At 73.6% G+C, this 53,839-nt stretch carries 57 protein-coding genes and 1 pseudogene (1 of these 58 only partly in view); 30 read left to right on the top strand and 28 right to left on the bottom strand.

Going from position 1 to position 53,839, the window contains the following annotated elements:
- The 8 genes from pstS to mshD all read right to left on the bottom strand — a co-directional run.
- Positions 1-283: the 5' end (the start) of a phosphate ABC transporter substrate-binding protein PstS gene (pstS, locus tag ACFY60_RS12190; RefSeq protein WP_388616045.1), read on the bottom strand. Its footprint begins 860 nt before the window's first position; the window shows 283 of its 1,143 coding nt (coding positions 1-283); its start codon is at positions 281-283; the stop codon falls past the left edge of the window.
- 200 nt (positions 284-483) lie between these two features.
- Positions 484-972: an NUDIX hydrolase gene (locus tag ACFY60_RS12185; RefSeq protein ID WP_388616043.1), complete on the bottom strand. Its 489-nt coding sequence runs from the start codon at positions 970-972 to the stop codon at positions 484-486.
- Positions 969-1,955 (bottom strand): CHAD domain-containing protein, encoded by a 987-nt coding sequence (locus ACFY60_RS12180; RefSeq protein ID WP_388616040.1) that lies wholly within the window; start codon positions 1,953-1,955, stop codon positions 969-971. Before ACFY60_RS12180 ends, ACFY60_RS12185 begins: the two co-directional genes overlap by 4 nt.
- Positions 1,942-4,185, bottom strand: a complete 2,244-nt coding sequence (locus ACFY60_RS12175; RefSeq protein WP_388616039.1) for an RNA degradosome polyphosphate kinase — start codon at positions 4,183-4,185, stop codon at positions 1,942-1,944. Before ACFY60_RS12175 ends, ACFY60_RS12180 begins: the two co-directional genes overlap by 14 nt.
- A 215-nt stretch (positions 4,186-4,400) precedes the next feature.
- A complete protein-coding gene (locus tag ACFY60_RS12170) occupies positions 4,401-5,381 on the bottom strand; it encodes an ABC transporter permease (RefSeq protein ID WP_388610239.1) in 981 nt (326 codons plus the stop codon).
- Positions 5,378-6,217 carry an ABC transporter ATP-binding protein gene (locus ACFY60_RS12165; protein ID WP_388610241.1) on the bottom strand — a complete coding sequence of 280 codons (840 nt, stop codon included), beginning with the start codon at positions 6,215-6,217 and terminating at the stop codon, positions 5,378-5,380. Before ACFY60_RS12165 ends, ACFY60_RS12170 begins: the two co-directional genes overlap by 4 nt.
- Positions 6,214-6,606 (bottom strand): GntR family transcriptional regulator, encoded by a 393-nt coding sequence (locus ACFY60_RS12160; RefSeq protein ID WP_388610243.1) that lies wholly within the window; start codon positions 6,604-6,606, stop codon positions 6,214-6,216. Before ACFY60_RS12160 ends, ACFY60_RS12165 begins: the two co-directional genes overlap by 4 nt.
- A 101-nt stretch (positions 6,607-6,707) precedes the next feature.
- On the bottom strand, positions 6,708-7,634 hold the full coding sequence (mshD, locus tag ACFY60_RS12155; RefSeq protein ID WP_388610244.1) for a mycothiol synthase: 927 nt from the start codon (positions 7,632-7,634) through the stop codon (positions 6,708-6,710).
- A gap of 149 nt (positions 7,635-7,783) precedes the next feature.
- On the opposite strand from mshD, the gene ACFY60_RS12150 reads away from it, so the two are divergent.
- Positions 7,784-9,610: a bifunctional metallophosphatase/5'-nucleotidase gene (locus ACFY60_RS12150; RefSeq protein ID WP_388610246.1), complete on the top strand. Its 1,827-nt coding sequence runs from the start codon at positions 7,784-7,786 to the stop codon at positions 9,608-9,610.
- A gap of 97 nt (positions 9,611-9,707) precedes the next feature.
- Positions 9,708-10,562: a phosphatidylinositol-specific phospholipase C gene (locus ACFY60_RS12145; RefSeq protein ID WP_388610247.1), complete on the top strand. Its 855-nt coding sequence runs from the start codon at positions 9,708-9,710 to the stop codon at positions 10,560-10,562.
- Positions 10,563-10,575: 13 nt separating this feature from the next.
- On the opposite strand, the gene ACFY60_RS12140 is transcribed toward ACFY60_RS12145, so the two are convergent.
- Genes ACFY60_RS12140 through ACFY60_RS12130 form a run of 3 tightly spaced genes read right to left on the bottom strand, consistent with a single transcriptional unit; the run spans position 10,576 to position 13,828 of the window.
- The gene (locus ACFY60_RS12140) at positions 10,576-11,988 is read right to left on the bottom strand and encodes a sensor histidine kinase (protein ID WP_388610250.1); all 1,413 of its coding nucleotides are present in this window, start codon (positions 11,986-11,988) and stop codon (positions 10,576-10,578) included.
- On the bottom strand, positions 11,985-12,719 hold the full coding sequence (locus ACFY60_RS12135) for a response regulator transcription factor (protein ID WP_388610252.1): 735 nt from the start codon (positions 12,717-12,719) through the stop codon (positions 11,985-11,987). Before ACFY60_RS12135 ends, ACFY60_RS12140 begins: the two co-directional genes overlap by 4 nt.
- A gap of 32 nt (positions 12,720-12,751) precedes the next feature.
- Positions 12,752-13,828 (bottom strand): S1C family serine protease, encoded by a 1,077-nt coding sequence (locus ACFY60_RS12130; protein WP_388610254.1) that lies wholly within the window; start codon positions 13,826-13,828, stop codon positions 12,752-12,754.
- Between the two features lie 193 nt (positions 13,829-14,021).
- Between ACFY60_RS12130 and ACFY60_RS12125 the strand changes: the two genes are divergently transcribed.
- On the top strand, positions 14,022-15,239 hold the full coding sequence (locus ACFY60_RS12125) for an FG-GAP-like repeat-containing protein (protein ID WP_388610256.1): 1,218 nt from the start codon (positions 14,022-14,024) through the stop codon (positions 15,237-15,239).
- Between the two features lie 54 nt (positions 15,240-15,293).
- Here ACFY60_RS12125 and ACFY60_RS12120 read toward each other — a convergent pair whose 3' ends face one another.
- The gene (locus ACFY60_RS12120; RefSeq protein ID WP_388610257.1) at positions 15,294-16,319 is read right to left on the bottom strand and encodes a LacI family DNA-binding transcriptional regulator; all 1,026 of its coding nucleotides are present in this window, start codon (positions 16,317-16,319) and stop codon (positions 15,294-15,296) included.
- 24 nt (positions 16,320-16,343) lie between these two features.
- Positions 16,344-17,183 carry a response regulator transcription factor gene (locus tag ACFY60_RS12115; protein WP_388610258.1) on the bottom strand — a complete coding sequence of 280 codons (840 nt, stop codon included), beginning with the start codon at positions 17,181-17,183 and terminating at the stop codon, positions 16,344-16,346.
- 223 nt (positions 17,184-17,406) lie between these two features.
- Here ACFY60_RS12115 and ACFY60_RS12110 point away from each other — a divergent pair, with 223 nt between their 5' ends.
- The 8 genes from ACFY60_RS12110 to ACFY60_RS12075 all read left to right on the top strand — a co-directional run bounded on the left by ACFY60_RS12110 (position 17,407) and on the right by ACFY60_RS12075 (position 22,663).
- The gene (locus tag ACFY60_RS12110; protein WP_388610259.1) at positions 17,407-18,249 is read left to right on the top strand and encodes an alpha/beta hydrolase family protein; all 843 of its coding nucleotides are present in this window, start codon (positions 17,407-17,409) and stop codon (positions 18,247-18,249) included.
- 45 nt (positions 18,250-18,294) lie between these two features.
- Positions 18,295-18,549 (top strand): MoaD/ThiS family protein, encoded by a 255-nt coding sequence (locus tag ACFY60_RS12105; protein WP_388610261.1) that lies wholly within the window; start codon positions 18,295-18,297, stop codon positions 18,547-18,549.
- Between the two features lie 10 nt (positions 18,550-18,559).
- Positions 18,560-19,813 (top strand): hypothetical protein, encoded by a 1,254-nt coding sequence (locus ACFY60_RS12100; RefSeq protein ID WP_388610262.1) that lies wholly within the window; start codon positions 18,560-18,562, stop codon positions 19,811-19,813.
- A gap of 153 nt (positions 19,814-19,966) precedes the next feature.
- Positions 19,967-20,653, top strand: coding sequence for a DUF2993 domain-containing protein (locus tag ACFY60_RS12095; protein ID WP_388610264.1), 687 nt, complete (start codon positions 19,967-19,969; stop codon positions 20,651-20,653).
- A 186-nt stretch (positions 20,654-20,839) separates the two neighbouring features.
- Entirely contained in the window at positions 20,840-20,920 is an 81-nt protein-coding gene (locus ACFY60_RS12090; protein ID WP_352021666.1) for an Ms5788A family Cys-rich leader peptide, read from the top strand.
- Between the two features lie 161 nt (positions 20,921-21,081).
- Positions 21,082-21,927: a sulfurtransferase gene (locus ACFY60_RS12085; protein WP_388610266.1), complete on the top strand. Its 846-nt coding sequence runs from the start codon at positions 21,082-21,084 to the stop codon at positions 21,925-21,927.
- Positions 21,928-21,972: 45 nt separating this feature from the next.
- The gene (locus ACFY60_RS12080) at positions 21,973-22,263 is read left to right on the top strand and encodes a DUF1416 domain-containing protein (protein ID WP_309050912.1); all 291 of its coding nucleotides are present in this window, start codon (positions 21,973-21,975) and stop codon (positions 22,261-22,263) included.
- A gap of 133 nt (positions 22,264-22,396) precedes the next feature.
- Positions 22,397-22,663, top strand: a complete 267-nt coding sequence (locus ACFY60_RS12075; RefSeq protein WP_388610268.1) for a DUF3099 domain-containing protein — start codon at positions 22,397-22,399, stop codon at positions 22,661-22,663.
- A gap of 15 nt (positions 22,664-22,678) precedes the next feature.
- On the opposite strand, the gene ACFY60_RS12070 is transcribed toward ACFY60_RS12075, so the two are convergent.
- Positions 22,679-23,041 carry a DsrE family protein gene (locus ACFY60_RS12070; RefSeq protein WP_388610270.1) on the bottom strand — a complete coding sequence of 121 codons (363 nt, stop codon included), beginning with the start codon at positions 23,039-23,041 and terminating at the stop codon, positions 22,679-22,681.
- Between the two features lie 283 nt (positions 23,042-23,324).
- On the opposite strand from ACFY60_RS12070, the gene ACFY60_RS12065 reads away from it, so the two are divergent.
- Genes ACFY60_RS12065 through ACFY60_RS12055 form a run of 3 tightly spaced genes read left to right on the top strand, consistent with a single transcriptional unit; the run spans position 23,325 to position 25,401 of the window.
- Positions 23,325-23,897 (top strand): FABP family protein, encoded by a 573-nt coding sequence (locus ACFY60_RS12065; RefSeq protein WP_309050910.1) that lies wholly within the window; start codon positions 23,325-23,327, stop codon positions 23,895-23,897.
- A gap of 42 nt (positions 23,898-23,939) precedes the next feature.
- Positions 23,940-24,425, top strand: coding sequence for a Fur family transcriptional regulator (locus tag ACFY60_RS12060; protein WP_388610271.1), 486 nt, complete (start codon positions 23,940-23,942; stop codon positions 24,423-24,425).
- A 10-nt stretch (positions 24,426-24,435) separates the two neighbouring features.
- Positions 24,436-25,401 (top strand): YgfZ/GcvT domain-containing protein, encoded by a 966-nt coding sequence (locus ACFY60_RS12055; RefSeq protein ID WP_388610273.1) that lies wholly within the window; start codon positions 24,436-24,438, stop codon positions 25,399-25,401.
- A gap of 49 nt (positions 25,402-25,450) precedes the next feature.
- Here ACFY60_RS12055 and dtd read toward each other — a convergent pair whose 3' ends face one another.
- Positions 25,451-25,876 (bottom strand): D-aminoacyl-tRNA deacylase, encoded by a 426-nt coding sequence (gene dtd / locus ACFY60_RS12050; protein ID WP_309050907.1) that lies wholly within the window; start codon positions 25,874-25,876, stop codon positions 25,451-25,453.
- A gap of 126 nt (positions 25,877-26,002) precedes the next feature.
- On the opposite strand from dtd, the gene ACFY60_RS12045 reads away from it, so the two are divergent.
- Together ACFY60_RS12045 and ACFY60_RS12040 are read left to right on the top strand one after the other, a co-directional pair.
- The gene (locus tag ACFY60_RS12045) at positions 26,003-26,614 is read left to right on the top strand and encodes an ABC transporter substrate-binding protein (RefSeq protein WP_388610276.1); all 612 of its coding nucleotides are present in this window, start codon (positions 26,003-26,005) and stop codon (positions 26,612-26,614) included.
- A gap of 134 nt (positions 26,615-26,748) precedes the next feature.
- Entirely contained in the window at positions 26,749-27,996 is a 1,248-nt protein-coding gene (locus ACFY60_RS12040) for a GNAT family N-acetyltransferase (protein WP_388610279.1), read from the top strand.
- Positions 27,997-28,023: 27 nt separating this feature from the next.
- Here ACFY60_RS12040 and ACFY60_RS12035 read toward each other — a convergent pair whose 3' ends face one another.
- Together ACFY60_RS12035 and ACFY60_RS12030 are read right to left on the bottom strand one after the other, a co-directional pair.
- Positions 28,024-28,800, bottom strand: coding sequence for an ABC transporter permease (locus ACFY60_RS12035; RefSeq protein ID WP_388610281.1), 777 nt, complete (start codon positions 28,798-28,800; stop codon positions 28,024-28,026).
- Complete coding sequence (locus ACFY60_RS12030; protein WP_388610283.1) at positions 28,787-29,782, bottom strand: ATP-binding cassette domain-containing protein; 996 nt, start codon at positions 29,780-29,782, stop codon at positions 28,787-28,789. The genes ACFY60_RS12035 and ACFY60_RS12030 overlap by 14 nt, the downstream gene beginning before the upstream one ends.
- Before the next feature lie 119 nt (positions 29,783-29,901).
- Between ACFY60_RS12030 and ACFY60_RS12025 the strand changes: the two genes are divergently transcribed.
- From ACFY60_RS12025 to ACFY60_RS12015, 3 genes are all read left to right on the top strand, one after another.
- Positions 29,902-30,702, top strand: a complete 801-nt coding sequence (locus ACFY60_RS12025; RefSeq protein WP_388610284.1) for a TetR/AcrR family transcriptional regulator — start codon at positions 29,902-29,904, stop codon at positions 30,700-30,702.
- Positions 30,699-31,349, top strand: coding sequence for a TetR/AcrR family transcriptional regulator (locus tag ACFY60_RS12020; protein WP_388610286.1), 651 nt, complete (start codon positions 30,699-30,701; stop codon positions 31,347-31,349). The genes ACFY60_RS12025 and ACFY60_RS12020 overlap by 4 nt, the downstream gene beginning before the upstream one ends.
- 78 nt (positions 31,350-31,427) lie before the next feature.
- Complete coding sequence (locus tag ACFY60_RS12015; protein WP_388610287.1) at positions 31,428-33,467, top strand: HelD family protein; 2,040 nt, start codon at positions 31,428-31,430, stop codon at positions 33,465-33,467.
- 38 nt (positions 33,468-33,505) lie between these two features.
- Here ACFY60_RS12015 and ACFY60_RS12010 read toward each other — a convergent pair whose 3' ends face one another.
- From ACFY60_RS12010 to ACFY60_RS12000, 3 genes and pseudogenes are all read right to left on the bottom strand, one after another.
- Positions 33,506-34,987 (bottom strand): MFS transporter, encoded by a 1,482-nt coding sequence (locus tag ACFY60_RS12010; RefSeq protein WP_388610289.1) that lies wholly within the window; start codon positions 34,985-34,987, stop codon positions 33,506-33,508.
- Positions 34,988-35,082: 95 nt separating this feature from the next.
- A complete protein-coding gene (locus ACFY60_RS12005; protein WP_388610291.1) occupies positions 35,083-35,568 on the bottom strand; it encodes a MarR family winged helix-turn-helix transcriptional regulator in 486 nt (161 codons plus the stop codon).
- A gap of 77 nt (positions 35,569-35,645) precedes the next feature.
- Positions 35,646-36,052 (bottom strand): annotated as a pseudogene (locus ACFY60_RS12000) (DUF6228 family protein).
- 217 nt (positions 36,053-36,269) lie between these two features.
- On the opposite strand from ACFY60_RS12000, the gene ACFY60_RS11995 reads away from it, so the two are divergent.
- The 3 genes from ACFY60_RS11995 (at position 36,270) to ACFY60_RS11985 (ending at position 37,774) form a co-directional block, all read left to right on the top strand.
- On the top strand, positions 36,270-36,719 hold the full coding sequence (locus ACFY60_RS11995) for a helix-turn-helix domain-containing protein (protein ID WP_388610292.1): 450 nt from the start codon (positions 36,270-36,272) through the stop codon (positions 36,717-36,719).
- 37 nt (positions 36,720-36,756) lie between these two features.
- Positions 36,757-37,341 carry a hypothetical protein gene (locus ACFY60_RS11990; RefSeq protein ID WP_388610294.1) on the top strand — a complete coding sequence of 195 codons (585 nt, stop codon included), beginning with the start codon at positions 36,757-36,759 and terminating at the stop codon, positions 37,339-37,341.
- Positions 37,342-37,432: 91 nt separating this feature from the next.
- Entirely contained in the window at positions 37,433-37,774 is a 342-nt protein-coding gene (locus tag ACFY60_RS11985; protein ID WP_309049898.1) for a DUF2516 family protein, read from the top strand.
- Positions 37,775-37,852: 78 nt separating this feature from the next.
- Here ACFY60_RS11985 and ACFY60_RS11980 read toward each other — a convergent pair whose 3' ends face one another.
- From ACFY60_RS11980 to ACFY60_RS11970, 3 genes are all read right to left on the bottom strand, one after another.
- Positions 37,853-39,073: a PP2C family protein-serine/threonine phosphatase gene (locus tag ACFY60_RS11980; RefSeq protein ID WP_388610295.1), complete on the bottom strand. Its 1,221-nt coding sequence runs from the start codon at positions 39,071-39,073 to the stop codon at positions 37,853-37,855.
- Between the two features lie 296 nt (positions 39,074-39,369).
- Positions 39,370-40,482, bottom strand: a complete 1,113-nt coding sequence (locus ACFY60_RS11975; protein ID WP_388610297.1) for an NlpC/P60 family protein — start codon at positions 40,480-40,482, stop codon at positions 39,370-39,372.
- 216 nt (positions 40,483-40,698) lie between these two features.
- Complete coding sequence (locus ACFY60_RS11970; protein WP_388610300.1) at positions 40,699-41,523, bottom strand: class I SAM-dependent methyltransferase; 825 nt, start codon at positions 41,521-41,523, stop codon at positions 40,699-40,701.
- Positions 41,524-41,875: 352 nt separating this feature from the next.
- On the opposite strand from ACFY60_RS11970, the gene mshA reads away from it, so the two are divergent.
- The 3 genes from mshA (at position 41,876) to ACFY60_RS11955 (ending at position 45,566) form a co-directional block, all read left to right on the top strand.
- A complete protein-coding gene (mshA, locus tag ACFY60_RS11965) occupies positions 41,876-43,243 on the top strand; it encodes a D-inositol-3-phosphate glycosyltransferase (protein WP_388610302.1) in 1,368 nt (455 codons plus the stop codon).
- A complete protein-coding gene (locus tag ACFY60_RS11960; RefSeq protein ID WP_388610304.1) occupies positions 43,236-43,742 on the top strand; it encodes a YbjN domain-containing protein in 507 nt (168 codons plus the stop codon). The genes mshA and ACFY60_RS11960 overlap by 8 nt, the downstream gene beginning before the upstream one ends.
- A gap of 96 nt (positions 43,743-43,838) precedes the next feature.
- Positions 43,839-45,566: a glycosyl hydrolase family 28-related protein gene (locus tag ACFY60_RS11955; protein WP_388610306.1), complete on the top strand. Its 1,728-nt coding sequence runs from the start codon at positions 43,839-43,841 to the stop codon at positions 45,564-45,566.
- 23 nt (positions 45,567-45,589) lie between these two features.
- On the opposite strand, the gene ACFY60_RS11950 is transcribed toward ACFY60_RS11955, so the two are convergent.
- Positions 45,590-46,513: an AraC family transcriptional regulator gene (locus tag ACFY60_RS11950; RefSeq protein ID WP_388610307.1), complete on the bottom strand. Its 924-nt coding sequence runs from the start codon at positions 46,511-46,513 to the stop codon at positions 45,590-45,592.
- 93 nt (positions 46,514-46,606) lie between these two features.
- Here ACFY60_RS11950 and ACFY60_RS11945 point away from each other — a divergent pair, with 93 nt between their 5' ends.
- Positions 46,607-47,512 carry an MBL fold metallo-hydrolase gene (locus tag ACFY60_RS11945; protein WP_388610308.1) on the top strand — a complete coding sequence of 302 codons (906 nt, stop codon included), beginning with the start codon at positions 46,607-46,609 and terminating at the stop codon, positions 47,510-47,512.
- Between the two features lie 30 nt (positions 47,513-47,542).
- On the opposite strand, the gene ACFY60_RS11940 is transcribed toward ACFY60_RS11945, so the two are convergent.
- Positions 47,543-48,967, bottom strand: coding sequence for an MDR family MFS transporter (locus ACFY60_RS11940; RefSeq protein WP_388610309.1), 1,425 nt, complete (start codon positions 48,965-48,967; stop codon positions 47,543-47,545).
- A 125-nt stretch (positions 48,968-49,092) separates the two neighbouring features.
- Between ACFY60_RS11940 and ACFY60_RS11935 the strand changes: the two genes are divergently transcribed.
- Positions 49,093-49,854 (top strand): phosphoglyceromutase, encoded by a 762-nt coding sequence (locus tag ACFY60_RS11935; RefSeq protein WP_388610311.1) that lies wholly within the window; start codon positions 49,093-49,095, stop codon positions 49,852-49,854.
- 100 nt (positions 49,855-49,954) lie between these two features.
- On the opposite strand, the gene ACFY60_RS11930 is transcribed toward ACFY60_RS11935, so the two are convergent.
- Positions 49,955-50,080, bottom strand: coding sequence for a hypothetical protein (locus tag ACFY60_RS11930; RefSeq protein WP_388610312.1), 126 nt, complete (start codon positions 50,078-50,080; stop codon positions 49,955-49,957).
- On the opposite strand from ACFY60_RS11930, the gene ACFY60_RS11925 reads away from it, so the two are divergent.
- Positions 50,079-50,552: a GNAT family N-acetyltransferase gene (locus tag ACFY60_RS11925; protein ID WP_388610313.1), complete on the top strand. Its 474-nt coding sequence runs from the start codon at positions 50,079-50,081 to the stop codon at positions 50,550-50,552. The two genes, ACFY60_RS11930 and ACFY60_RS11925, sit on opposite strands and share 2 nt — an antisense overlap.
- Before the next feature lie 80 nt (positions 50,553-50,632).
- Here ACFY60_RS11925 and ACFY60_RS11920 read toward each other — a convergent pair whose 3' ends face one another.
- Together ACFY60_RS11920 and phoU are read right to left on the bottom strand one after the other, a co-directional pair.
- Positions 50,633-50,785: a hypothetical protein gene (locus ACFY60_RS11920; RefSeq protein WP_388610314.1), complete on the bottom strand. Its 153-nt coding sequence runs from the start codon at positions 50,783-50,785 to the stop codon at positions 50,633-50,635.
- 93 nt (positions 50,786-50,878) lie between these two features.
- A complete protein-coding gene (phoU, locus tag ACFY60_RS11915; protein WP_388610315.1) occupies positions 50,879-51,559 on the bottom strand; it encodes a phosphate signaling complex protein PhoU in 681 nt (226 codons plus the stop codon).
- Positions 51,560-51,820: 261 nt separating this feature from the next.
- Here phoU and ACFY60_RS11910 point away from each other — a divergent pair, with 261 nt between their 5' ends.
- Complete coding sequence (locus ACFY60_RS11910; protein WP_309050143.1) at positions 51,821-53,056, top strand: ATP-binding protein; 1,236 nt, start codon at positions 51,821-51,823, stop codon at positions 53,054-53,056.
- Complete coding sequence (locus tag ACFY60_RS11905) at positions 53,053-53,733, top strand: response regulator transcription factor (RefSeq protein WP_015035162.1); 681 nt, start codon at positions 53,053-53,055, stop codon at positions 53,731-53,733. Before ACFY60_RS11910 ends, ACFY60_RS11905 begins: the two co-directional genes overlap by 4 nt.
- Positions 53,734-53,839 lie beyond the last annotated feature (106 nt).

The raw sequence follows: 53,839 nt of genomic DNA, 5'->3' as shown, positions 1-53,839 counted from the left end.
CGATGCCCTGGTAGTTGACCTCGACGCCTTCGCACGCGGCCTGGAAGTTCTTGACCCACAGGTCCATCGCGTTCTTCTGGGCGCTGGAGCCGGCGGCGAGCAGCTGGCCCTTGGCGCCCTCGCACTTGATGCTCGAGGAGGCGGCGTTGCTGGTCTTGCCGCCACCGCCCTTGGTGGGCTCCGTGTTGTTGTCCGAACCGCACGCCGAGAGGACGAGCGCACCGGAGACGACGAGGGCACCGATCGCGGAGGCGCGAAGCCCGTTCTTGCGCGAAAGCTTCACTTTCGGGTGTTCCTTCCAGAAGCCGCCGTGCCGTGGACCTGGTGTCCGGACGTCCGAGGGCGGCGCGTATCGGGGTTGATGGGTGCATCGTCGTGCTTCGAGCACCTCGTAAGGCCGAAATTAGGCAGAACAGGTGAAGCGGTCGGCGGAGGAGAGTGAACGGGAAGTGAACCGTGCCGTAAGCCCGGGTGCGGACGGCGTCACCGGTGCGCCGGCGGCACCGGCAGGGCGTCCAGGAGCGCCCGGTCCTGGGGCCGGGTGAGGCGGGCGCGGGCCTCGGCCGGCGGCAGCCAGAGCAGGGCGTCGACCTCCCGGGTGGGTGCGAAAGTGCCGCTCAGGGCGCGGGCGGCCCAGTAGTCGACCACCTTGGGGCGGCCGGACGCCGTGTAGCGGACGGTGGGGAGCCGGGCGCCCAGCGCGCAGTGGTGGCCGGTCTCCTCCAGGACCTCGCGCAGAGCGCACTCCTCGGCGGTCTCGCCCCGCTTCCGCTTCCCCTTGGGGTGGGACCAGTCGTCCCACTTGGGCCGGTGGATCACGGCCACCTCGATCCCGGCGGGGTCGCCGGGGTGGCCGGAAACCGCCGGGCGCCACAGGACGCATCCGGCCGCCAGGACCGGGGCGGCGGCCCCGGCCCCGGCCCCGCCGCCGTGGCCGGTCCCGGGGCCCGACGGGGCCGCGGCGGCGTTCATGGCACCGGGGCCGTCGCGCTCCGCCAGGCCCGCTGGAAGGCGAAGCGGGCCGCCTCGACCTCGTGGCGCTGGTCGGCGTGGAGGACGCCCAGGGCGTACGCCGTGGCCGGGGCGATCCTCGGTGTCCGGGCGGCCGTGGCGGCGGCGGTCGCGGCCTCGGCGGCGTCCCGGTGCCGGTCGAGGGCCCGGGCCGCCTCGTACAGCACCGTGTCGGGTTCGCCGCCGGTGTGCAGGACCTCGGAGGCGTACCGGTGGAGCCGCAGCAGGAGCCGGGTGTGGTGCCAGGGCGCGTCCTGCGTCTCCCCGGCGGACAGGGCGAGCGCCTCGGCGTTGTACGGGTGGGCGGCCCGGGTCAGCGGGAGCGCGGCGACCGCCTCCCGCAGGCGGCGTTCGGCGAGGGCGGCCGGGCCGTCCAGGACCTCGGCGGCCGGGGCGGTCCCCGCCGGGCCGAGCGGCACCTCGGAGGCGAGGAGCGCCACCGCGTCGGCGACCGCGTGGAAGCGGGAGGAGCCGAGCGCCTGGAGGGCCGCCGAGTGGGCCCGCGTACGGGCCAGGGTGAGCTGGCGTTCCAGGAGCGCGCCGGCGCGGGCGGCGCCGACGGTGAGGCCGGCGCTCCGCTCGCCCCGGGCTGCGGGGACGGGCCCGCCGGCGCTCGACAGGCGGGACAGCGCGTCCACCAGACGGACGAGCCGGGAGGTGCAGGCCTGTTCCAGGGCCAGGGTCCCGGAGAGCCAGGCCAGCTCGGCGCGGAGCTGGTCGGCCCAGACCGGGTCCAGCAGCGGCCGGAAGGTGTGCAGGGTCCCGCTGATCCGGCGCGCGGCGGCCCGCAGCGTACGGGCGGCCTCCTCCGCCCCGGCCGTGTCGGCGCCGCTCTCGCGGTGCAGCCGCAGGCCGCGGAGGAAGTCCGCGGCCCGGGCGTGCAGGTACGGGGCCAGGACCTCGCCCGCCATGACGTCCTGGGAGTAGTGGTCAGGGTTGGACACGCCGCCGCCTCCGGGCGTCGATGAGCATCTCCTGGACGTGCCGCAGCGGCTTGCCCTCGGCGTCGGTCGCGTGGCGCGTCCAGTTGCCGTCGGGGCCGAGGTGCCAGGAGGAGGTGGTGTCGGACATCCCGGTCTCCAGGAGCCGGGTGAGGGCCGCCCGGTGGGCGGGGTCGGAGACCCGGACGAGGGCCTCTATCCGGCGGTCGAGGTTCCGGTGCATCATGTCGGCGCTGCCGAACCAGACCTCCGGTTCGCCGCCGTTGCCGAAGGCGAAGATCCGGGAGTGCTCCAGGAAGCGGCCGAGGACCGACCGGACCCGGATGTTCTCCGAGAGGCCGGGGACGCCGGGCCGTACGGCGCAGATGCCGCGGACCCAGATGTCGACCGGCACCCCGGCCTGCGAGGCCCGGTAGCAGGCGTCGATGACGGCCTCGTCGACCATCGAGTTGACCTTGATCCGGACGTAGGCGGGGCGCCCGGCCCGGTGGTGGACGATCTCCTTGGTGATCCGGGAGACCAGCCCGTCGCGCAGCGACTTGGGGGCGACGAGGAGCCGGCGGTACGTCTCACGGCGCGAGTAGCCGGAGAGCCGGTTGAACAGGTCGGACAGGTCGGCGCCCACCTGCGGGTCGGCGGTGAGCAGGCCGAGGTCCTCGTAGAGCCGGGCCGTCTTCGGGTGGTAGTTGCCGGTGCCGACGTGGGAGTAGCGGCGCAGCAGCTCGCCCTCCTGCCGTACCACCAGGGACAGCTTGCAGTGGGTCTTGAGGCCGACGAGGCCGTAGACGACGTGGCAGCCGGCCTCCTCCAGCTTCCGCGCCCACTTGATGTTGGCCTGCTCGTCGAAGCGGGCCTTGATCTCGACGAGGACGAGGACCTGCTTGCCCGATTCGGCCGCGTCGATCAGCGCGTCCACGATCGGCGAGTCGCCCGAGGTCCGGTAGAGCGTCTGCTTGATCGCGAGGACGTCCGGGTCGGCCGCCGCCTGCTCCAGGAAGGCCTGCACGGACGTCGAGAAGGAGTCGTACGGGTGGTGCAGCAGCACGTCCCGCTCGCGCAGCGCGGCGAAGACGTCCGGCGCGGACGCCGACTCCACCTCGGAGAGGTCCCGGTGGGTGCCGGCGACGAACGTCGGGTACTTCAGCTCGGGCCGGTCCTGCCCGGCGATGCCGAAGAGGCCGGTGAGGTCGAGCGGGCCCGGCAGCGGGTAGACCTCGGCGTCGGACACCTTGAGCTCGCGGACCAGCAGGTCGAGCACGTACGGGTCGATCGACTCCTCGACCTCCAGGCGGACCGGCGGGCCGAAGCGGCGCCGCATGAGCTCCTTCTCCAGCGCCTGGAGCAGGTTCTCGGCGTCGTCCTCCTCGACCTCCAGGTCCTCGTTCCTGGTCACCCGGAACATGTGGTGCGCGAGCACCTCCATGCCGGGGAACAGCTCCTCCAGGTGCGCCGCGATGACGTCCTCCAGCGGGACGTACCGCTGCGGGGAGGCCTCCAGGAAGCGGGAGAGCAGCGGCGGCACCTTCACGCGCGCGAAGTGGCGGTGGCCGCTGACCGGGTTGCGGACGACCACGGCGAGGTTGAGCGAGAGACCCGAGATGTACGGGAAGGGGTGGGCCGGGTCGACGGCGAGCGGGGTGAGGACGGGGAAGATCTGCTGCCGGAAGAGGGTGAAGAGGCGGGCCTGCTCCTTCTCCGTCAGCTCGGGCCAGCGGATCAGGTGGATGCCCTCGTCGGCCAGGGCGGGTGCGACGTCCTGCTGGAAGCAGGCGGCGTGCCGGGCCATGAGCTCGCGCGAGCGGGTCCAGATGAGGTCGAGGACCTCGCGGGGCTGGAGGCCCGAGGCGGAGCGCGTGGCCACGCCGGTGGCGATGCGGCGCTTGAGGCCGGCCACGCGGACCATGAAGAACTCGTCGAGGTTCGAGGCGAAGATCGCGAGGAAGTTGGCGCGCTCCAGGAGGGGCGTGCCGGGGTCCTCGGCGAGTTCGAGGACGCGCTCGTTGAAGGCGAGCCAGCTGCGTTCACGGTCGAGGAAGCGCCCCGGGGGCAGCTCGTCGTGTCCGTCGCCGTCCCCCTCGTACGCGTCGGGATCGGAGTCCAGACCGGAGTCGATGCCCCCTACGCCGTTCGGGTGAACGACCTGGGGCCGGTGCGCGGCGATGGAGCCGACGGACGGCTGCGCGGACGGGGTGGCGGAGGACTGGACCGGGACCTCGGCGGGCTGCTGGCTCATGGCCCCATTCTTCCGCGCGAACGGGTGGTCGGGCGCGTCGGAGCGGGCCGTGGTGGAGGGAAGTCTCCCCTTGGGGAGGGCCCTGGCGGGCACGGGCACGGAGCGCTTCATTGCGTGAGCGTCGCAAGCGCGTCTGAACGGTCGGTAACGGGGACGTGGCGTGACGGAATCGGGGGCGGGGCCGGGCGAGTGCCCGGCCCCGCCCCCGGGACCCCCTACGGGTGGCGGGTGCGCAGCACGCGGAAGGCGGCGAAGAGGGCGAGCGCGGCGAGGGCGAGGAGGATGCCGGACTCGATGAACTGCGTGGGCCAGAAGTGGGACTGGGGGTGGTGGTCGACGTACTGGGCGGTGACGTCGTTGCGGCTGAGGCACTGCTCGTGCGCCGTGATCCACAGGTCGTGGTCCGCGTCCACACCGGGGACCGCGTTGGCCTCCTGCCAGCAGATCCCCCGGTCGAAGCGGGCGCCGGTGGAGGTGAGCAGCCCCGTGTCCATGAGCAGCCCGTTGTCCCGGGGCATCAGCATGTCCCCGTTCGGGCCGGTGACCGTCCGAACAGGCAGGAGCGACCAGCGCAGCGCGCCGAGCACGAGCAGCACCGCGCCCAGGACCGCGCCCGTGGCCGCCATGGCCAGGAGGGTCCGGCGGACCAGCAGGCCGAGGAGGGCGCCGACGGCGACGGCGGCGAGGAGCTGGGCGAAGAGGACCAGGCCGGTCACCTCGTACGGGCCGGGGTCGAAGTCCCGGTACGGGGTGTCGGTGAGGTGGCCCTGGGCCAGCCGGTACAGGAGGCTCAGGGCGAGGGCCGTGGCGAGCGCCGCGACGGTCACGGTGAGGAGCTTGGCGCGGAGCCAGGCGGCGGGGCCGACCGACTGCGTGAGCGCGAGCCTGTACGTCCCCGACTCGTACTCGCGGGCGATCAGGGGGCCCGCGACGAAGGCGCCGAGAAGGACCGGCAGGAGGAGCATGCCGTCGGCCACCTCGCCCACGGCCACGCTCAGCAGATGCCGGCCGGTGTCGGTCTGCGCGGGCAGTGTCCGGCCGCCCCGGGTGTACGTGTCGGGGACCCGGGCGTCCCAGATCCACAGCGCCACCAGCACCGCCCCCACCAGCACCACCGCCGCTCCCGCCAGCCACAGCGTCCGCCGGTACTGCCGGACCGTGACCCAGGTCGTGCCCTTCAGGGCGAGGCCGCTCATGCACGGGCTCCTTCGGTGGTGCGGAGGTGGGCGAGGAGGAGGTCCTCCAGGGACGGGGCGGCGGTCTCCCAGGGGCCCGCGACCGGGCCCTCGTGACGGACGAGCGCCGTGAGCTGACGGCCCGTCGTGCGCGACTCGACCACCGTGTGCGGGGCGAGGTCGGCGACCGGTCCGGTGAGCAGGGTGTGGGCGGCGAGGAGGTCGTCGACGGGGCCGTCGAGGCGGACGCGCCCGCCGGCGAGGAGCAGGAGGTGGTCGCAGGCGCCCTCCAGCTCGGTGAGGATGTGCGAGGACATGACGACGGTGGTGCCGCGTTCGGCCGCGTCGGCCATGAGCAGGCCCATCAGCTGGTGGCGGGCGAGCGGGTCGAGGTCGGCCATCGGCTCGTCCAGGAGCAGCAGTTCGGGCCGCTTGCCGAGGGCGAGCGCGAGGGCGACGCGGGTGCGCTGTCCGCCGGAGAGGTCGCGCACGGGGGAGCGCGGGTCGAGCGCGTCGGCCAGGACGCGGCGGGCGGCGGCCTCGTCCCAGCGGCCCGGGTTGAGTTCGCGGCCCATGCGCAGGGTGTCGGCGACGCTGAGCCGGGGGTGGAGCGGCTTGTCCTGGGCGACGTAGGCGATCCGCTCCCGGTCCGGGCCGGTGATGTGGCCCTCGGTGGGGCGCAGGAGTCCGGCGGCGAGGGCGAGGAGGGTGGACTTGCCGGCGCCGTTGGGTCCCACGAGGGCGCAGACGCGCCCGGCGGGGAGGGCGAAGTCGCACTCCCGCAGGGCCCAGCCGCCCCGTCGTCCCCCGTACCGCAGGCCCAGGAGCCCCGCCGTCAGAGCGGCGTCTCGTGTCATCGGTGGTCGTCCCCCTCGAAGTGTTCCTTCAGTACGGCGGTGAAGAGCGCGGCCACGTCCTCGCGGTCCAGTCCGGCGGCGCGGGCCCGGCGCGCCCAGTCGGCGAGTTCGCCGCGCAGGGGCGAACCGGCGGTGGCGGCGGCGCCGAGCGTGGCGCGGACGAAGGTGCCGAGGCCGCGGCGAGCCTCGACGAGGCCTTCGCGTTCGAGTTCCCGGTAGGCCTTGAGGACCGTGTTGGGGTTGATCGCCGTGGCCTCGACGACCTCGCGTGCGGTGGGCAGCCGGTCGCCGGGCTCCAGGAGGCCCATGCGGAGGGCCTGTTTCGTCTGCTGGACGATCTGGAGGTAGGTGGCGACGCCACTGCGCCGGTCGATGCGGTACTCGACCACGTTCTTTCCACCACCCTTTCACTAATCAAGTAGTGAAAGGGTGATGGAAAGAAGGGGGCGGTGTCAACCGCCCCCTCACCTCCAGGAGTTCGCCCGCGCCGCTACGACTCCGCGCGGTACATCAGGTCCACCTCGTGCGTGGTGAAGCCCATCCCCTCGTAGACCCGTACCGCCGCCGTGTTGTCGGCGTCCACGTAGAGCATCGCCGTCGGCAGCGTCTGCGCCGCCAGGTGGCGGAGGCCGATCGCCGTCAGGGCCTTGCCGAGGCCGCCGCCCTGGGCCTCCGGCAGGATGCCGACCACGTACACCTCGCCGAGCTGCTCCTCGGCGTGGGTCTTCGTCCAGTGGAAGCCGATGATCCGGCCGTCGCGCTCGGCGAGGAAGAAGCCCTTGGGGTCGAACCACGGCTCGGCCATGCGGTCGTCCAGGTCCCGCTGGGTGAGCGAGCCCTGCTCCGGGTGGTGCGCGAAGGCCGCCGCGTTGACGGCGAGCCAGGCGGCGTCGTCCTGGCCGGGGACGAAGGTGCGGACGGTGACGCCCTCCGGCAGCACCGGCTCCGGGACGTCCAGCGGGCTCAGCGGGCGGCGCAGCTGCCGGAGCTCGCGGAAGAGGGTCAGGCCGAGGACCTGGGCGAGGTGGCGGGCCGCCGACCTGCCGCCGTGCGCCCAGACGCGCAGCCGCTTGCCGGAGGCGGCGAGCAGGGCGGTGCCGAGGGCCCGGCCGTGGCCGCGCCCTCGGTGTGCCGGGTGGACGAGCAGCTCGGCGGCCGGGGCCTCGACCGGGTCGGTCTCCTCCAGCTGGGCGTAGCCGTACAGGGCGGGGCCCACCGTCAGGAGGAAGTGGCGGACGCCCTCGCGCCGGCCGTTGCGCAGGTAGAGCCGCCCCTGCTCGGAGACGGCGTGCACGCCGTCGGCGCGGTCCGCGGCCTCGAGCAGGTCCAGTACGTCCTGGACCTGCTCGGGCGAGAGCTCGTCATACGTGTGGATCTGCCGTCCCGGTTCGAGGGCCGGCGCCGCGTCGGAAGTCATGGGACGAGCCTACGGCGACACTTCGTCAGCCAAGGGCAACTGTCTTGTAACCGGCCGACCCCTGTTGCGCTACGCGCGTTGACCTTAGGCTGCGTCCGCAGACGGGGGACGATCAGGGCCGCGTACCGGGGCAAAGGGACCAGGGAGAGATGGGAACGACACCGAGGAAGAACAAGGCGGGGCGGCGCATTCTCGCCGTCGGCGCGGGGCTCGCGACCGCCGGGGCGCTCGTCGCCGCGCTGCCCGCCGGGGCGTCGCAGGACGCCGCGGAGACCGCCGCGTCCGGCACCAACGGCAAGGGCTGGGGGCGGATGGTCGACGTCCAGCTCCTCTCCTTCAACGACCTCCACGGCAACCTGGAGCCGCCGGCCGGCTCCTCCGGCCAGGTCAGCCACACCCACCCGGACGGCCGGGTCGAGAAGATCGACGCGGGCGGCGTCGAGTACCTGGCGACGCACCTGCGCCAGGCCCGTCAGGGGAATCGTTACTCCATCACGGCGGCGGCCGGTGACCTCATCGGCGGCTCCCCGCTGCTGTCCGGTCTCTTCCACGACGAGCCGACGATCCACGCCCTCAACGGCCTGGACCTCGACGTCACCTCGGTCGGCAACCACGAGTTCGACGAGGGCGCGCGCGAGCTGGCTCGCATGCAGAACGGCGGCTGCCACCCGACGGCCGGCTGTTTCGTGAAGGGCGAGAAGTTCGAGGGCGCCGACTTCCCGTACCTCGCGGCCAACGTGACGGACGAGAAGACCGGCAAGCCGCTGCTCGACCCGACCTTCGTCTGGGAGAAGGACGGCGTCCGCATCGGCTTCATCGGCGTGACCCTGGAGGGCACCCCGAACATCGTCACCGCCGAGGGCGTCAAGGGCCTGAAGTTCGGCGACGAGGTCGAGACGATCAACAAGTACGCCAGGATCCTGGAGCGCAAGGGCGTCAAGTCCATCGTCGCCCTGGTCCACGAGGGCGGCGCGCCGGCCTCGTCCTCGTACAACTACGACTGCGACAGCCCCGGCCCGGGCGACGGCATCTCCGGTCCGATCACCGAGATCGCCAAGAACGTCTCGCCGCAGGTCGACGCGCTGGTCACCGGCCACACGCACCAGGCGTACGTGTGCACGGTGCCCGACCCGGCCGGCAAGCCGCGCCTGGTCACCTCGGCGTCCGCGTTCGGCAAGCTGTACACCGACACGACGCTCACCTACGACCGCCGCACCAAGGACATCGTGCGCACGGCCGTCGACTCGGCCAACCGCGTCGTCACGCGCGACGTGCCGAAGGCCGCGGACATGACCGGCCTGATCCAGGACTGGCAGGCGCTCGCCGCCCCGGTCGCCAACCGCCCGCAGGGCTGGATCGCCGCCGACATCAACGGCCGCGGCTCCACGGCGTACGAGAAGCCGCTCGGCGACCTGATCGCGGACGCGCAGCTGGAGGGCCTGGCCCCGGCGGACAAGGGCGGCGCGCAGCTGGCCCTGATGAACCCGGGCGGCATACGCGCGGACCTGGTGTACAAGGCCTCGGGCTCCGAGGGCGACGGCGTGGTGACGTACGGCGAGTCCTTCACCGTGCAGCCCTTCACCAACATGATGAACGTGGTCGACCTGAGCGGCGCGAACCTCATTCAGGCGCTGAAGCAGCAGGTCAGCGGCTCGAACCTGAACTCGGTGAAGATCCTCCAGGTCTCGAAGGGCCTCACCTACACGCTGGACATGACGAAGACGGGCGCGGACCGCGTCGTCGACGGCACGATCAAGCTGAACGGTGAGCCGATCGACCCGGCGAAGACCTACCGGGTCGCGATGAACGAGTTCCTCGCGGGTGGCGGCGACGGCTTCCCGGCCCTGGCGACCGGCACGAACAAGCTGGTCGGCGCCTCGGACCTGGACGTGTTCAACGCCTACCTGGCGGCGCACTCCTCGGCCGCGAACCCGCTGCCCGTTCCGGCGGCGGACCGCATCACGGTGATCAAGTAGGACGCGGGGCGGCTCCCCCGCACGCTCTGCGGCGTGCGGGGGAGCCGCCCTTCCCGCACTCTGGTGCCGTTGTCGTGCACCTGCCATAGTGCCGCCCATGGAGCGACGACGCTTTCTCGTGGGAGCGGTGGGGGCCGGGGCCGCGCTGCTCGTCGGGGCACCTCCCGCCTCGGCCGTGGACGTACGGGCGTGGATGGCCGCGCACGGGGACGGGACGCCGCTCCAGCGGCTCACCATCCCCGGCACGCACGACTCCGGGGCCCGCTTCGGCGGCCCGTGGAGCGAGTGCCAGAACACCACCATCGCCCAGCAGCTGGACAGCGGTATCCGGTTCCTGGACATCAGGTGCCGGGTGACCGGTGGGTCCTTCGCCATCCACCACGGCGCCTCCTACCAGAACATGATGTTCGGCGACGTCCTGATCGCCTGCCGGGACTTCCTCGCCGCGCACCCCACCGAGACCGTCCTCATGCGGGTCAGGCAGGAGTACTCCGAGGAGTCCGACGCGGCCTTCCGCGCCGTCTTCGACGACTACCTCGACCGGCGCGGCTGGCGCCCCCTCTTCCGGATCGCCGACCGGCTCCCGCTCCTCGGCGAGGCCCGCGGGCGCGTCGTCCTCCTCGCCGACAACGCCGGCCTGCCGGGTCCGCGGTGGGCCGACCCCGCCGTCTTCGCGGTCCAGGACGACTGGAACGCCCTCCCCGACGCCAAGTACCCGAAGATCGAGAGCCACTTCCGCGCCGCCTACCAGCAGCCGGGGAAGCTGTACGTCAACTTCGTCAGCACCGCCGCCTACCTCCCGCCCCGCTGGAACGCCGACCGGCTCAACCCCCGCGTCCACTCCTGGCTCGACGGCACGGAGGCGGCCGGGAGGACCGGCCTCGGCATCGTGCCGATGGACTACCCGAACACCCGCCCGGGCCTCGTCGAGGCCCTCCTCCGCCACAACTGACGCGACGGGCCGCTCAGGGCGCCGTCTCCGGCGGCGGGGTCGGGGCGCCCGGGAGGCGGAGGGTGACGCGGGTGCCGCCGCCCTCCGCGGGGGCGAGCGCGACCGTGCCGCCCGCCTGCCGGACCGTACGGGCCACGATCGACAGGCCCAGGCCCGAGCCCGGCAGGCTGCGGGCCGACGGCGAGCGCCAGAAGCGGTCGAAGACGTGCGGCAGTTCGTCGGGCGCGATGCCGGGGCCGTGGTCCCGGACGGTCAGCTCGCCCCGCATCAGGGTCACCTCGACCGTGCCGCGCGGGGGCGAGAACTTCACCGCGTTGTCCAGCACGTTGACCAGGGCCCGTTCGAGAGCGGCCGGTTCCGCCCGGACGTACCAGGGCGCCAGGTCCGTCGTGAAGGTGAGCTCCGGGCCGCGCAGCCGGGCCCGGTCCAGGGCCGAGCGGAGGATCGTGTGGAACGGCACCACCTCCAGCGGCCCCGGCCGCGCCGTGTCCGGGCGGGCCAGCTCCTGGAGGTCGCCGATCAGCGACGCCAGCTCCGTCATCTGCGCCTTCACCGAGGCCATCAGGGCCCGCCGGTCCTCCGCCGGGATCGCCCGCCCGGTCTCCTCGCTGCGCGCCAGCAGCTCCACGTTGGTCCGCAGCGAGGTCAGCGGCGTCCGCAGCTCGTGCCCCGCGTCCGCGATCAGCCGCGCCTGCCGGTCCCGGGAGGTCGCGAGCGCCGCCGTCATCGCGTTGAACGACCGCGACAGCCGGGCGATCTCGTCCTCGCCCTCCACCGGGATCCGCACCGTCAGGTCCTCGGTCGCCGCCACGTGCTCCACCGCCCCGGTCAGCCGGTCCACCGGCTCCAGGCCGGTGCGCGCCACCCACAGCCCGGCCGCGCCCGCGCCGACGACGCCGATCCCCGAGACCAGCAGCAGCACCCAGCGCAGGGTGGACATCGAGTTGTCGATCTCGGAGAGCGAGCGGGCGAGGGAGACCGCGATCCCGGGCGGACCGGCCTGCGGATAGGTCGAGACCCGCATCTCGCGTCCGTCCGCGTCCGTCACCGTGTGGAGCACGTACGCCAGTTCACCCCGCGCGACCCGGAGGTCGTCGCTCCCGACCGGCAGCGGCGCCTGCCCCGAGGTGCACACGGCACCGTTCGCGAGGACCACCTGCACGGTGTACGGCTCCACGGTGGCCGCCGGCTTGCGGCCCTGCCGGCAATCCGTCAGGAGCTCCGTCACCGCCCCGGTGTCCAGCCGTACGTTGCGCAGCGAGGCGTCCAGCTCCGCCTCCAGCTGGGCCCGCGTCACGAACCAGCAGGCCGCCGAGACCGCCGCCACCGCCACCGCCACCGCGAAGGCGGTGAGCAGCGCGAGCCGTGAACGCAGCGGCCGTGACCGGAACCAGGCGAGGGGACCGCGGGCGTCCCGTCCCTTCACTCCGCGCCCCCTCCGCGCAGCACGTACCCGACGCCCCGCACGGTGTGGACCAGGCGCGGCTCCCCGCCCGCCTCCGTCTTGCGCCGCAGGTACATCACGTACACGTCGAGCGAGTTCGAGCTCGGCTCGAAGTCGAAGCCCCACACCGCCTTCAGGATCTGCTCGCGGGTCAGCACCTGGCGCGGGTGGGTCAGGAACATCTCCAGGAGGGTGAACTCGGTACGGGTCAGCTCCACCGTCCGCCCGCCCCGGGTCACCTCCCGCGTCACCGGGTCCATGCGCAGGTCCTCGAAGGCGAGGACCCCGTCCCCGGCCGGCGCGGCGGCGGGCGCGGCGTACGCGCTGCGGCGCAGCAGCGCCCGGATGCGGGCGAACAGCTCGTCCAGTTCGAACGGCTTCACCAGGTAGTCGTCGGCGCCCGCGTCGAGCCCGGTGACCCGGTCGCCGACCGTGTCCCGGGCCGTCAGCATCAGGATCGGCACGGTCGAGCCTGAGGCCCGGATCCGCCGGGCCGCGGTGAGCCCGTCCATGCGGGGCATCTGCACGTCCAGGACGACGAGATCGGGGGCGTACGACTCCATGGCGGCGAGCGCGTCGAGCCCGTCGGCGGCCTCCCGCGTCGCGTACCCCTCGAAGGCGAGGCTGCGGCGCAGGGCCTCCCGTACGGCCGGCTCGTCGTCGACGACGAGGATGCGCTCGGCTTCGTTCTGCTGTCCCGTCTGTGCCGTCATGGCCCAAGACTCGCACGCGTCCGGTGTGCCGTTCAGCTGTCGCCGCCCGCGCGCAGACGCGGCAGGTCGGCCTTGACGGTGTCGACGGGGATGGCGAATCCGAGGCCGACGCTTCCGGCCGCGGAACCGTTCGCGGAACTCGGCGCGTACATGGCCGAATTGATTCCGATGATCTCACCGTTCATATTGATCAGCGCACCGCCGGAATTCCCCGGATTCAGGGAGGCGTCGGTCTGGATCGCCTTGTACGTGGTCTTCGAGGAGCCGGTGTCACCGTTGAACCGCTGGCCGCCGAATTCGAACGGCCAGCCCTGGCGCGGATCCCACTGCTGCCCCCGGCCCTGCCCCTGGTCCTCGTCCTTGGCGACGGTGACGTCCCGGTCGAGCGCCGACACGATGCCGCTGGTGACGGTGCCGGTCAGGCCCTCGGGGGAGCCGATCGCCACGACCTCCTCACCGACCCGCACCTTCGAGGAGTCACCGAGGGTGGCGGCCTTGAGCTTCCCGGGAGCGCCCTTCAGCTCGATCAGCGCGAGGTCCTTGTCGGGGTCCGTGCCGACGACCTCGGCCGGGAACGTACGGCCGTCCCCGAGCCGTACGGTCACCGAGGAGGCCCCGGAGATCACGTGGTTGTTGGTGACGATCTCGCCGTCCGGAGTGATGATCACGCCGGAACCGGTGGAGCCGCCGGCGGCCGAGTCCGCGGAGATCTCGACGATGGAGGGCGAGACGGCCGCGGCCACCCCGGCGACCGTGCCCCGGCCGCCCGTCGACACGTTGGTGCCGGCCACCACCGGCGCGGCGGAGACGGTCGCGGGCTCCGCCGTGAACCGCTGCACCAGGGTCGCGGTGCCGCCGCCGACCGCCGCGGCGGCGATGGCCACGGCCACGACGAGCCCGGTCCCGCGCCGGGCCCGCCGCCGCGAGCCGGGCGCGCCGCCCGCCGCCCCTCCCGCCACCGGCCCGGCCGGCGGCGGCAGGTGCCCACCGGAACCGGCGGGCCACACGGTGGTGCCCGGCCCGGCGGTGAACGGCGCCGCCGGCTCGTACGGCGGCCTCGGGGGGTGGGGCGGCTGCGGGGGCTGCTGCTGGTGCGCGAAGTCCGTCATGGGAACGACTTTCGGCGCCGTCCATGAGAACCGTCTGAGGAAGGGGTGAGAAGCCCGGCAGAACCCTGTATGCCCGAAATGAAGCCCCGCGCGCGCGGCCCCCTGGTCGCCCCGGTGAGGGGCCCCTTCCGACCCGGGTCTACGGTGCACCCAGCGCGTCCCGGCCCTCGGGACGCCGGGAGGGGAAACGACGTTGCGCAAGACGGTGAAACGCCTGCTGGCCTCGGTGACCGGTGTGCTGGCCGGCGGGCTGCTGGCGGCCACGCTGCCGGCCCAGCCGGCCCAGGCCTCCTCGTGGATGGACCGCTGCCCGGCGGGCTACTTCTGCGGGTTCACGGGGACGTCCGGCGGCGGCACCCTGTTCAAGACGAACACGAGCATGGCCACGCTGGGCACCTGGGACAACAAGATCCGGTCGTTCACGAACAAGTCCGCCGTGATCGCGTGTGTCTACACGGACCCCCACTACTCGCTGAGCGGTTCCAGCTCCTCGCTCTTCGCGGTCGCCCCGGACGGGAGCGGCCACGACTACACCGACAGCCTGGACCGCGCGATCAGCTCGATCAAGATGGTCAGGACCGAGAACGAGTGCACGGGCGACGCCTACCCGCACTGGATCTCCGATCCCGGGACCCGCGCCGCCGGCTTCGGCGACCTCGACAACAACCGGCGGGCCGACGTGCTCTCGCGCGACCTGGCCGGCCGCCTCTGGTACCTGCCGGGCGACGGCACCGGCCGCTACCTCGGCGCCGGCTGGAACGGCATGACGGCCCTGACCCGGCACGGCGACTTCACCGGCGACGGCCGCGAGGACCTCGTGGCCCGGGACGGGGCCGGGCGGCTGTGGATGTACCCCGGCAAGGGCACCGGCGCGTTCGGCACCCGTACGAACGTCGGCACCGGCTGGAACACCCTGGCCGCCCCGACCGCCGTGGGTGACCTCTCGGGCGACGGCAGGGCCGACCTGGTCGCCCGCGACGGCTCCGGGCGGCTGTGGCTCTACCCGGGCCGCGGCAACGGCACCTTCGCCGCCCGGAAGCCGGTCGGCACCGGCTGGCACGTCATGAACCGTCTCGTCGGCAGCGGGGACATGAACCGGGACGGCAAGGCGGATCTGATCGCCCGCGAGCGGGACGGCAGGCTCTGGTTCTACGCGGGCCGCGGCAACGGCACGCTGGCCGGGCGGACGCTGATCGGTACCGGCTGGCACGTCATGGAGAACCTGATCGCCGTCGGCTCGTACGACGGAGACGGACTCAACGACCTCGTGGCCTCCACGAACGAGCAGTATCAGGGCGGATTCCCCGGCCGTCTCCTCGGCTACCGCGGTTCCGGCACGGCTCCGGCCGTCCTGCGCCCGGTCCAGGAGCTCAACGGCTGGCAGTGGTGGAAGCAGAACGGCGTCTTCTGAGCCTCGCTGCGCCCCCAGGGCCCGAGCTGAGCCCGTGCCGTGTCGTGTGCGGGCTCAGCCGTGGCAGCCGCAGGAGCGGCGGACGACGAGGGCCGAGGGGAACAGCTTCACCCGCTCGCGGCGGGAGCCGGCCACGCGCAGGGAGTCGTCCAGGACCAGGTCCACGGCCGCGCGGGCCATGGCCGGGCGGTCCGAGTGGACGGTGGTCAGCGGCGGGTCGGTGAGCGCCGCCTCCTTCACGTCGTCGAAGCCCGCCACCGCCAGCTCGGTCGGCACGTCGATGCGCAGCTCGCGCGCCGCCCGCAGCACACCGAAGGCCTGGTCGTCGGTGGAGCAGAAGATGGCCGGCGGCCGGTCGGGCCCGGCCAGCAGCTCCAGCGCGATCCGGTAGGCGTCGTAGCGGTTGTACGGGGCCTCGAAGAGGCGGCCCTCGACCGAGCGGCCGGACTCCAGCATGGCGCGCCGCCAGCCCTCCACGTGGTCGGCGACCGGGTCGCCGACCGCCGGGGTGTTCGGGACGCCACCGAGGCAGGCCACGTACGGGTGGCCGTGCTCCAGGAGGTGCCGGGTGGCGAGCTGGGCGCCGCCGATGTCGTCGGTGACGACGGCGACGTCGTCGATGGCCTCGGGGCGCTCGTGGAGCAGCACCACGCGCGCGTCCCAGGCCTCGATCTCGCTCGCGGCCTGCTCGCTCATGCCCTGGCTGACAAGGATCAGTCCGGAGACCCGCATGCCGAGGAAGGCGCGGAGGTAATGGATCTCGCGCTCGGTGCGGTAGTCGGAGTTCCCGACGAGGACCATCTTCCCGCGCTCGGCGGCGGCCTGTTCGACCGCGTGGGCCATCTCCGCGAAGAAGGGCTGGCGCGCGTCGGGGACGACCATGCCTATGAGGTCGGTGCGGCGGGACGCCATGGCCTGGGCGACCCGGTCGGGCCGGTACCCCAGCTCCTTGATGGCGGCGAGGACACGCTCGCGCGTGGCCGGGGCGACCGGCCGGGGTCCGTTGTTGATGACGTAACTCACGACCGCGGTCGAAGTACCCGCCAGTCGCGCTACGTCATCCCGCGTCACCTTGGCCACGCGCGGCAGTCTACGCGGGGTGACCTACCTCCCGGCAGGCCGTACTGTGGCGTCCGCCACATCGGGGTCGCCCGACGGGGTGACGGCAGGCGTGGCGGCCTTGACCCCGGACGCGCCGGGGCCTCCTTCTTCGCCGGTCCGCCGGGCCCGCGCCTCCTCCTTCGCGCGGGCCTCCTCGGCGGCCCGCTCGACCTTCTCCGGGGCGACGAACCGGTACCCGACGTTACGGACGGTGCCGATGAGGGACTCGTGCTCGGGCCCCAGCTTCGCCCGCAGCCGCCGCACGTGGACGTCGACCGTCCGGGTGCCGCCGAAGTAGTCGTACCCCCACACCTCCTGGAGGAGCTGCGCGCGCGTGAAGACCCGGCCCGGGTGCTGGGCCAGGTACTTCAGGAGCTCGAACTCCTTGAAGGTGAGGTCGAGGACCCGGCCCTTGAGCTTGGCGCTGTACGTGGCCTCGTCCACCGACAGGTCACCGTTGCGGATCTCCATCGGGGAGTCGTCGGCGACGATCTGCTGGCGGCCGGTCGCCAGCCGCAGCCGCGCCTCGACCTCGGCGGGTCCCGCCGTGTCGAGGAGGACGTCGTCGATGCCCCAGTCGGCGGTGACGGCGGCGAGACCGCCCTCGGTGACGACCAGGATCAGCGGACAGCCCGGTCCGGTGGAGCGGAGCAGCTGGCAGAGGGAGCGGACCTGCGGGAGGTCGCGGCGGCCGTCGACGAGGATCACGTCGGCGCCGGGGGTGTCCACGAGGGCGGGGCCCTCGGCGGGAGCCACCCGGACGTTGTGCAGCAGCAGGCCGAGTGCGGGAAGCACCTCGGTCGACGGCTGGAGGGCATTGGTCAGGAGCAGCAGTGAACTCATCGCGCGCCACCTGCCCGGGTCGTCGCTGGGTCGTGCTTCGTGCACTCGCTCATCACGTCGGTTCCTCCTCGGTCCCTGCGAGGACGTGGCACTGCTTCGTACGGATCACTGCCGGCTCTCGCGCCCTGAGAGCTTTTGTTCACCCGGTCGTAACAACGGCCGGAAAACGCAAAAGGACCCGGGGGCTGCTTCGCCCGGATCCTCTGCCAGCAGAATAGCCCACATGACTTCCGCGGCAGAGGGCCGATTTCACATGGTGGATGTTTCCTCGCTCACTTCCGTCCATCACGGTGTGCCGCGCCGGGCGATGCTCCGCACGGAGGACGGCGTCCGGATCGAGGCGGTGTACACCCCCTCCCCGGCCGGTGTCACCGGCCCGGCGGTGACGGACACGGCGGTCGTCCTGGCGCACGGTTTCACCGGGTCCGCGGACCGGCCCTCGGTCCGCCGCGCCGCCCGGACCCTCGCCCGTCACGGGGCCGCCGCCGTCGTCACCTTCTCCTTCCGCGGCCACGGCGGCTCCGGAGGCCGTTCCACGGTCGGCGACCGCGAGGTCCTGGACCTGTCGGCGGCCGTCCGCTGGGCCCGTGAGCAGGGCCACGCGCGCGTGGCGACCGTCGGCTTCTCCATGGGCGGCTCGGTGGTGCTGCGGCAGGCGGCGCTCGACCGGGGGACGCCGGGCAGCCCGGACGCCGTGGCCGCCGTCTCCGCCCCCGCGCGCTGGTTCTACCGGGGGACCCCGGCCATGCGCCGGGTGCACTGGGTCATCACCCGTCCGGAGGGCCGGCTGGTGGGCCGTCTGGGTCTCGGCACCCGGATCGACCACCGGGCCTGGGACCCCGTCCCGCTCCCGCCGGTGGAGGCCGTACCCCTGATCGCGCCCACCCCGCTCCTGATCGTGCACGGCGACCGGGACCCGTACTTCCCGCTCGACCACCCCCGGGCGCTGGCCGCCGCCGGTGACGGCGCGGCGGAGCTGTGGCTGGAGCCGGGCATGGGGCACGCGGAGAACGCGGCGGGCCCGGAGCTGCTGGCCCGCCTCGGGAACTGGCTCACGCGCGGATAGCCCATCATGGGGGGCGGCGCGCACACGAACGAAGGGAGCGCCGCTATGGCAGCGGGAACCATCCGCTACTGGGCCGCGGCCAAGGCCGCCGCCGGTGTCGCCGAGGAGCCGTACACCGCCGACACCCTGGCGGAGGCGCTGGACGCGGCCCGCGCGAAGCACCCGGGCGAGCTCGTCCGGGTCCTCCGGCGCTGCTCGTTCCTGGTCGACGGCGACCCCGTCGGGACCCGGAGCCATGAGACGGTACGGCTTGCCGAGGGCGGCACGGTCGAGGTGCTCCCCCCGTTCGCAGGAGGGTGAACCCCAGAGCATGAGCAACGAGCAGCAGTACGACCCGTACGGGCGGGGTCACGGGTACGGGGCGGAGAACCCCGCCGAGGTCGCCCAGACCTGGGAGGGCCAGACCTGGGACACCCAGTACCAGCCGGCGGTCCGCCCGCAGGACCCCGCCCCGGCGCCGCCGGAGGCCCCCGCCGCGTACGGAGCGGGCACCCCCGGTCCGGCCGCGTACGGGGCGCCGGCCCCGGCCTCGTACGACACGGCCTATCCGCCGCAGCAGCAGTACGGGCAGCCGCAGCCCGAGCAGGGGTACGCGCCGCAGCCGTACGAGCAGCAGTACGAGCCGTACGCGCAGCCGTACCAGCAGGCGCAGGCACCGTCGTTCCCGCAGCCGCAGGCCCACGCCCACGGCCAGGCCTCCGCCCGGCCGTACGCGGAGGCGCCCGCCGAGTCCCCGGTGGAGGCCGCCGCGCCGGTCCCGGGGGCCGGACCCGCGTACTCGGCGCCCACCACCTCGGGGAACACGCGGGTCACCGACGCCCAGCGGGCCCGCGCCGAGGGCCGCTCGCCGGTGATCGAGCCGGGCATGCAGCCCGCCGTGCTCACGGCCGTCCTCTCCCTGCTCCTGGCCGGCGGCGCCGTCCTCGGCACGTACGGGCCGCTCGTCCCGCTCGTCCTGCTGCAGGGCCTCACCGCCGCCGGCTGGTTCCGGCTCAACGGCATGTGGCCGGCCCGGCAGGGCATCGCCCTCGCCTTCCTCGGCGGGCTCGTCTCCGACGCGGTGCTCCTCGCCGCCGGCCGGGCTCACGCGGCCGCCGCGATCCTCGGCACCCTCGGCGTGTGGGTCCTGCTCTGCCTGGTCCTCCAGCTGCGCAGCCACGCCGATCCGGACGAGCGCGTGTACGGCCTGATGGCCACGGTCGCCTCGGCGGCCCTGACGATCGTCGCCACCGGGCACCTCGGCTCCGAGGCGGACGCGGTGACCGTCGGCGGGGTCGCCGTCGCCGTCGCCGTCCTGGCCCGGGCGCTGCCGCTGCCCGGTCCCGTCTCCCTGGTCGTCGCGCTGCTCGCCGCCGCGGGCGGCGGTGTCGCGGCCGGCGAGCTGACCGGCCTCGGTGCCTCCGGGGCGCTGCTCGGCCTGGCCGCCGGTGTGTGCGCCTTGATCGGCCTGCGGGTGGCCAGCTACGACTACCCCTCGCGGTTCGTGCACATGACGGCCGGGATCGCGCTGCCGCTCACGGCCGCGGCGCCCGCCGTGTACCTGCTCGGGCGCGCCCTGGTCTGACCGGCGGGGACGCCGGGTCCGCCCGGCCCGGGAACCATTCGGCCCTCCGACACGTCGATCTTCGTGTCGGAGGGCCGTTTCGTTCACCAGTTCCACGCGCCCGCACTCATCGGCCCGCTCTCGTCGGCCTGACCCCAGGGGGACGCACAGCCCATGCGCGCACTGCGGATTCTGTTGATCGTGGCCGTCGTGCTGGGCGGAGCTCTCGTCGGGATCGACCGGCTCGCGGTGGCGTACGCCGAGTCGGAGGCGGCGAGCCGGGTGAAGCTGTCGGGCGCGGGGAGCGAGTCCCTGGAGATCGACATCAAGGGCTTCCCCTTCCTCACCCAGGTCGCGGACAAGCGGTTCGGGGAGGTGGACGTGGTGGCGAAGGGTGTGCGGGCGACGGCGGGCAGCCGCCAGATCCGGATCGGTGAGCTCACCGCCGAGCTGCGGGACGTCACCGTGACGGGGGACTGGGCGGGTGCCAGGGCGGCGTCCGCGTCCGGCACGGCCCTGATCTCGTACGCCGACCTCTCGGCCGCCTCCGACCGTGAGGCGACCGTGGCCTACGGCGGCCCCGGCAAGGTGAAGGTCACCGGTGGCGTCAGCTTCATGGGCCGCACCCTCACCCGTACGGTCGTGTCCACCGTGACGGTCGCGGGCGGCAACACGATCCGCGTGCACGCCGACGAGGTGCCGGGCGAGGGCATCCCGGGCCTGGAGGAACTGGTGCGCACCCGCACCGACTTCGAGCGTCCGATCGGACTCATCGCCGGCATGAAGGTGGAGAAGGTCGAGCCCCGTCCGGAGGGCCTGGCCGTCCTCGTGTCCGGCAAGGACATCGCCCTCGGGGGCTGATTCCGGCCTGTCGGATCACATGCTGAGACGGTGCGGTCCGCTCCGCAGAAGCACAGGGAAAACGCCCGGTAAGGGCGCGCTCGAAGCCCTGGTCAGCGGCGTACGCGTCCCGCATGGTGGACGATCGCGTCTCGAAATATGACACGCCGGTGACACGGTCGCGTCTGCGTCCCTACGATCGTCGGCATGAAGCGACAGGCGGAACTCACGAAGCGGCGGGCAGTCGACCTGTGCCGCGTCGCCGCCATGCTCTGTCGCTCCGTCTGAGCGGGGCGCCGGACCCTCACCGGCTCCCGTATTCCTCAGGCCCTTCGACTCGAGTGTCGGGGCCATCCCCTGTGTAGCCGTACGCCGTCGTACGCACCCACGACGCGTATCCGCACCACCCCGCACGACACCGCCGCACACTGCCCCGGAGGAGAAACAGCATGGCTCGCAGCGACGTCCTGGTCGACGCAGACTGGGTCGAGGCCAACCTCGACAACCCGAAGGTCGCCATCGTCGAGGTCGACGAGGACACCTCGGCCTACGAGAAGAACCACATCCGCAACGCCATCCGGATCGACTGGACGAAGGACCTGCAGGACCCGGTCCGCCGTGACTTCATCGACCAGGAGGGCTTCGAGAAGCTCCTCTCGGCCAAGGGCATCGCCAACGACACCACGGTCGTCCTCTACGGCGGCAACAACAACTGGTTCGCCTCCTACGCCTACTGGTACTTCAAGCTCTACGGCCACCAGGACGTGAAGCTCCTCGACGGCGGCCGCAAGAAGTGGGAGCTCGACTCCCGCGACCTGGTCGACGGCTCCGAGGTCCCGTCCCGCCCGGCGACCGAGTACAAGGCCAAGCCGCAGGACACCTCGATCCGCGCCTTCCGCGACGACGTCGTGGCCGCCATCGACGCCCAGAACCTGGTCGACGTCCGCTCGCCCGACGAGTTCTCCGGCAAGCTGCTCGCCCCGGCCCACCTCCCGCAGGAGCAGTCGCAGCGCCCGGGCCACGTGCCGAGCGCCCGTAACATCCCGTGGTCGAAGAACGCCAACGACGACGGCACCTTCAAGTCGGACGAGGAGCTCAAGGCCCTCTACGAGGAGGAGCAGGTCGATCTGGCGAAGGACACCATCGCCTACTGCCGCATCGGTGAGCGTTCCGCGCTGACCTGGTTCGTGCTGCACGAGCTCCTCGGTGTCGAGAACGTCAAGAACTACGACGGCTCGTGGACCGAGTACGGCTCCCTCGTCGGCGTGCCGATCGAGCTCGGCGCCAACAAGTAATCCGGTCGCGCGACCGACACCCCTCCCCAGGACAGGACAGAGAACATGTGTGGAGCTCAGATCGGCGGCCCCGACGTCAGCACGCTCAAGCCGGGTGAGACGGCCATCCAGGGCCAGGTGACCAAGGACGGCGAGCCCGTCACCGGTTACGTGCGCCTGCTCGACGGCTCGGGCGAGTTCACCGCCGAGGTCCCGACCTCGGCGACCGGACAGTTCCGCTTCTACGCGGCGGCCGGCGAGTGGACCCTGCGGGCCCTCGTCCCCGGCGCCCAGGCGGACCGCAAGGTCGTCGTCACCGAGGCGGGCAGCCTCACGGACGTGGCCATCGCGGTCTGACCCGCGACCACCGAACGGCCGGAGGGCCGTGCCTCCTGGGGGGTTGGACGCCATCACCAGGACTGAGAGGCACGGCCCTCCGGTCTGCCCGCGTGCGCCTGCCGCGCCCTCGCGCCGGACGTACGCTGAAGGTGTGTACGCCCGGCGCCGCCGCGTCTACTTCTGGCTGATGGGCGCCTGCCTGGTCCTGTTCGTGGGCGCCTGGGCCGTCGTACGCCTTTTCTCGACCCCCGTCGCCGTCGGCATGTGCGTCGTCGCCATGGTCATCCCTCCGGTGGCCGCGATGATCGCCAACCGCCGGGGCCCCGACGACCGCTGGTGGGACGACCCCTCCGGCGACCCGCAGTCGGACGCCTGGTGGGACGAGCTCGACGGCCGCCGGCGCCACGGGGACCGGTGAAAGGGGACCGGGGCCTCAGTAGACGAGCGCCTGCGTCCCGTCCACCACGGCCTCCTGCACGAACACCTGCGCCCCCGCGATCCGCACGCCCTCCAGGACGTCCTTCTCCGTGATCTCCCGCCGCGCCGCGCACTGCGTGCAGAGCGTGATCCGCCCGGCCGCCAGGATCGAGTCGATCAGATCCGGCAGCGGCGCCGCGTGCGGCAGCGCGAACTCCGCCGCCCGCCCCGGCAGCGCGAACCACGACGACTCGCCGGTCAGCCAGAGCGACACCTCCACCCCGCTCGCCACCGCGACGGCGGCCACCGTGAAGGCCTGCGAGCAGCGTTCGGGGGCGTCGGCCCCGGCGGTCACCTTGATCACGAGCTTCTTCGCCATAGGCCGAACTGTAACGGGCACCCGTCCGGCCCGGCCGGACCGGACGGGGGGCGGCGGGACACCGCTTGGACACACCTCACAGAGTGGGCCCGGCCCCCGCCCACTAAGCTGGGGTCCGGCCCGATCCGCCTTCACCGCTCAGCCGAGGAGCACCCCGTGATCATTTTCTTCGAAGCTCTGCTCGTCCTGGTCTGCGTCGGCGTGCTCGCCTTCGCCGGGCTGACCGTGAAGAAGCTGTACCAGGGCCAGCGGTAATCCCACCGAGAGAACGTCAGAGCTGCTCATGATCGAGATCCCGTCCGACCTCAACCCCGGCCTCGTGCCCCTCGCCTTCCTGCTCGGGACGTGGGAAGGCGCGGGTGTCTCCGACTTCCCCGGCGCCGAGAAGTGCAACTTCGGCCAGTCCGTGACGTTCAGCCACGACGGCCGGGACTTCATCGAGTACCGCTCGCACTCCTGGGTCCTGGACAACGAGGGCAACAAGGTCCGCCCGCTGGAGAGCGAGAGCGGCTACTGGCGGATCGACAAGGACCGCAAGGTCGAGGTCGTCATGGTCCGTGACCAGGGCGTCGTCGAGATCTGGTACGGCGAGCTCGCCGACCAGAAGCCGCAGATCGACCTGGCGACGGACGCCGTGGCCCGCACCGCGGCCTCCGGCCCGTACAGCGGGGGCAAGCGGCTGTACGGCTACGTCAAGAGCGACCTCATGTGGGTCGGCGAGAAGGCGACCCCCGAGGTCCCGCTGCGCCCCTACATGTCGGCGCACCTCAAGAAGGTCGTCACCCCGGAAGAGGTCGCCGAGATGGCGCGCAACCTCCCCGACATGCCCGACGACGGCATCGCCTTCTTCCGCTAGACCGCAGAGGGCCGCGCACCACGCCCTCCTACACTGGGGGGCGTGGTGAGCACCGACTGGAAAAGCGACCTGCGGCAGCGCGGCTACCGGCTGACGCCGCAGCGCCAGCTCGTCCTGGAGGCCGTGGACGCGCTGGAGCACGCGACGCCCGACGACATCCTCGGTGAGGTGCGCAAGACCGCCTCCGGGGTGAACATCTCCACCGTCTACCGGACCCTGGAGCTCCTGGAGGAGCTGGGGCTCGTCAGCCACGCCCACCTGGGCCACGGCGCTCCCACCTACCACCTCGCCGACCGGCACCACCACCTGCACCTGGTCTGCCGGGACTGCACCGAGGTCATCGAGGCCGACGTGGAGGTGGCGGCCGAGTTCACCGGCAAGCTCCGCGAGACCTTCGGCTTCGAGACGGACATGAAGCACTTCGCGATCTTCGGGCGCTGCCGGGACTGCGCGGCGAAGGCGGACGGCAAGGGGAGCGACGGCGGCGAAGGGGGCGGGACGGCGAAGGACACCGCGGCCGAGTCGTAGGCTCTGCTGTATGAAGAGTCCTCTGCTGTCCCTGCCCGGCGCCGTCCCCGCCGAAGGCCGTGACGAAGGCGTCGCCGCCCACTACGGCGACCTGTTCCGCGAGCAGCGTGCCCTCGCCGACGGCACCGGATTCGTCGACCTCTCCCACCGGGGCGTCGTCACCGTCTCCGGCGACGACCGGCTGAGCTGGCTGCACCTCCTCCTCACCCAGCACGTCAGCGAGCTGCCGCCGGGCCGGGCCACCGAGGCGCTGATCCTCTCCGCGAACGGACACATCGAGCACGCCCTCTACCTCGTCGACGACGGCGAGACGGTGTGGGCGCACGTGGAGCCGGGCACGCAGGGCGAGCTGATCGCCTACCTGGAGTCCATGAAGTTCTTCTACCGCGTCGAGGTCGCCGACCGGACGGACGAGACCGCCGTCGTCCACCTGCCGGCCGGTTCGGTCGCCGAGGTGCCCGAGGGCGTGGCCGTACGGGAGACCGCGTACGGCAGGGACGTCTTCCTGCCCCGCGCCGATCTGGAGGCCTTCGCGGCCGAGCACGGCCCGGCCGCCGGCATCCTCGCGTACGAGGCGCTGCGCGTGGAGGGGCACCGGCCGCGGCTCGGTTTCGAGACCGACCACCGCACCATCCCGCACGAGATCGGCCTCATCGGCAGCGCCGTGCACCTCCAGAAGGGCTGCTACCGGGGGCAGGAGACGGTCGCCCGGGTGCAGAACCTCGGGAAGCCGCCGCGTCGCCTGGTCTTCCTGCACCTGGACGGCAGCGAGGTGCTGCTGCCCGCGCCCGGCACGCCCGTACGGCTGGCCGCCGACGGCCCCGAGGGGCGGCAGATCGGTTTCGTGACGAGCGCCGTCCGCCACCACGAGCTGGGCCCCATCGCCCTGGCCCTGGTCAAGCGGAACGTACCGGTCGACGCGCCGCTGGTCGCGGGGACCACGGCGGCGGCGCAGGAGACCGTCGTCGAGCCCTGAGCCGCCGTGTCCCCGGGGCCCGGACCTCCAGCGGCGTCCTCCCCGGGGCTCAGACCTCCAGAAGCACCGTGAACGGGCCGTGGTTCGTGAGCGAGACGCGCATGTCAGCTCCGAAGCGGCCCGTCTCCACGTGCGCGCCCAGGTCGCGCAGCCGGGCCACCACCTCGTCCACGAGCGGCTCGGCGACGGGGCCGGGGGCGGCGGCGTTCCAGGTGGGCCTGCGGCCCTTGCGGGCGTCTCCGTAGAGGGTGAACTGGGAGATCACGAGGAGCGGGGCGTTCACGTCGGAGCAGGACTTCTCGCCCTCCAATACCCGGACGGACCAGAGCTTTCTGGCCAATTGGGCGGCCTTTTCCGGCGTGTCGTCATGGGTCACCCCGACCAGGACGCACAGCCCCTCACCGGTGATCTCGCCCACCGTCTCCCCTGCGACGACGACGCTCGCACCGTCCACCCTCTGCACCACCGCTCTCATGCGCACCAACCTACCGACTGACATGGGGAGGGCCGAACGGGTGCAGAGCGACTGCACCGCCCCGGGTGCGGGTGGCACGATGCCTGTCAGCGGTGCGCCCCCGCACCGGTCGAGGGGACGATTCTCATGAGTGCACCTGGCAGCGGGCCGATGTCGTCCGGTCCCGTACCGCTGACCCGCGTCGGCGGTTCCTCCGTCGTACGGCCGCCCGCGCAGCGCGGTGCCGAGCCGGTGCCGCCGGACCTCGGCTCGCTCCGGCTGCCGGAGCTGCGGGCGCTGCGCCGCGAGGCGCAGGGCGACGAGGCCGATCTCAGCTATGTGCGGAGGATGCTCCAGGGCCGGATCGACATCCTGCGGGCGGAGCTGGCGCGGCGGGCCGATCCGGAGGCACCGGGCCGGCGCGCGGACCCCGAGGCCCCGGTGCTCGACCGGCTCTCCGAGATCCTGGCCGACGTGCCGTCCCGGCACCGCAGTTCCGCCCGGCACGTCACGCTGTCGACGCCCCGGGGCGAGGAGTACCGGCGGCTCGCGACCGAGATGCTGTCGGAGGTCGAGCTGTCGGACCTGTCGGCGCGGACGGACGCGGAACTGCACGCGGCGATGGGCCGGCTGGCCGGGTACGAGCAGCAGATCTCCCGCCGCCGGCAGTCCCTCCAGCGGACCGCCGACGACTGCGGGGCCGAGATCGCCCGCCGCTACCGGGAGGGCGAGGCCCAGGTCGACGACCTGCTGGCGTGAGGCGGGCGGGTGGGGCCTCGGCTTCCCCGTGCGGCCCGGGGTCCGGCGTCCGGCGCCGGGTGCCGTCGCGTGGCGCCCGCGGGCGGGCGGAAACTCGGGTGCGGGGCCGTCCGGGCCTTTCGTAGGCTCGCGGGATGACTGTCGACGTACGCGCCGTGACGGAGTCCGAGTATCCCGACTGGCTGCGGGCCCTGCACACCGGATTCCTGCGGCCCCCCGTGGTGTCCGAGGAGCTGGTCGCGGACCGGCTGCCGCACGTCGACCTCGGCCGGACGCTGGGGGCGTTCGACCGGGGCCGTACCGTCGCCACCCTCCGCTCCTTCCGGCAGGAGGTCAGCACGGTCGGCGGCGGCTCCCTCACCGCCGACGCGATCACCCAGGTCACCGTCTCCCCGACGCACCGGCGCCAGGGCCTGCTGAGCCGGATGATGAGCGCCGACCTGGCGGCGGCGCGGGAGCGGGGTGACGCGATCGCCACCCTGATCGCCGCCGAGTACCCGATCTACGGGCGGTTCGGCTTCGGCCCGGCGAGCTGGACCACCGAATGGAGCGTGGAGGTGCGCCGGGCCGGGCTCGACCCGCGCCGTACCGGCCGCCCGGAGGACGGGGGCCGGATCGAGCTCTCCGACGGCGAGGAGATCCGGAAGATCGGCCCCGGGGTGCACCGCCGGCTCGCCGCCGTCCGGGCCGGGGTCACCGACCGCACGCCGCGCGGCTGGGACGTGGGCACCGGCCTCGGCCACCAACTGGATCCGTGGACGGAGCCGTTCTACGCGGTGTACCGGTCGGCCTCCGGTGAGGTCGAGGGCTATGCCGCCTACACCGCCGACGACAAGTGGGGCGACGCCAAGCAGCCGGTCAACACCGCGTCCGTGAGCGACCTGATCGCGGTGACGCCGGCCGCCGAGCGCGCCCTGTGGAGCTACCTCTGCTCCCTGGACTGGGTGGCCACCGTCCGGTCCGGCCACCGGGCGCCCGACGACCCGTTGCCCCTGCTGCTGCCCGACCCGAGGGCGGCGCGGATCGTGACGCACGCGGACATGCTGTGGGTGCGGGTCCTGGACGTCGTCCGGGTCCTGGAGGGGCGGACGTACCCGGTCACGGAGAGCCTGGTGCTCGAGGTGCGGGACGGGGACGGGTTCGCGGGCGGGCGCTACCGGCTCGACGCCTCGCCCGAGGGCGCCGACTGCGTCCGTACGAGCGCCGGAACCGCCGACCTCGCGCTCGACGTGGCCGAGCTCGGGCCCCTGGCCTGGGGTGACGCGTCGGCCGTCCGGCTCGCCCGGCTCGGGCGGGTCGAGGAGCTGACGCCGGGCGCCGCCGAGCGGGCCGAGCTGCTGTTCCGTACCCCGCTGCGGCCGTTCTCGCCCGACATCTTCTGAGCGGGGCCGCTCCGGGGCCGGGGCCCGTCAGCGGGTCCTGAGGCGGAAGAGGACGCCGGATGAGGCGAGCGCCAGGGCCAGGAGCCCGGCGCACCAGGCAAGCGCGATCCAGGGATCCGCGCCCACCGGCCGGTCCAGGAGCAGACCGCGCATCGACTCGATGAGCGGCGTCACCGGCTGGTGCGCGGCGAAGCCGTGCAGCCAGCCGGGCATCGTGTCGATGGGCACGAACGCGCTGCTGGGATACGGCAGGAACATCATCACGAAGGTGACCGCGCCGGCCGCCTCCGGCGTCCTGGTGAGCAGGCCCGCCGCGGCCGACAGCCAGGAGACGGCCGTGAGGAAGGCGAGCAGCAGGCCGATCGCCGCGAGCCCGCCCGCCGCGGTGGCCTCGGGCCGGAAGCCGGTGAGGAAGGCGACGCCGAACACCAGGGCGGTGGCGAGGACGTTGCGGGCGACGGCGGCGACGACGTGCCCGGCGAGGAACGGGACGCCGCCGACGTCGAGGGTGCGGAAGCGGTCCACGACGCCGCGCTTCATGTCCTCGCTGACGGAGACGGCGGTGCTCGCCGCGCCGAAGCCGGCGCAGAGGACGAGGACGCCGGGGACGACGTAGGTGACGTACCGGGTGCCGGTGTCGATGGCTCCGCCGAAGAGGTGGACGAAGACCAGCATCAGCAGGACCGGAAGCATGACCGAGGTGAGCAGGGCGTCGACGGTGCGGCGGCCGAGGCGGATGCCGCGGCCCGCGAGGGTCGCGGTGGCGGTCAGCGGCTTGGCGCCGAGGGTGTCAGGCAGGGACATGGCCGGTCTCCTGGTCGGGGTCGGGGGTGTGCGCGTGCGGTGCGGGGCCGGCCGGGCCGGGGTCCGCCGAGGTGAGGCGGAGGAAGACGTCGTCGAGCGTGGCGGTGTGCAGGCCGAAGCGTGCGATGTCCCGCCGCCCGGGGTCGAGTTCGTCGAGCAGGGCCCGGACGTGCGCGGCGCTGCCGTCGGTGGCGACGCCGAGGGTGAGGGTCGCCGGGTCGTGGGTGACGGCCCGGCCGCTCAGCCGCAGGTAGGCGCTCCGGTCGCGCAGGACCAGGTCGAGGCGGTGGGCGCCCCAGCGGGACTTGAGCGCGGCGGGGGTGCCTTCGGCGAGGGCGCGGCCCTTTCCGAGGACGGCGACGCGGTCGGCGAGCCGGTCGGCCTCCTCCAGGTACTGGGTGGTGAGGAAGACGGTGGCGCCGTGGCGGGAGAGTTCGCGGACGGCGTCCCAGAGTTCCTGGCGGCTGCGCGGGTCGAGCCCGGTGGTCGGCTCGTCCAGGAAGACCACGCGGAGCGTGGCGGGGTCGCGGACCAGACCGGCGGCGAGGTCGAGGCGGCGGCGCATCCCGCCGGAGTACGTACGGGCGAGGCGGTCGCCGGCCCCGGTGAGGCCGAAGCGTTCGAGGAGTTCGCCGGCCCGGCGGGCGGCGGCGCGGCGGGGGAGGCCGGAGAGCCGGGCCGCCATCCGCAGGTTCTCGGCGCCGGTCTGGTTCTCGTCCACGGCGGCGTACTGGCCCGTGAGGCTGATGGCGGCGCGGACGCGCGAGCGCGCGGTGACGACGTCGTGGCCGGCGACGCGGGCCTGTCCGGAGTCGGGCGGGGTGAGGGTGGTGAGGACCCGGACGGTGGTGGTCTTCCCGGCGCCGTTGGGGCCGAGGAGGGCGAAGACGGTGCCGGACTCGACGGTGAGGTCGAGTCCGTCGAGGACGCGGACGTCCCCGTAGGACTTGGACAGGCCGGTGGTGTCGATGGCCGGAGGCATGGGTGACTCCCTGGGCATGGGCCGGGGACGCGTACTGCGTATGCCATACGCGTTACTGTTTAAGGGTTACGCATTACTAGGATGGGCGTCAAGCGGGCGGCGAGGTGCGGAGGCGGCGAGTGGCGGCGGACGGCGGTACGAAGGGCGGCCGGGGGGCCGGGGGCCGGGGCGGTGACGGCTTCCTCCCGCCGGTCGTCGAGGCGGCCTGGGGGCTCAGGGAGCGCCCCACCAAGGGCCCGAAGCCGGGTCTCACCCTCGACCGGATCGTCGGCGCGGCCGTCGCCGTCGCCTCGGCGGAAGGGCTCGGCGCCGTCTCGATGGGGAGGGTCGCCAAGGAGCTGGGCGTCTCCACGATGTCGCTCTACCGGTACGTCTCCGCCAAGGACGAGCTGTACGTCCTCATGCAGGAGGCCGCCACCGGGGCGCCGCCCGAGCTGTTCCCGCCGGGCACCCCGTGGCGCGAGGCGGTCGAGCGGTGGGCCCGCGGCATGCGCGAGGTCTACCTGCGCTCGCCCTGGCTGCTGCGGGTTCCCGTCTCCGGGCCGCCCGCCACCCCGAACGCCGTCGCCTGGTGGGAGAAGGCCCTGGTGGCGCTGGAGGGCACCGGTCTCGACGAGGGGGCCAAGATCTCCGTGACCCTGCTCGTGGCCGGTTTCGTCAAGAGCGAGACCCTGATGGCGGTGGAGCTGTCCGAGGCGATGGCGGCGACGGCCGGCCGGGGTGACGGCGCCGGCGAGGCCCTCGCCCACTACGGCCGCACCCTGCGCCGGCTCGCCGACCCCGCCACGTACCCGGCGGTCGCCCGGCTGCTCGACTCCGGCGTCCTGGACGCCCCCGACGAGCCGGACGCCGAATTCCGCTTCGGCATCGCGCGGATCCTGGACGGCGTCGCGGCACTGGTGGAAGGGCGGGCGTCGTGAGGCGGCCGGAGGTCGCCGACGAGGGCGTCGCTCCCGGGGAGCCCGGGTTGCGGGAGCGGAAGAAGCGGCGCACCCGGCAGGTGCTCTCCGACGTGGCCGTCGCCCTCTTCCTGGAGAAGGGGTACGACGCGGTCCCGGTCGCCGAGATCGCCGCCGCGGCCGAGGTGTCGAAGCCGACCCTCTTCCGGTACTTCCCCGCCAAGGAGGACCTGGTCCTCCACCGCTTCGCCGACCACGAGGACGAGGCCGCCCGGGTGGTGACCGCCGCCCGCGCCGCCGGCACCGCGCCGCTCGACGCCCTCCACGCGCACCTGGTCTCCGGCCTGGAGCGGCGCGACCCGGTCACCGGCCTGTGCGACGACCCGGACGTCCTCGCCTTCCACCGGCTCCTGTACGGCACGCCGGCCCTGGTGGCCCGCCTCCCCACGTACCGGCGCCGGTCCGAGGCGGCCCTCGCGGCGGCGCTCGGCGGTGACCCGCTGGAGGCGCGCCTGGCGGCCGGTCAGATCGTCGCCGTCCTGCGGATCCTCGCGGAGGAGAACGTCGACCGGATCGCGGGCGGCGCGACGGCCGACGCCCTCGCGGAGGGGGCGCGGCTGGCCGCCGACCGCGCGTTCCGGGCGCTGCGGGAGGGGCTCCCGTACTGAGGCGGGGTCCGGACCGCACCCGTATCGCTACCGAGTAAAAAATGTAACTCGGTAACGTCTTTCGCTAGGCTGGGCGGAATGACGTCACTGAGCACCCGTTCCTGCCCGGACCCGTCCCCCGATCCCGCCTCCCGCCGCGCACCCGACGGCGGCCTCGACCGCGCACTCGAACGGGAGCGCGCGCACCACGAGGCCTGCCGTGCCGCCCTGACCCGGATGACCGAGGACGTCACCGAGCAGATCGTCACCGGCGAGGACGTCGCCGCCTCCGGTGCCGACGCCGAGATCCTCGGCCGCCATCTCCGCAGCCGCGCCAAGGAGATGGCCGCCCTCCCGCCGGGTCCCCTCTTCTTCGGCCGGCTCGACCGGGCCGACGGCCAGACCCACCACATCGGCCGCCACCGGATCACCGAGGACCCCGCCGCCCCGCCGCTCGTCGTCGACTGGCGGGCCCCCGTCGCCCGCGCCTACTACCAGGCGGGGACCCATGACCCGCAGGGCGTGCTCCGCCGCCGCCGCTTCGGCTGGGCGCCGGGGAGCACGGGCGCCCCGGAGGAGCTGACCGCCCTCGAGGACGAGCACCTCACCGCGCCGGGCGGGGCCGGGCCCAGCGCGCTCGTCGCCCGGGAGATCGAGCGGCCGCGCACCGGCCCGATGCGGGACATCGCCGCCACCATCCAGCCCGACCAGGACGACCTCGTCCGGTCCGACCCGGCCGTCTCCCTCTGCGTCCAGGGCGCTCCCGGCACCGGCAAGACCGCCGTCGGCCTGCACCGGGCCGCGTACCTCCTCTACACCCACCCCCGGCGGATCGCCCGCTCCGGACTCCTCGTCCTCGGCCCGCACCCCGCCTTCCTCTCCTACATCGCGGAGGTGCTGCCCGCGCTCGGTGAGACCGGGGTGCGGCAGACCACCCTCGGCGGGGAGATCGCCCGCGGCCCGGTCGGGGCCGAGGACGGCGAGGCGGCCGCCCGCGTCAAGCACGACCTCCGCATGGCGGAGGTGCTGCGGCGCGCGCTCCACGGCCGGATCCGCACGGAGGCCGCCGAGGACCTGGCCGTGCCCGACGGCTCGTACCGGTGGCGTGTCCCGGCCGCTGAACTCACCGGCATCCTCACGGCGGTCCGGGAGGAGGCCCCGCCCTACACCACCGGCCGCGAACGCGTCCTCGCCCGCGTCGTACGGGCCCTGCGGGAGCAGGCCGAACGCCGCTCCGGCACCAAGGGCGCGGCCTGGGCGCGGCGCGTCGAACGGGCCCGGCCGGTGACCGCCTTCCTCGACGCGCACTGGCCGAAGGTGACGCCCGAGGAGGTCCTCGCGGGTGTGCTCACCGCCCCCGACGACCCGGCGCTCACCGAGGAGGAGCGGGCCGCGATCCGCTGGGCCCGGCCCCCGCGCTCGTACCGCTCGGCCCGCTGGACCGCCGCCGACCACGTCCTCCTGGACGAACTCGCGGGCCTGATGGAACGGCCCGAGGGCTACGGGCACGTGGTCCTCGACGAGGCCCAGGACCTGTCGCCCATGCAGTGCCGGGCCGTCGCCCGCCGCACCGCCTTCGGCTCGCTGACCGTCCTCGGCGACCTGGCGCAGGGCACCACCCCCTGGGCGGCCCGGGACTGGCGCGAGCAGCTCGCCCATCTCGGCGCGCCCGGGGCGCCGGTGGTGCCGCTGACGACCGGCTACCGGGTCCCGGCGGCGATCGTGGAGCTCACCAACCGGCTCCTGCCGCATCTGGGCGTGGACGTCCCCGCCGGGCGGTCGGCCCGGACGGACGGTGAGGTGACGGCCTGGCCCGCTGAGGAGGGCGGACTGCTCGACGCGACGGCCGGGGCGGTGGCCGCGGCGCGGGAAGGGGAGGGCTCGGTCGGGGTGATCGCCCCCGGGGACCTCGTCGGCCCGCTGCGCGAGCGGCTCGCGGGGGAGGACCGGGTCGCGGTGCTGCCGCCGGAGGTCGTGAAGGGCCTGGAGTACGACCACGTGGTGGTGGTCGAGCCGGCCACGATCATGGCCTCGGGCCCGCGGGGACCGCACCTGTTGTACGTGGTCCTGACCAGGGCGGTGTCCCGGCTGACGCTGGTGCACGCGGAGGCGCTGCCCCGGTGGCTGGGGCTGGACTGAGACGGGCCCGGCGCCGGCGACGGCGGGCGCCACCCGCTTCAGTGGGCGGCGGGCACGGGCGGCGCGTCGTACGCGGCGCCGGACCCGGTCGTCTCGGGCGCGGCCCCGGCTGTACGGCCGGGACGGCGGCGCAGGACGGTGGCGGCGACGGCGAGGGCGGCGAGGAGCAGACCCGTACCGACCGCGAAGGCCAGCCGGTAGCCGCCGGTCAGGGCCTCGGCGGGGGAGTGCCCGGCGGCGGAGAGCGTCTCGGTGCGGGCGGCGGCCAGGGTGGAGAGGACGGCGATGCCGAGGGCCATGCCGATCTGCTGCGTGGTGTTGAAGAGGCCGGAGGCGAGGCCGGCGTCCGCCTCGTCGGCGCCCGACATGCCGAGTCCGGTGAGGGCGGGCAGCGCGAGGCCGAACCCGGCGGCGAGCAGCATGACCGGGAGCAGGTCCGTGACGTACGAGGCGTTCACCGGGACCCGGGTCAGCAGGCCCAGGACGCCGACGAGCAGGGCGAGGCCGGTGAGCAGGACGGCGCGTTCACCGAACCGGGCGATCAGGCGGGCCGAGACGCCGAGCGAGACGGCGCCGATGACGGCGGCGGCCGGAAGCATCGCGAAGCCGGTGGCGGAGGCCCCGTACCCGAGGACCTTCTGGAGGTGGAGGGCGACCAGGACCTGGAAGGAGAACAGCGCGGCGACCATCAGCATCTGCACGAGGTTGGCGCCGGCGACGCTGCGGGAGCGCAGGACGCGCAGCGGCATGAGGGGGTTCGCGGCGCGGGCCTGGCGGAGGAGGAAGCCGGCGAGGAGGGCGAGGGCGAGGGTGCCGAGGCCCAGGGTGTGCGCGGATGCCGCCCCGTACTCCTCGATCTTGACGACGGCGTAGATGCCGGTCATCAGGCCGGAGGTCACCAGGAGCGCGCCGAGCAGGTCGGCGCCCGCCCTGAGGCCGAGACCGCGGTCGGCGGGGAGCGCGGGGAGGGCGACGAGGACGGTGGCGAGGCCGATGGGGAGGTTGATGAAGAAGATCCAGTTCCAGGCGAGGGCGTCGGTGAGGATCCCGCCGAGCACCTGGCCGAGGGAGGCCCCGGCGGCGCCGGTGAAGCTGAAGACGGCGATGGCCTTGGCGCGCTCGCGGGGTTCGGTGTGGAGCGTCACGAGGATGCCGAGGGCGACGGCCGAGGCCATGGCGCTGCCGACGCCCTGGAGGAAGCGGGCGGCGACGAGCACGCCGGGGGAGCCGGCGAACCCGGCGAGGAGCGAGGCGGCGGTGAAGACGCCGGTGCCGGCGAGGAACATCCGCTTCCGCCCGATGAGGTCGCCCAGCCGTCCGGCGAGCAGCAGCAGCGAGCCGAAGGCGATGAGGTAGGCGTTGACGATCCAGCTGAGGCCGACGGGGCTGAAGCCGAGGTCCTGCTGGATGGCGGGCATCGCGACGGTGACGATGCTGCCGTCGAGGACCGTCATCAGCATGCCGGTGGCGAGGACGCCGAGGGCGAGGCCGCGGCGGCGGGCGGGGGCGGTGGCGGGCATGGGGATCTCTCCTGTTCGGTGGAGGCGACAGGGGAGACGCTAGCAGATGATTTTGTTGCAGACTATTTTTTGCGGGAGCAGTCGCTCCGGGCGACTCAGCCCCGCTGCCGGGCTCGGCGGGCGGGCCTCGGTCCCTCGACGGGCGTCTCCAGGTGCCCGGTGACCAGCCGGTTCAGGGCGCGCAGCAGGACGGCGCGCTCCTCGCCGGGCAGGGAGCCGAGGGCGGCCTCGTGCACCCCGTCCACGATCTTCTGGCTGCGCGCGGCGACCTCGGCCCCGGCGTCGGTGACGGCGATGATCCGCGCCCGCCGGTCGGTACTCGACGGCCGCCGCTCGGCGAGCCCCGCCTTCTCCAGGGCGTCGACCGTCACCACCATCGTGGTCTTGTCCATGTCCCCGATCTCCGCGAGCTGCGCCTGCGTCCGCTCCGCCTCCAGCGCGTGCACCAGCACGCAGTGCATGCGCGGCGTGAGTCCGATCTCCCCGAGTGCGGCGGTCATGCGGGTGCGCAGGACGTGACTGGTGTGGTCGAGGAGGTAGGAGAGGTCGGGCTCGGTGCGGGTGGGTGCCATGGCAGTCATACGTGCCAGCGTAGCGAGCCATTCGATCCGTCGCGGATCATCCTGAACCGTACGGCTTGATCCGGCCGGTGCCGCCTTCACCCGTCCCGGACGGTCCGGGGTGCTCCCGGCCGGCCGAGGGCGAGGAAGTGCCGGAGGTCGGCCGCCAGGAGGGACATCTGCTCACCGGCTTCGAGCCAGGTCGTGACCGACGCGCTCCAGCCGCGCGCGGCGTCCGGCCACGGCCGGAGCGTCCAGGTCAGGCCGACGTGCCCACGGCTGCGGAACACGGCCGACACGGACAGGTCCCGGTCGTCGGTCCTCCACGTCCGCTCGCCCTCCCAGCCCGGAAGTCCGCGGCCAGCCCCTCCAGGAAAGGGGCGAGATCCGGGCCCCAGACCCCGATGACCACCTCGTCGACGCGCGCGGTCAGCCCCGGCGCCCACGCTTCGACGGCGAAATGCACCGAGTCCGCGTCGAACGCGAAACGATCGCGGAACCGCACCCCGACGGACCGGCGGTCCGCGCACCGGATGACGACGTCACTGTCCTCGGAGATCACGCGCCGAACGCTACGGCCCGCTCCGGACCGTCGTCATCCCCTTTCGCGGACCCCCGGTGGGAACGCGTGAGCGGGGTAGGAGGGGCGGGTGCGGCCGGATGGGTGACACTGGAGCTAGCGGTTGCTTGCAATAGTTAGCAATGGGTGGCATGGTCGAGGCATGGCATCGCTCAACGTCGGCAATCTCGGTGAGTACCTCCGCGAGCAGCGGCGGACCGCGCAGCTGTCCCTGCGGCAGCTCGCCGAGGCGGCCGGGGTGTCGAATCCGTACCTGAGCCAGATCGAGCGCGGACTGCGCAAGCCCAGTGCCGAGGTGCTGCAGCAGGTGGCGAAGGCGCTGCGGATCTCCGCCGAGACGCTGTACGTACGGGCCGGGATCCTCGACGAGAAGGAGCGGGACGAGCTGGAGACGCGCGCCGTCATCCTGGCCGACCCGTCGATCAACGAGCGGCAGAAGCAGGTGCTGCTCCAGATCTACGACTCCTTCCGCAAGGAGAACGCCGCCGAGAGCGCGAACACCCCGGCGGAGCGCCCCGGCGACGGGGCACCCGCCGAGGCGCCTGCCGACAGGCCTGGTGACGGGCCCGATGCCGAACCGACCGCGAGCTAGTTCGACCCTGTACGACTCATCCGGGAGGACCCCCAGCATGGCCATCATCGACGAACTGCGTACCCCCCTCTACTTCGCCGCCGGCACCGCCGACCTCGCCGTGCGGCAGGCCAGGAAGGTGCCCGGTCTGATCGAGCAGCTCGCCGCCGAGGCGCCCGCCCGCATCGAGGCCGTACGGAAGACCGACCCGAAGGCCGTGCAGGAGAAGGTGGCCGCCCAGGCCAAGGAGGCCCAGGCCACCGTGCAGTCGAAGTTCGCCGAGGTCGTCGGCGGACTGGACACCGACCTCAAGAAGCTCGGCGAGACCGCCCAGGACCTCGCCCTGCGCGGCGTGGGCGTCGCCGCCGAGTACGCGGTGAAGGCCCGTGAGAAGTACGAGGAGGTCGCCGCCCACGGCGAGGAGGCCGTCCGCACCTGGCGCGGTGAGGTCGCCGACGAGATCACCGAGATCGCCGTCGTCGTCGAGCCGGAGCCCGCCAAGGACCCGGAGCCGGAGGCGCAGCCCGAGGCCGAGGCGTCGGACGGGGCGGCGGCGGAGGGCGGCGAGCCGGCCGGTGCGCGGAAGCCCTCCGGCCGCCGGACGTCCGCCAAGAAGACGGCCGTCACCGCCGAGACGGAGTAGCACCGGGCACCGAACCGGGTGTCCGGAGCGTTGTACCGGGTACCTTGGCCGCGAGGCGCACCCTTCCCCTCACCCCTAGGCGGTGCTCAGCATGTTGCGCGCGGGATTCGATTCCCTTCTCCAGCTGGTGACCTTCCTCCTCTTCACCGGTTTCGCCGTCGCCGCGCTCGTCTTCGCCGCCCTGGCGCGCGAGGACGCCTACCGCGCCGCCGAGAAGCAGACCAAGAAGTTCTGGCTGATCATCCTCGGCATCAACCTGGTCCTGAACCTGTTGCTGCCGATGCTGTTCCTGCAGATCGCCGGTCTGATCGCGGCCATCGTCTTCATGGTCGACGTCCGCCCGGCGCTCGCCCAGGTCTCCGGCGGAGGCCGGGGCCGGGGCGGCGGCTCCAGCAGCGACGGCCCGTACGGGCCGTACAACGGCGGCCGGTAGAGGGCCGGCCACCAGCGGGGCCGTACGGGCGATCGGCCCGGCCGGCGTACGGGCGACAGGCTCGGTGGGGCCCGGGGTTCATCCCCGGGCCCCGACCCGTTCCAGGGCCAGGACGGCGACGTCGTCGGTCAGCTCGCCGCCGTTCAGGGCGCGGACCTCCGTGACGGCCGCTTCCAGGAGCTCCTCGCCCCGCAGGCCCGCCGCCAGCTGCCGGTTGATCATGTGGACCATGCCGTCCTGGCCGAGCCGGGGCGACCCCGGACCGGCCGAGCGGCCCTCGATCAGCCCGTCGGTGTACAGGAGCAGGCTCCAGGCCGCGCCCAGCTCCACCTGGCGGCGCGGCCAGCGGGCGCGCGGCAGCAGGCCGAGGGCCGGGCCGCCGTCCTCGTACGGCAGGAGGCGCGCCGGCCGGCCCTCGAGGGCGATCAGCGGCGAGGGGTGTCCGGCGAGGCAGAGCCCGGCCCGGCGCCCGTCGGGCGCGATGTCGACCGTGCAGAGCGTCGCGAAGATCTCGTCGCTCTCCCGCTCGTGTTCCAGGACCTGCTGGAGCGTGGAGAGCAGCTCGTCCCCGCAGAGTCCCGCGAAGGTCAGGGCCCGCCAGGCGATCCGCAGCTCGACGCCGAGCGCGGCCTCGTCGGGGCCGTGCCCGCAGACGTCGCCGATCATGGCGTGGACGGTGCCGTCCGGGGTGCGGACGGTGTCGTAGAAGTCTCCGCCGAGCAGGGCCCGGGACCGGCCCGGCCGGTAGCGGGCGGCGAACCGGAGGTCCGAGCCCTCCAGGAGCGGGGTCGGGAGCAGGCCGCGCTCCAGACGGGCGTTCTCCTGGGCCCGCAGCCGGGACTCCGCCAGCTTCACCTGCGCCCGGTCGGCCCGCTTGCGCTCGACCGCGTACCGGATGGCCCGGCTGAGCAGCCGCCCGTCGAGCTCCTCGCGGAACAGGTGGTCCTGCGCCCCGACCCGTACCGCCTCGGCCGCGAGCTCCGCGTCCGCGGAGGCCGCGAGCGCCAGCACCGCGTGGCGCGGGGCGAGCCGCAGGATGTGGCGCAGCGGCGCGAGCGGGTCGTCCCCGGCGGCGGCGCGCGGGTCGGGCAGCGAGAGGTCGACGAGGACGCAGTGCACGTCGTCGGTGAGGAGCCGCTCGGCCTCGGTGAGGTTCCGGGCGGTACGGATGCGGACGCGGGTGCCGGCGGCGTCCGCCGCGTCGAGGAGTTCGGGTACGGCGAGGGCACCCGCCGGGTCGTCCTCGACGACCAGGAGGGTGAGATCGGCGCGATCGGTTCCTGTACCTGTGCCTGTCATAACGGTGGCGTCGCAGGACCCCGCGGCAGAGACGTTTCTCCGGCTCTGGCGCGGTACGGATGCGGGCATCGGTCCGGCCTGTTCCTTCCCTCCCCCCGGGAGTGCGCGGAGCGCCGGGTGGCGTCCCGCCCGTCCGGGACCATAGCGGTAGGGCGGCCGGGAACGGAATGGTGATCAGCCTGTGAGAGCGCTCCCGAGGTTGGCATATGCCGCGGAAGGGGAGGTAGTTGACCCGGATCCGGGCCCGGCGGCAATGAGAAAGCTCACTCCGGGGAGGGGTCCGCGAGGACCGGCCGTCACCGGGGGCGGACGACTCCGAGGATCTCCATCGAGCCCGCGCCCGCCAGGGTCACGTCCCGCCCGGGCCGTGGCGCGTGCACCATCACCCCGTTCCCCACGTACATGCCGATGTGGCTGGCGTCCTTGAAGTAGACGATCAGGTCGCCGGGCCGCATGTCCTTGACGTCGACGCGCGGCAGCAGCCGCCACTGCTCCTGCGAGGTGCGGGGGATCACCTTGCCCGCCGCCGCCCAGGCGCTCTGCGTCAGGCCCGAGCAGTCGAACGAGTCCGGTCCTTCCGCACCCCACACGTACGGCTTGCCGATCTGCGCCGCCGCGAAGGTGACCGCCGTCCTGCCCTGCTCGGTCGCCGGGGCCGTGAGGTCGGGCAGGTCGGCGGTCTTGAGCCAGTTGGTCTGGGCGTTCTCCTGCGCCAACTTCTCCAGACGGCGCAGCCGCTCCCGCTCCTCGGCGGCGAGCCGGGACTCCAGGCGTTCGGCGGCGCCGATCTTCTCGGTGATCTCCTTCCTGGCCGCGGCCTGCTTGACGCGATGGGCCTCCAGCCGGGTCCAGTTCTCACCGGCCTCCTGGGCGTAGGCGTCCAACTCCGCCTGGGTGCGGGTGAGTTCGATGAGAAGGTCCTTGGTGGCCCGAGCCCCCTGCCGGAGCCGTCCGGCCGTGTCGAGGAAGAGCTGCGGGTCGTCGGTGAGGACCAGCTGGGCGCCGTCGGGCAGCCCGCCGTTGCGGTACTGGGCGCGGGCGGCGGCGCCCGCCCTCGCCTTCAGGTCCTCGATCCTCGCGCGGCCCTCGGCGATCGTCCGGCCGAGTTCGGCGAGCTCGGCGGACTGGGCCTTGGCCTTCTCCTCCGCGAGGTTGTACGCGTCGGTGGCGACGGCCGCCTGCCGGTACAGGGCGTCGATCTCCCTGCGCACCTCCTCCAGCGTCCTCTTCGGCGCGGGCGGGGCGGGGGTGAGCGAGGCGCCGGAACCGGCGGAGGCTCCGGCCGAGGCGGCCGGCGGGACCGGGGGGAGGGGGGCGGCGGACGCCCGGAGGGTCAGCGCGGGTGAGGCCAGCACGGCCAGGGCGCAGATCACGGTGATCGCGGCAGAGGCGTGGCGGCGACGGTTCACGAGTTCCCCCTCGAATGACCCATGTGGGCAACCGATACCTGATTTACCGTCAGTAACTTATCGGCGGCCTGGCGATAGTGCCATGGGGAACCCGAAAACGACAGGGGGTCAGGGCCTGCCGGGAGGTTCCCCCAGGGAGACGAGAGTGACGCCCGTGGCGTTCCGCGCGTACGGGAACGATTGCGGGGCGGGCCCGGGGACCGGTCCCGGGGCGGCTCAGCGGGAACGAGGCGCGAGCGCCTCCCACCGCACCGTCACCTCGCCCTGCCGCCACCGCCGGGGCCCGTCCGTCAGCGGCCAGTCCGCCGCCAGGTCCCGCACGGCCCGGATCCAGCGCTGCCGGGCGCCGAGCGAGGCGTACGGAGCGGCCGCCGCCCACGCCCGGTCGAAGTCCCGGAGGAAGGCGTGCACCGGCTCCCCGGGGACGTTGCGGTGGATCAGGGCCTTCGGCAGCCGCTCCGCCAGGTCGGAGGGGCGCTCCAGCGAACCGAGCCGGGTGGCGAAGGTCACCGTGCGCGGCCCGCTCCGGTCGAGCGCCACCCAGACGTGCCGGCGCCCGATCTCGTCGCAGGTGCCCTCCACCAGCAGGCCACCGCCGCGGCCACCCGCGCCGGGGGGCGCGAGGCGTGCGCGGAGCCGGGCCCACACGGCCGCGACCTCGTCCTCGTCGTACTGGCGCAGCACGTTCGCCGCCCGGATCAGCGAGACGTCGCCGGGGACCGGCACCTCGAAGCCGCCGTGCAGGAACGCGAGCCCGGGGTTCCCGGCCTCGTACGGCCGGGCCGCCTCCACCCGGGCCGGCTCGATCTCGATGCCGTACAGGAGGGTGCGGGGATCGGCGGTGCGCAGCCGGGCGAGCAGCTCGACGGCGGTCCAGGGCGCCGCCCCGTACCCCAGGTCGACGGCGACCGGCGGCGCGGCCGAGCGGCGCAGCGCGGGCCCGTGGACGGCCGCGATCCAGCGGTCCATCCGCCGCAGCCGGTTCGGATTCGTGGTCCCGCGGGTCGGCGTGCCGACGGGGCGGGTGGTGCGCGGGGCCATGGAACGAGCGTAAGGGGTACGGGGCGGGCCCCCGGGCCCCGGCCGCTGCCCCGGCACCCGGGCGCCCCGCCCCCGCCGTCCCGGCCCCACCACGTCCCCCGCCACCCCGGCCCCACCACGTCCCCGGCCCGCACCGCGCCCCTGCCCTCGGGCGCTCCGGCCCCGCCGCCCCGGCAACGAATTGGCAAAGGGCCCTCACCAGCGGAAATGAAAGATGAGGTTCCGGTGTTGTCCAGGGCTGAAGGACGCACCGCGTCCCCAGCCGTCATGCCCGTCATGATCCGTCGGGCCGGCGGTTGCCATGCCCGCCCTGCCCGACGCAAGCGCAGGCCCGAGAGGAAGGACCGCCGACGTGAGCCAGTACGTGTCCCGGCTCGCCGGCTCACGGCACCGGCATCCGGTGCCGAACCGGCTCCGGCTCCCCGGGCGGCACCGCACCCCGCGCCGCGTCGCCATGCTCAGCGTCCACACCTCACCGTTGCACCAGCCGGGGACCGGGGACGCCGGCGGCATGAACGTCTACATCGTCGAGCTGGCCAAGCGGCTCGCCGCGATCGACATCGAGGTCGAGATCTTCACCCGCTCCACGACCGGTGGCCTGCCCCCCGCCGTGGAACTCGCGCCCGGCGTACTCGTGCGCCATGTGGACGCCGGGCCGTACGAGGGCCTGTCCAAGGAGGAGCTGCCGGCGCAGCTCTGCGCCTTCACGCACGGCGTGATGCGGGCCTGGGCGGGCCACCGCCCCGGGTACTACGACCTGGTCCACTCCCACTACTGGCTCTCCGGGCACGTCGGCTGGCTCGCCGCCGACCGCTGGGGCGTCCCGCTCGTCCACGCCATGCACACCATGGCGAAGGTCAAGAACGCGGCGATGTCCGGCTGCGACACGCCCGAGCCCGCGGCGCGGATCATCGGGGAGACGCAGATCGTCGCCGCCGCCGACCGGCTGATCGCGAACACGGCCGAGGAGGCCGACGAGCTGGCCCGCTTCTACGAGGCCGACCCCGGCAAGATCGCCGTCGTCCACCCCGGCGTCAACCTGGACCACTTCCGGCCGGCCGACGGCCGGGCCGCCGCCCGCGCCCGGCTCGGCCTGCCGCGGGACGCGTTCATCCCGGTCTTCGCCGGGCGGATACAGCCCCTCAAGGCGCCCGACATCCTGCTCCGCGCCGCCGCCGCACTCCTCGAGCGCGATCCGTCGCTGCGTTCGCGGATGGTGGTGCCGGTGATCGGCGGCCTCAGCGGCAGCGGCCTGGCCACGCCGAAGGGCCTGCAGAAGCTCGCCGCCGAGCTGGGCATCGCCGACCTCATGCGCTTCCACCCGCCGATGGGCCAGGACCGGCTCGCGGACTGGTTCCGTGCCGCGTCCGTGCTCGTCATGCCCTCGTACAGCGAATCGTTCGGCCTCGTCGCCATAGAGGCGCAGGCGGCCGGCACCCCCGTGGTCGCCGCCGCGGTCGGCGGGCTGCCGGTCGCCGTCCGGGACGACGTGACCGGTTTCCTCGTCCAGGGGCACGACCCCGCGGACTACGCCCGTGCGCTCGGCCGCTTCGTCGCGGACCCGGCCCTGACGGACCGGATGGGCGCGGCGGCGGCCCGGCACGCCGGGTCCTTCGGCTGGGACACCGCCGCCTCGGGCACGGCCGACGTGTACACGGCCGCCATGCACGACCACCGGCTGCGCGAGAACCGCCGTCGCGTACGCTCCCACCATGGCTGAGGACGTGACCGGGAACGTACGGCGGACCATCGAGACGACCCTGGACGACGCCGAGCTGGAGTGGGAGTCCCCCGAGCCCGGCTCGTACGTGGTGAAACTCCCGGGGACGCGCAAGCTGTTCACCACGCTCTCGCTGAAGGCGGGGCGGCACTCGCTCTCCCTCAACGCCTTCGTCATCCGCCACCCCGACGAGAACGAGACGGGCGTCCACCGCTGGCTCCTGGAGCGCAACCTCAGGCTGTACGGGGTGGCGTACGCGGTCGACGGGCTCGGTGACATCTACCTCGCCGGCAAGCTGCCGCTCGCGGCCGTGACGCCCGAGGAGCTGGACCGGCTCCTCGGCTCGGTGCTCGAAGCGGCGGACGGCGACTTCAACACCCTCCTCGAACTCGGCTTCGCGTCGGCGATCCGCCGCGAGTACGAGTGGCGGGTCTCGCGCGGCGAGTCCACCAGGAACCTCGACGCGTTCAAGGGCCTGATTCAGAAACCCACGAACTGACCCTTCCCCGCACCCTCTCCCTCCTGCCATGCTCGCGCCCTGCGCAGATCTGAACACCGTTCATGTACGTGAAATGGGAAAGGTTCAGGTTCTCTCATGGCACTCAGCAGGAGGCGGTTCGCCGCCGCCGCGACGGCGGTGACGGCCGCCGTCACCACGGCGGCGTCCCCCACGGCTCTCGCCACGCCCGCGCCCCCCACGGGCCCCACCCCCGCCCGCCCCGCACCGGGAGGCGGTCCCGCCCCGGCCCGCCGTCCCGCCGTCGCGCGCCTCTGGCGGGAGTGCGAGGCCACCCCGACCACCCACCCGCAGATCCCCTACGTGGGCCGGGCCGGCGCGTTCTCGGGGGCCCGCCGGCTGCCCCGCCCCCCGGTCGTCGCGGACGCGGTCGCCACCTACGGGGCCGACCCCGGGGGCCGGGCCGACGCCGCCCCGGCGATCAACCGGGCCCTCGCCGAGGCGGGGGAGCGGGGCGGCGGCACGGTCCTCCTGCCGCCGGGCACGTACCGGATCGACGACTACCTCCGGATCGGCCACAGCGGCGTCGTCCTGCGCGGCGCCGGTTCCGGCCGTACGACCCTGCTCGCCACCCGCAGCCTCACGGAACTGATCGGCCCGTACGGGTCCCGCTACGGCGGCGACAAGTCCGCCTGGTCCTGGGCCGGGGGCCTGATCTGGCTCTCCCCGCTTGCCCGGCACGCCTCCCTCGTCACCGCGATACGGGAGCGGGCCTGGCCCTTCGAGGGCTGGACCGGCAACCGCCGTGACGCCTGGACGACGCTCACCGCCCTCCGCCCGGCCCGGCGCGGCGACCGGACCGTCGCCGTCGAGGACCCCTCCGGCCTCGCGCCCGGCCGGCTCGTCCTGCTCCGGCTCGCCGACGACGCCGGACACACCCTCCTGGAGCACGTGGCGGGCGGCGGCCCCGGCGCGGAGGCGTACGCCTGGGACGACAGGACCAAGCTCCTCTCGTACGTCCCCTACGAGTGGCCCGTACGGGTCGTCCGCGTCCAGGGCCGCCGCGTCACCCTCGAACGGCCCCTGCCGCTCGACGTGCGCCCCGAGTGGGACCCCCGACTCGTCTCCGGGACCGAGCCCCTGACCGGCTCCGGGGTGGCCGGTCTCACCCTGGAGGCGGTCGAGACCCCGCAGTCCCCGCACCTCCTGGACCCTGGCCGCAACGGCGTCACCTTCCAGTGCGCGTACGACTGCTGGGCCGAGGACGTCGTCGTCCGCCACGTCGACAACGGCTTCGGACTCGTCGCCGCCTCCGCCTGCACCCTGCGCCGCACCCGGGTCGAGGGGCGCGGCTCCCACCACCCGTACTTCTGCCGCGAGGGCGCGCACGACAACCTGGTCGAGGACTTCCGCGTCGCGGCCCGTACCGTCCCCGCCCCGCCCGGCACCCAGCTCCACGGCATCAACGTCGAAGGACTGTCCAGCCACAACGTCTGGTCGCGCGGGGTCATGGAGACGGGCACCTTCGACACCCACCGGGGCATGCCCTTCGCCAACGTACGGACCGAGATCACCGTCGAGAACGACGGCCGGCACGGCGGGGACGCCTCGGCGGGCCCGCTCTACGGCGCCCGCTTCACCCACTGGAACGTGACGGTGACCAACGGCCGGGCGGGTCTGGTGAAGCTGGACACGGTCGCCCCGTACAGCGCGACCGTCGGCATCAGCGAGGTCCGGGAGTTCGACCAGATCGACGTCCCCGACTTCACCGGCGCGCTCCACGCGCGCGTGGAGGCGTACGGGAGGCCGGAGTCGGTCCGCCCCCGGAACCTGTACGAGGCCCAGCGCGCCCTCCTCGGGGACTGATCCCGCCCCTTCGCGGCTGCCGGTCAGCCGCCGGCGGCCGTCGCCGCCGCCCGGTACCGGCCGGGCGTGGTGCCGAACTCGCGGCGGAAGGCGTGCGACAGGGCGTACGGCGTGCCGTAGCCGACCCGGCGGGCGATCGTCTCCAGCGGCTCACCGGTCTCCCGGAGCAGCGCGGCGGCCCGGGTGAGCCGCCACCACGTCAGGTACGCCATCGGCGGCCGGCCGACGAGCGCGGTGAAGCGGCGCGCCAGCGTGGGCCGGGAGACACCGGCCTCGGCGGCCAGCCGCTCCACCGTCCAGGGCGCGGCCGGATCGCCGTGCAGGGCGCGAAGCGCGGCGGCGGTCACCGGGTCGCCGAGGGCGGCGGGCCAGCCGCCGGCGGTGCCCGGCGCCGCCCAGGTCCGGATCATGTAGACGAGGAGCAGGTCGACCAGGCTCGGCAGCGCGATCGCCGAGCCGGGCAGCCGCTCGTCCACCTCCCGTCCCAGGAGCCCGATCGCGGCCCGCAGCTCCGGCGGTCGCCCGGGCCGGTCGGGGAGGTGGACGAGGGGCGGGAGTTCGGCGAGGAGGGGGTGGGCACGGCTGCGGTCGAGCCGGTACTTGCCGCACAGCATCTCCACCGGGGCGCCCGCCCGCGTCCCGTCCCGGCCCGGGTCCCACCCCTCCCACCGCTCGAACGGCACGGCCCGCCGGAGCCCTGCCGCGTCGACGGGCGCGTCGGCGATGACGTGCCCGGTGCCGTGCGGCAGCAGGACGGCGTCCCCCGGTCCGAGAGAGACCGGTTCGCCGCCGTCGGGCAGCAGCCAGCAGCGGCCCTCCAGGACCACGTGGAAACCGGCGCCCTCGTAGGGCGCGAGACGGGCGCACCAGCGGCCCCCGGTCCGTACCCGCTGGGAGGAGGGCCGCCCGGTCCGCACCGCCGCGATCGCGTCGCTCACCACATCCATCGCGCCAGGCTAGCCGGGCGGTGAGACGGACGCGTATCTCCAGGAGCCGCACGGGCATGGAGAGGCTCACGGCGGGCTTCCTAGGGTCGGGCCATGGAACGTGAGAGCACACAGCGGATGGTGTTCGGGGACGTCGAGGTCCTGCGGGTGGTCGAGTGGCAGGGGCCCTTCGCACCGGCCGGGGAGCTCGTCCCCGGGGCCGGGGCGGAGACCTGGGAGGAGAACGAGGACTGGCTCGCGCCGGACCACTGGGACCCGGTGACCGGCCGGGCGGTGATGGCACTGCAGACCTGGGTGCTGCGCAGCGCGGGGCGGACGGTCCTGGTCGACACGGGGGTGGGCGACGGGCGGGAGCGGCCGGGCTCGCCGCTGTTCCACCACTGGCGGGGCGACTTCCCGGGCCTGCTGGAACGGGCCGGAGTCCGCCCGGAGGACGTGGACGTCGTCGTCAACACCCACCTCCACGCCGACCACGTCGGCTGGAACACGCGGGCGGCGGACGACGGGGAGTGGGTGCCGGCCTTCCCGCGCGCCCAGTACCTGCTGCCGGCAGCCGACGACGCCCACTTCGGCCCCGGCAACGCCTACGGCGGCGGACTGCGCGTGGACGACCGGTACGTGTACGAGGACAGCGTCGCGCCCGTCCACCGCGCCGGGCAGGCGGTGCTGTGGGACGGCGTCCACCGCATCGACGAGCACCTCACCCTGGAGTCCGCGCCCGGCCACACGCCCGGCTCGGCCGTGCTGCGGCTGGCGTCGGGCGGGGAGCGGGCGGTCTTCGTCGGGGACCTGCTGCACAGCCCCGTACAGATCCTCGATCCGGCCCGGAACAGCTGCTTCTGCCTGGACGCGGGGCGGGCGGCCGCGAGCCGCCGCCGGGTCCTGGAACGGGCGGCGGACGAACGGGAACTGGTGGTGCCGGCGCACTTCGGCGGGACGGGCGTGGCCGAGGTGCGCCGGGAAGGTGGTGCCTTCACCGTGACGGCCGGGCGCCCGTGAGCGCCCGGCCGTCGGGTCGTTGAGGGGCCGTCAGGTGGTGGTGACGGGGGAGGACGGCCGGGAGGCCTCCTCCTTGCCCGGGTCCTCGCCGGTGGCGGACCCGCCCCTGGGCGCGGGAACGGCGGGCAGGCCGCCGCCCTGCTGGGCCTTCCCGGCCTCCGGAGCGGTCTTCCGGAGTTCCGGCCGGCCGCCGCCGTCCACCGTCTCCCCGGCCTCCGGCACGGCCTCGACCTCCGGCTCCTCCTCGCCGAGGGCGGTGCGCAGCCGCAGGGTGTAGCCGACGGCGGCGAGGACGCCGATCCCGAAGGTCGCGGCCCACAGGACGTCGGGTCCGGGCCCGTCGACGATCGCACCGGCCCCGATCGGGGCGACGAACCCGGCGACCGCCCACGACATGCCCATCACGCCCTGGTAGCGGCCCCGGGCGTGCACGGGGGCGAGGCGGGCGGTGGCGGCGGCGTTGGTCGGGACGTGGACCATCTCGCCGATCGTCCACACGATCACGGTCGCGGCGAACGCGACCGACGAGCCGGCCAGCGCCGTGGCCCCCGTACCGAAGGCGAAGAGGAGCGAGGACAGGGTCAGCAGGACCACCGGTGAACGCTTGTCGGTCAGCTTGTTGACGAACAGCTGGAAGCCGACGATCACGATGCCGTTGACGGCGATGACGACACCGTACGAGGACGGCGACAGGCCCTGCTCGGCCATGGTCAGCGGCAGGCCGATCCAGGGCGCGGTGAAGACCAGGCAGACGAGCAGGTTCAGCAGGACCAGGGTCCGGAACGGCGCGTCACGCAGCACGGTCAGCATGGAGACCTTGGGCTCGGCCACCTTCTCGCCCCGGTGGTCGACCGCGGCCTCGGGCCGGGTCTCGGGCAGGCGCAGGAAGACGATCACGGCACACAGGACGGTGGCGACCGCGTCCACGACGAACAGGGTGCGGTAACCGAGGAAGGCCGCGGCGCCACCGCCGATGGAGGCGATGGCGAAGCCCAGGTTTAGGGCCCAGTAGTTGAGGGCGTACGCCCGGCGCACGTCGTGGGCGGGCACCATGTCCGCGATGGTGGCGTTGATCGACGGCCGGACCGCCTGCATGGCGACGCCCATGACGAGGACGACGGCCGCGATGCCCCAGGCGCTGGTGACGACGGCCAGCGCGGCGGCGGAGGCCGCGGCCAGCAGGTGCATCGTCACCATGGTGGGCCGCCGACCCCAGCGGTCGGTGAGCGCGCCGCCGAGCGGTGAACCGGCGACGCCGCCGAGGCCGTGGAGGGCGACGACGAGACCGGCGAACCAGGCGGAGTGCCCGAGCTCGACGGTCAGGTAGAGGGAGAGGAAGGTCAGCACGAACGCGCCGGTCCGGTTGACGAGGGTCGACAGCCAGAGCCACCAGAAGCCCGGGGGCAGCCCCGAGACCGTCGCGCGGGCCGATCGTCTGAGTGACGCGATGGACATATGTGGTGGCCCCCTGCGGTGTGTAAGTCCCTCTACTGCCTTCCGTAACTTACGCATCTCACCGGGCGGACGCCAGCGAATTGACGACGCGCGTCAATCGTCGGCCGTCTATTAGGCTCGACCGCATGGCCGACGCACCGTACAAGCTGATCCTCCTCCGCCACGGCGAGAGCGAGTGGAACGAGAAGAACCTGTTCACCGGCTGGGTGGACGTGAACCTCACCCCGAAGGGCGAGAAGGAGGCGACGCGCGGCGGCGAGCTGCTCAAGGACGCCGGCCTGCTGCCCGACGTCCTGCACACCTCCCTCCAGAAGCGCGCCATCCGCACCGCGCAGCTCGCGCTCGAGGCCGCGGACCGCCACTGGATCCCGGTCCACCGCTCCTGGCGCCTGAACGAGCGCCACTACGGCGCCCTGCAGGGCAAGGACAAGGCGCAGACGCTCGCCGAGTTCGGCGAGGAGCAGTTCATGCTGTGGCGCCGCTCGTACGACACCCCGCCGCCGCCGCTCTCGGACGACAGCGAGTACTCCCAGGCCCACGACGCCCGCTACCTGACGATCCCGCCGGAGCTGCGCCCGAACACCGAGTGCCTCAAGGACGTCGTCCAGCGGATGCTGCCCTACTGGTACGACGGCATCGTCCCGGACCTCCTCGCCGGCCGCACGGTCCTCGTCGCCGCCCACGGCAACAGCCTGCGCGCCCTGGTGAAGCACCTGGACGGCATCTCGGACGCCGACATCGCGGGCCTCAACATCCCCACCGGCATCCCGCTGGCCTACGAGCTCGACGAGAACTTCAAGCCCGTCACCCCGGGCGGCACCTACCTCGACCCGGACGCGGCGGCGGCGGCGATCGAGGCGGTCAAGAACCAGGGCAAGAAGAAGTAAGCCCGCACGAAGAAGCCCCCTGCCTGCGGCTTTCCCGCAGGGAGGGGGCTTTCCCGTGCCCCGGGATGCGGAAGGGAGCCGCGGCTGTGGCGACTCCCGTTCACGCCCCCTGAGTCTCCGTCACCGCACCGGGCACCAGGTGGAGTTCGTACGGGGTCCAGCACTCCGGCATCGCCGTGGTAAATCGGGTGCTCCGGCCGGTGACGATCACTACCGTCCGCGACATGACCACGTCACCGTCGCCCCGGATCGAGAAGATCACCCTCGCCAACGTGGACGCCGCGCTCGCGCTCCGCGTCCACCCCCACCAGGAGAAGGCCGTCGCCCCCGTCGAACGCTCCCTCGCCGAGGCGTACGCCGCCGGGGACGCCGCCTGGCCGAGGCTGATCCTGGACGGTGACCGGACCGTCGGCTTCCTGATGGCCTTCCTCGACCTCCCCTGGAACCCGGACGCCGACCCCGCCGACCGCCGCAGCGGCCTCTGGCGGCTGAACATCGCCGCCGACGCGCAGGGCAAGGGGTACGGGCGCTTCGCCGTGGAGGCCGTACGGGACGAACTCCGGCGCCGCGGCGCATCCCGGATGTACGTCACCTGGGAGCCCGGCGACGACGGGCCCGGCGCCTTCTACGAACGGCTCGGCTTCCGCCCCACGGGCGAGGTCAGCGGCCGGCAGACCGTCGGCGTCCTGGAGTGGTGACGAACTGACCCGGCACCGCCGGGACGCCGCCGGCGGGGCGGAGGCCCGACACGGCGCCCCCACCCCCTCCCGGCGCGCCGTCAGCCGGAGCAGCCACCGCACTGGCACGGGCCGCCCGACTGGCAGCCGCAGCCGCAGCCCGAGCCGCACCCGCAGGCGCCGAGCACGGGCAGCAGAACCGACCCCTGCGGGGCCTGAGCCGAGGAGTCGGTCGTGATCGGGGAATCGGCCATGGGGTCCCTCCCTCGCGAGACGCGGATCGTCTCTCCCCCCATTGCATGCCCACCCGCACCGGCGCATCAACGGCGCACGGGAGCCCCGCGCTCCTACGCGCCCTCCACCGGCGTGTCCGTGTGCTGGAGCTCGTCCGCGTGCTCGCCGGTCACCAGGTACACGACGCGCTTGGCCACCGACACCGCGTGGTCGGCGAACCGCTCGTAGTAGCGGCCCAGCAGCGTCACGTCGACGGCCGTCTCGATGCCGTGCTTCCACCGGTCGTCCATCAGGTGCTGGAACAGCGTCCGGTGCAGCAGGTCCATCTCGTCGTCGTCCTGCTCCAGCTGGAGCGCCAGATCGACGTCCTTGGTGATGATGACCTCACCGGCCTTCGCCATCAGGCGCTGCGCCAGCTGCCCCATCTGCAGGATGGTGGCGTGCAGGTCGTTCGGCACCGCGCGGGCCGGGAACCGCAGCCGCGTCAGCTTCGCCACGTGCTGGGCCAGGTCGCCCGAGCGCTCCAGGTCGGCGCTCATCCGCAGCGAGGTCACCACGATCCGCAGGTCCGTCGCCACCGGCTGCTGCCGGGCGAGCAGCGCGATGGCCCGCGCCTCCAGGTCGTGCTGGAGGTCGTCGATCTTCTGGTCGCCGGCGATCACGCTCTCCGCGAGCTTGAGGTCCGCGTCGAGCATCGCCGTCGTGGCGCGTCCGATCGCCGACCCGACGAGCCGGGCCATCTCGACCAGGCCCTCACCGATCGAATCCAGTTCCTCGTGGTACGCGTCCCGCATCGATGTCCCTCTCTCCGCAATGCTCAGGGGTCCGGGTGGGGCTCGGCCCCACGTTCCCACGGTCCGACCCGTACGCGTCCGGTTCCACCCCCTCACGTGAACCCGTACTTTCCCCCAGGTGAACTCTGGGCGACCCGGACCGCCACCTCCTCGGACCAAATGAACCACCCCCGTCTCCACGGTGAACTCTGGGCGACGACTGTTCGAGCAGCCGCTCGGACGGCTGGGAGAGTGTCCGTGACCCCGCATAACCTGGAGGGCATGGACGTGAACGCGGCGGTCGCCGCATTGGCCGCGATCGCCGGCGTGTGCACCGGCGTGATCGCCATGCTGGCGTTCCGCTGGAGCGAGCGCGACCAGGCGCGACCCACCCGGACCTCCCTGCACACCGACGCCGTGCTGCCGCCCGGTGTCGACACCGTGCTGTCCGTGCTGCGCTCCTCCGCGGTCGTCCTCGACGAGAGCGACTCCGTGGTGAAGGCCAGCTCGGCGGCGTACGCCCTCGGCCTGGTGAGGGGCGGGAAGCTGGCCGTCGAGCCCATGCTCAACATGGCCCGCGACACCCGCCGCGACGGCGAGATACGGCAGGTCGAGCTGGACCTGCCCCGGCGCGGCACCGGACGGGGCGAGGCCCTCGCGGTCTCCGCCCGGGTCGCCCCGCTCGGCTCGCGGCTCGTGCTGCTCCTGGTCGAGGACCTGACGGAGGCCCGCCGTATCGAAGCGGTACGGCGCGACTTCGTCGCGAACGTGAGCCACGAGCTCAAGACCCCCGTCGGCGCGCTCTCCCTGCTCTCCGAGGCCGTCATGGACGCCTCGGACGACCCCGAGGCGGTCACCCGTTTCGCCGGCCGCATGCAGATCGAGGCGACCCGGCTGACCAACCTGGTCCAGGAACTCATCGACCTCTCGCGGGTGCAGAACGACGACCCGCTGGAGGACTCCGAGCCGGTGTCCGTGGAGGAACTGGTCGCCGAGGCGGTCGACCGGTCCCGGCACACCGCCTCCACCAAGCAGATCACCATGGCCTCCGGCGGAGCCGCGGGCCTGTACGTCTGGGGCAGCCGCGGCCAGCTCGCGGCGGCCCTCGGCAACCTCGTCGAGAACGCCGTCAACTACTCACCGGCCCGTACGCGGGTGGGCATCGCCGCCCGGCGCGTCGCGGCGCCGGGCGGGGACCTGATCGAGATCGCCGTGACCGACCAGGGCATCGGCATCTCGGAGAAGGACCGCGAGCGGATCTTCGAACGCTTCTACCGGGTCGACCCGGCCCGCTCCCGTGCCACCGGCGGTACGGGACTGGGGCTGGCCATCGTCAAGCACGTGGCCGCCTCGCACGGCGGGGAGGTCACCGTCTGGAGCACCGAGGGTCAGGGCTCCACCTTCACCCTGCGGCTGCCCGAGGCGGGCGCAGGACGGGACCGCAGGTCCGCCGCCGCCTCTTCGCCCACCCCCGATCTCATGACCGAACCGCTCCCTGCCCCGGAGGTCCTTCCGTGACCCGAGTGCTCGTCGTCGAGGATGAGGAATCCTTCAGCGACGCCCTGTCGTACATGCTCCGCAAGGAAGGCTTCGAGGTCGCCGTCGCGGCGACCGGGCCCGACGGTCTCGACGAGTTCGAGCGCAACGGAGCGGATCTCGTCCTCCTCGACCTGATGCTCCCCGGCCTGCCCGGCACCGAGGTGTGCCGCCAGCTGCGCGGCCGCTCGAACGTGCCGGTCATCATGGTGACCGCCAAGGACAGCGAGATCGACAAGGTCGTCGGCCTGGAGATAGGAGCCGACGACTACGTGACGAAGCCGTTCTCCTCGCGGGAGCTGGTGGCCCGCATCCGCGCGGTCCTGCGCCGCCGCGGCGAGCCGGAGGAGGTCACCCCGGCGGCCCTGGAGGCGGGCCCGGTCCGCATGGACGTCGACCGCCACGTGGTGACGGTCGCGGGCGGCAAGGTCGACCTGCCGCTGAAGGAGTTCGACCTGCTGGAGATGCTGCTGCGCAACGCGGGCCGCGTGCTGACCCGCATGCAGCTGATCGACCGGGTGTGGGGCGCGGACTACGTCGGCGACACCAAGACCCTCGACGTCCACGTCAAGCGCCTGCGCGCCAAGATCGAGCCGGACCCGGGCGCGCCCCGGTACCTGGTGACGGTCCGGGGCCTGGGCTACAAGTTCGAGCCGTAGACCGTACGGCGCGCCCCCGGCCCGCGCCGGGGGCGTGAGCGGCCACCGGTGACCGGGGCGGCGAGCGGTGGCCGCGGTGCCGTGGGCCGGGGCGGTACGCCGTGGG

It is taken from the genome of Streptomyces sp. NPDC012827 (assembly GCF_042900905.1).
Lineage (GTDB): Bacteria > Actinomycetota > Actinomycetes > Streptomycetales > Streptomycetaceae > Streptomyces > Streptomyces gulbargensis.
The sequence above is the reverse complement of the archived record's forward strand: the minus strand, read 5'-3'. Positions and strand labels throughout refer to the sequence as shown.

Coding starts and splice junctions, on each gene's coding strand:
- ACFY60_RS12045 (WP_388610276.1), top strand. CDS start 26,003: ATGAGTGCACCTGGCAGCGGGCCGATGTCGTCCGGTCCCGTACCGCTG.
- ACFY60_RS12175 (WP_388616039.1), bottom strand. CDS start 4,185: ATGAGCCAGCAGCCCGCCGAGGTCCCGGTCCAGTCCTCCGCCACCCCG.
- ACFY60_RS12070 (WP_388610270.1), bottom strand. CDS start 23,041: ATGGCGAAGAAGCTCGTGATCAAGGTGACCGCCGGGGCCGACGCCCCC.
- ACFY60_RS11950 (WP_388610307.1), bottom strand. CDS start 46,513: ATGGATGTGGTGAGCGACGCGATCGCGGCGGTGCGGACCGGGCGGCCC.
- ACFY60_RS12095 (WP_388610264.1), top strand. CDS start 19,967: ATGCGCGCACTGCGGATTCTGTTGATCGTGGCCGTCGTGCTGGGCGGA.
- ACFY60_RS11990 (WP_388610294.1), top strand. CDS start 36,757: ATGGCCATCATCGACGAACTGCGTACCCCCCTCTACTTCGCCGCCGGC.
- ACFY60_RS11930 (WP_388610312.1), bottom strand. CDS start 50,080: ATGTCGCGGACGGTAGTGATCGTCACCGGCCGGAGCACCCGATTTACC.
- ACFY60_RS12185 (WP_388616043.1), bottom strand. CDS start 972: ATGAACGCCGCCGCGGCCCCGTCGGGCCCCGGGACCGGCCACGGCGGC.
- ACFY60_RS12005 (WP_388610291.1), bottom strand. CDS start 35,568: ATGACTGCCATGGCACCCACCCGCACCGAGCCCGACCTCTCCTACCTC.
- ACFY60_RS11910 (WP_309050143.1), top strand. CDS start 51,821: ATGGACGTGAACGCGGCGGTCGCCGCATTGGCCGCGATCGCCGGCGTG.
- ACFY60_RS12165 (WP_388610241.1), bottom strand. CDS start 6,217: ATGACACGAGACGCCGCTCTGACGGCGGGGCTCCTGGGCCTGCGGTAC.
- ACFY60_RS12055 (WP_388610273.1), top strand. CDS start 24,436: ATGAAGAGTCCTCTGCTGTCCCTGCCCGGCGCCGTCCCCGCCGAAGGC.
- mshD (WP_388610244.1), bottom strand. CDS start 7,634: ATGACTTCCGACGCGGCGCCGGCCCTCGAACCGGGACGGCAGATCCAC.
- dtd (WP_309050907.1), bottom strand. CDS start 25,876: ATGAGAGCGGTGGTGCAGAGGGTGGACGGTGCGAGCGTCGTCGTCGCA.
- ACFY60_RS12150 (WP_388610246.1), top strand. CDS start 7,784: ATGGGAACGACACCGAGGAAGAACAAGGCGGGGCGGCGCATTCTCGCC.
- phoU (WP_388610315.1), bottom strand. CDS start 51,559: ATGCGGGACGCGTACCACGAGGAACTGGATTCGATCGGTGAGGGCCTG.
- ACFY60_RS11995 (WP_388610292.1), top strand. CDS start 36,270: ATGGCATCGCTCAACGTCGGCAATCTCGGTGAGTACCTCCGCGAGCAG.
- ACFY60_RS11955 (WP_388610306.1), top strand. CDS start 43,839: ATGGCACTCAGCAGGAGGCGGTTCGCCGCCGCCGCGACGGCGGTGACG.
- ACFY60_RS12090 (WP_352021666.1), top strand. CDS start 20,840: ATGAAGCGACAGGCGGAACTCACGAAGCGGCGGGCAGTCGACCTGTGC.
- ACFY60_RS11945 (WP_388610308.1), top strand. CDS start 46,607: ATGGAACGTGAGAGCACACAGCGGATGGTGTTCGGGGACGTCGAGGTC.
- ACFY60_RS12100 (WP_388610262.1), top strand. CDS start 18,560: ATGAGCAACGAGCAGCAGTACGACCCGTACGGGCGGGGTCACGGGTAC.
- ACFY60_RS11935 (WP_388610311.1), top strand. CDS start 49,093: ATGGCCGACGCACCGTACAAGCTGATCCTCCTCCGCCACGGCGAGAGC.
- ACFY60_RS12065 (WP_309050910.1), top strand. CDS start 23,325: ATGATCGAGATCCCGTCCGACCTCAACCCCGGCCTCGTGCCCCTCGCC.
- ACFY60_RS12130 (WP_388610254.1), bottom strand. CDS start 13,828: ATGACGGACTTCGCGCACCAGCAGCAGCCCCCGCAGCCGCCCCACCCC.
- ACFY60_RS12080 (WP_309050912.1), top strand. CDS start 21,973: ATGTGTGGAGCTCAGATCGGCGGCCCCGACGTCAGCACGCTCAAGCCG.
- ACFY60_RS12170 (WP_388610239.1), bottom strand. CDS start 5,381: ATGAGCGGCCTCGCCCTGAAGGGCACGACCTGGGTCACGGTCCGGCAG.
- ACFY60_RS11980 (WP_388610295.1), bottom strand. CDS start 39,073: ATGACAGGCACAGGTACAGGAACCGATCGCGCCGATCTCACCCTCCTG.
- ACFY60_RS12010 (WP_388610289.1), bottom strand. CDS start 34,987: ATGCCCGCCACCGCCCCCGCCCGCCGCCGCGGCCTCGCCCTCGGCGTC.
- ACFY60_RS11970 (WP_388610300.1), bottom strand. CDS start 41,523: ATGGCCCCGCGCACCACCCGCCCCGTCGGCACGCCGACCCGCGGGACC.
- ACFY60_RS11985 (WP_309049898.1), top strand. CDS start 37,433: ATGTTGCGCGCGGGATTCGATTCCCTTCTCCAGCTGGTGACCTTCCTC.
- ACFY60_RS12085 (WP_388610266.1), top strand. CDS start 21,082: ATGGCTCGCAGCGACGTCCTGGTCGACGCAGACTGGGTCGAGGCCAAC.
- ACFY60_RS11925 (WP_388610313.1), top strand. CDS start 50,079: ATGACCACGTCACCGTCGCCCCGGATCGAGAAGATCACCCTCGCCAAC.
- ACFY60_RS11940 (WP_388610309.1), bottom strand. CDS start 48,967: ATGTCCATCGCGTCACTCAGACGATCGGCCCGCGCGACGGTCTCGGGG.
- ACFY60_RS11920 (WP_388610314.1), bottom strand. CDS start 50,785: ATGGCCGATTCCCCGATCACGACCGACTCCTCGGCTCAGGCCCCGCAG.
- ACFY60_RS12115 (WP_388610258.1), bottom strand. CDS start 17,183: ATGAGTTCACTGCTGCTCCTGACCAATGCCCTCCAGCCGTCGACCGAG.
- ACFY60_RS12105 (WP_388610261.1), top strand. CDS start 18,295: ATGGCAGCGGGAACCATCCGCTACTGGGCCGCGGCCAAGGCCGCCGCC.
- ACFY60_RS11960 (WP_388610304.1), top strand. CDS start 43,236: ATGGCTGAGGACGTGACCGGGAACGTACGGCGGACCATCGAGACGACC.
- ACFY60_RS12145 (WP_388610247.1), top strand. CDS start 9,708: ATGGAGCGACGACGCTTTCTCGTGGGAGCGGTGGGGGCCGGGGCCGCG.
- ACFY60_RS12030 (WP_388610283.1), bottom strand. CDS start 29,782: ATGCCTCCGGCCATCGACACCACCGGCCTGTCCAAGTCCTACGGGGAC.
- ACFY60_RS12110 (WP_388610259.1), top strand. CDS start 17,407: ATGACTTCCGCGGCAGAGGGCCGATTTCACATGGTGGATGTTTCCTCG.
- ACFY60_RS12015 (WP_388610287.1), top strand. CDS start 31,428: ATGACGTCACTGAGCACCCGTTCCTGCCCGGACCCGTCCCCCGATCCC.
- ACFY60_RS12135 (WP_388610252.1), bottom strand. CDS start 12,719: ATGACGGCACAGACGGGACAGCAGAACGAAGCCGAGCGCATCCTCGTC.
- ACFY60_RS12040 (WP_388610279.1), top strand. CDS start 26,749: ATGACTGTCGACGTACGCGCCGTGACGGAGTCCGAGTATCCCGACTGG.
- ACFY60_RS12035 (WP_388610281.1), bottom strand. CDS start 28,800: ATGTCCCTGCCTGACACCCTCGGCGCCAAGCCGCTGACCGCCACCGCG.